The organism is Bacillus sp. 1A (assembly GCF_052682215.1).
Genome location: NZ_JBQYLZ010000001.1, coordinates 913,528 through 971,198, shown reverse-complemented (window position 1 = coordinate 971,198; position 57,671 = coordinate 913,528). Strand labels below are relative to the sequence as shown.

Below are 57,671 nucleotides of genomic sequence, written 5' to 3'. Positions count from 1 at the left end.
TTAATATAAATATTATCACTTTGTCAAGAATTTTTGGAGCTGTATTAGCTGGCCTTTTATTAACAGTCGCTCCTTTATACACATTATTTATCATTGCTCTCATCGCTTATGTAATTTTATACTTTATTAATTTTTTATTAGTTATTCCAAACGATATACAATTGAATCCTAAAAAACTCAAGACTAATTTTAAGGATATTTTCCCCATCATTATAAATAATCATCCTATAAAAGTAGTTCTTACGTTATCCATTATCCCTCTAATCTTTATTTCTGGCTTTAATTTATTTGTTATTGAAATTGGAAAGGGACAACCCGGTTCAATCATGGGGATACTCTATTTTATGGAAGGGACAAGTATATTAATTGCAGGATTACTCATTAAAAGAGTAATAAAACGATATCAAAAACAGGTGCGTATCCTTTTATTTGCTTGCTGTTTGATGGGGATAGCTCAAATTTTATTATCATTCACAAACCTTTATCTAACTATTTTCTCTTTTAGTGTATTTGGTTTGGCATACGGCATGTTTAATCCCCTTTTATATACATATGCTCAACAAAAAGTCCCTTCAAGTATTCATGGAAGATTTTTTTCATTTAAAACAATGTTAGATCGAACAATTATGCAACTATGTTTAGTGTTAATTGGATTTTTGCTAGATCAAATAGGGTATAGAAGTTTAATGGTTTTGTTAGGTATATGTACCCTTACTCTAGTTTCCTCTATTATCATTGACTTTAAGGTAAACTCTAAAAGCTATACAACCGAAAATAAAAATAATTATTCTGATGTTTAAATAATTACATTTTTATGGGGAAACTATGAAATTACAATATTCTCGTTGTATAGAGAAATAACAAATTCGCTTAATTTTGATGTAGAAAAATAAATCCTTGCTGCATATGAAGTGTAGCAAGGATTTTAAAGTTGCTTAATGAGGTTAAAAGTTATTAAATTTTCGATGTAAAATATTTCCCCAAACTTAAAAATATAATAATAAAATCATTTAATTCTATGAGTTATTCCATAATGTCCTCCGTCAGTACAAAAAGGACACTCACCTTAAATCTCCTTATTCATAACAATTCGATTCTCAATAAAACCAAATTCCTCATAAATTTGAATAGCTTTATTCCCTTTATATACAACAAGACGAACATTTTTTAGACCTTGTGTTTTTAGGTCAGTAATACATTTTTCAAGTAATCTTTTAGCGAATCCCTTTTTCCTATAATTCTTCAAAATATAAATCTCATAAATAAATCCAATTTCTTCATCAGTGATACTATCTTTTTGAGAGCCAAATAGCACCCATCCCGCCAGTTGTTCAGACTCTTTTACCACTAAGAGCTTACCGTTATTTGCTAATACTTTTTCCATCAGGCTAGTTGCTTTTGCATTATCGACAGTATAACTGTTTACAGACCCTTCATTTAAAGCTTGACCGGTAAGTTGCGATACTTCTTCTAAATCTGATTTAGATGCATTTAATATTTCCATACTTCCCCCTTATTAGTTAATAAGCGTATATATCTCCGAACATATTGTCACATTTATTGTACCACTTCTTCTTAAAAATATGCCTTTTAGTGGAACTATATAATGTTTATTTTCGAATAATTTTAATTCGTTAAAAAATATGACAGTGAAACACCTAATTACGATCTTCTAGCAGCAGCTGAGCAATCATATCCCAAAGCAATGTCAGATATGATAGAACTATCTTTACTACCACTGTACCCTACAAAACAACACTCACGTGATAAATAGATTTTTTTCATTTCCTCTTTATTTTGTGTATAAATGTTCGTCCTTATATTATTAGCTCCATAGCAAAGTATTATTTTGCTATGGGGCATTTCTCCACTTTTTGAGATAGAAAAAGAGAGTTCCTCTCTATAGGAACTCTCTCTTATGTATACCCTCTATTTTTAATTAATTAAGATTTCATGTGAGTTAAGTAACTAGCAGAATCTAAATCAGATTTTGCAATAAATAGCCAATCTTTTAGAAACTCAGTATTTCTTATATAGCACCTTCCCCTCCAGTGTAATTTTATGATTCATGGTTACAATGCGGTTAGCACGTTCTTGAAACTCTTCAGGTCCATACATTAAAATATCAACTGGTGTTTCCATTACGTCGTAAATACCCCAATTGATACGATTAATGACCTCCCTTTTTCTTGCTCCTACACCTTCCACAACAATACAAAAATCAAGATCACTGTCTTCATTTGGTGTGCCATAAGCATGAGAACCAAAAAGGATGATTTTTTGGACAGAAGACACGGTTTCACGAATTTTTTGTACTAATAGGTTCAGTTCACTTTGTACTTCTTCGTTAATCCGAATCACCCCTCGGATAATAGGATTATATAGAGATTTGATTATATTATACATGCGTTTCTCTTCTCCTTGTTTTATATTTTTCTCTTGTTTTCCAACGTGCTGCAACGCTTGATAGAGCATTCGGAAACCTACTAGAAATCTTGTAAGAATCCATCATCAAAGATACCCTGAAATCCTTTGAAGTTATTTCTACACCAATATAAGAGGCTAGATTCATCCTTAGCTAAAAAAGAATCTGGATTGAAACGAATCACAGCCTCTGCTAAACAAGCCAGAAGAAATGGTATCATTTCGAATCATGCTTTCATAAAGCTCCTTCATCTCAAAAATGAAAAAATATCATATCCGGTTCTGTCTTTTTTTCTATAGTTTATTAAAAAAAGACATTGAACCAATTAGTTCAATGTCTTCTCGCCTCTTACATATTTGTATATTCAAAGTACAATTTTTCCGGTTTTCCATACATGTTAATTTCATCTTGATATACAACAGCCAATTGTTGAGACATCTCAATGTTTTCCATATATGATAATGAATCAGCTGCTTCTATTTTTTCTTTAATTTCATTAGGAATAACTGTGTAAGATAAACTCCTTATCTTACTTCCTAGCTTTTTATCTGAAGCAGCTTCATAATAAATTTCGGTAATTAAGACCTCATTATCATCTGGATCATACATATATCCTCGGTTAACTGTAATCATATTATAGTGCTCCTCTCACATTTCGTTTTCTAATTCCGTGTGCTTTTAGCATTGCAACGAGTACCTTATTTCTATATAAATCCCCTAGTTCATAATTTGTATATTCCATTCTTTATCTACTCTACCATAAATTGGCTTTTAAAATCTTTTTTTCGTTTTGAATTCAAAAAGTCTTAACAATACTAAAAAGTTAGGATATGAATTCATTCTTTATTGTACTATTCCTACAAGAGTATAAGGACTGCCAGTAATTTTTATCTCATTACAGGTATCCTGTAGTAATCTTAATGTTTCATATCCATTATGAATGAATTTAGTTTGTTCGGTTGAACTTAATTTTTGATAGTTTAGCTATTCCACACAATCGCAATCATGTACGTTTCCTTTAAATAAAACTTACTGCTTCATAAGAAATATGAGCACATATTACTCTCACATTCTTTTTCTTATGCCGTAATTTGTAAAGTTCCATATGATGATTCCTCCTCTAATTAAAACAAAAAAGCACAATATATGTGCTTTTTTCACTTAGCATATTATTAGCCCAAAAGGTCTATTTACAAGTGATTCCTAACTTAAAGACAACATAAAAAGGGCTTCTTTAAGTCGATTGAAAATGTGCATAGCAAAATAAGCTAGATACATTAATCGGCTCAAAGAAGCCCTTTCACAATTGAAACAAGAATACAACTTGCTTCTACAACTCAACCACAACTTATAAGGCGTGGGAATAAACGGAATCAATTAAACAATAAACATACGTTTATATTAAACTATTTTAATATCGTATTCAATTGTTTTAATTGATCGAATATAAGAAGAGGTTTTATATGCAGTTGTTATATGTATTAAATAATAATGTCCCTGTTTCCCCTGCTACAAATCCCCTCTTATTTTCGGTTCTTGGTGTTACTTTATGTACTGCATTTCAAAATAAAGTTTTTCTGGTTTTTGATTTTGGTCTAAATAAAAAAGTATTTCTCTAATAGTTTCTTTTTCAACTTCAATATTTTCCATATAGGACTTACTTTCATTTTCTTGAACCTTCCGAAAAATAGCAGTAGGTAGTTTTACTGCACAAAATACCCCCATCTTACTTCCTAGCTTTTTATCTGAAGCAGCATCGTAAAAAATTTCATTTACAATTACTTCATTATCATCTGGATCGTACATGTACCCTCTTTGTATGCGTAGCAATGTATTACTCCTTTCTTGTATATTTTATTTTAATAATAACAACATCTGTATATATCATTGTTGTTAAAGCAAGCATCAAATAGTATTATTTCGTAAAATCCATACTTGAACTGGACCCAAAAAGTTGGACACATATTTTAAGCAACTAATAAGGATTGAACTCTGTATTTTACAGGGGGCAATCCTTTTAATTTTATTTTAATTCTTTTATGGTTATAGTAATGAATATAATTCTCTAATTCTATTTTAAAGTGTTCCATACTTTCAAAGTCTTTAAGGTAAAGTAATTCAGATTTTAATAAGCCAAAGAAATTTTCAATGACTGCATTATCTAGACAATTTCCCTTGCGGGACATACTTTGCGTTATATTATGTGCTTTTAAAGTATTTTGATATTTATCCATTTGATAGTGCCAACCTTGATCTGAATGAAGAATAGGAGTATCATCCTTATCCAAACGTTGTAAAGCTCGATCTAACATTTTTTCAACTAAGAGAAATGTTGGACGTTTTTCAATATTATAAGAAATAATTTCACCATTAAACAAGTCCAGAATAGGTGATAAATAGAGCTTTTCACCAAACAAATGAACTTCAGTTACGTCTGTAACCCACTTCTCATTAGGCCTAGAGGCGTTAAAATCACGTTTCAAGATGTTTGGAGCGACTTTTCCAACTCTCCCACGATATGAGCGGTACTTGGCGATGCGCACTAATGATTTTAGTCCTAATTGGTTCATTAAACGAAGAACCGTTTTATGGTTAACGATATAGCCTTGATTACGTAATTCGAGTGTGATTCGTCTATAGCCATATCGCCCCTGATGTTCATGAAAAATCTGTTTAATACTTTCTTTAAGATCTTTATACTTATCTTCACGATTCATTTGTTTTATCCAGTAATAGTACGTACTACGAGCAATTCTAGATACTTTAATTAAGTCTATAATTTTATATTCGTGCCTTAACTCAAATATTATGTACGCTTTCTCTTTGTCTGTGACTTTTCTTTCTCTTGAATTAAGGCATGTAACTTTTTTAAATAAGCATTTTCCATGCGTAAATATTCAACCTCTGATTGTAAATCATTTTGAGAGTCGTTATTTCTTTTTTTCTTAGGTGTAATAGCTTTCTTTTTCTTCACAGTGGAACTCTCCTTACTTGTCTTACGAAGAGCATCTATCCCCTGTTTTTCTATGATTGATTTCCAATTTCTAATGATACGAGCTGATGGGATATTGAACATAGCGGCCGCTTGTAGGGGCGAAGCTCCTGTATTATTCATAAAATTCAATACCTCCATTTTAAAACGAACATCGTATCTTGTACATTTAGAATTTAAAGACTCTATTCCTTGTTCTCTAGTACGTGCTACCCACTCTTTTAATAAAGAATAATTCACGTTATATTTTCTTGCCGTCACTTTAAAGGAATCATTTGTATTTAAATAATGTTCAACAGCATTTCGTTTTATTTCAAAAGTATATTTTGCCATAATAAAAACCGCACCTCCAATTGTTAGTTATGTGTCTAACAAATTGGGTGCGGTTCATAGCTTGTAAGGGTGGCTTAGTTTATTGTGAATAGCTTTGTATTTAATTGCTTAATCTTTCCTTCTGCAAGAGGTTGATAAAAGGCATGTTGTAATCCTTCTACATGTAATGTTTCTCCTATACATAGTAATACTTTACCAGGAATTAAATCGAGTAGTAGTTCATTATTAATTTGCTTTGCTTGTTTTTCAGTAGAAACATAAATAACTAGGATTGTAGGGTTATTCCCTAAATCTTTCATGATAACATCCTTATCTGACTCTACGAAATCTCTCCATCTAGCGATAATTTGTCTTAGGCGATCCTTTTTATCTGTTAATAAGGTGGAGTATACAACAAAATTAAACTCTTGATTTATGCCGCCCTGCGCAGCAAAACTTAAAGGAGGGGTGAAAACCCCTTTACTAATAGATGGATGCATAATATGCCCTATAAAGGAAGGAGCATAACGCAGGTGGCAAAGTAGGTCTATATCATGCCAATAGCGTAGATGAACATATTTACCGTGATTATCAAGACGCTCTGGAGCAAAGAAGAACATATTGCCTTTCCAGTATTTTAAGAGCTTATAACCATTATCGGATAACGTATATGTTTCTTCAAAGATCTCCATACCAAAACTCTCAACTTGCCATTTTTCAATTAGACAATAGTAAAGTAATCCTTGAAGTGCATCATTTATTTTCTTACGTGAATATTTGTTCTTGAATAAATATAATAAATGATTGAATCGAACAGATGTATGAACACCAATGAAAGTGAGTATGGCATACTGTTCTTCTGTCAAACGCTGCTTAAACTTAACCAATTCCTCATAAGAATGGAATACATAGGATTTATCCAGTTCATGTATTCGATATATTTGAAGTCCCTGTACATCCTCATTTGATAAATGAGGAATAGATGGTACATAAGTAGACAATTTTAATGTTATGAATTGCCGTTTTAATAGTTTGCTTGTTTTTCATGAGCTCTATGATGCCATGAAAACAAGACTTTTCTTCTTTAGCCTTTTGATATATTAGGTCTAATTTATTTTTGAGCTGAGTTTCATTTTCTATCAAATGTCCTTTAATCCTCATTACATCTCCCCGTTGTTTAAGTGATTGTAACGATGTGCTGTTTAATTCCCACTCTTGAAAGAGGTTCATTTAGACATTTGAAATTACCATTGTATTGTTCTGAATCGACTGGTCGCTTTCGCTCCACGGGCATTACCCCGTTTCTTCACTACTACGCGACCGCTGCCACTTACATTGCTTCAAGCAGGATCACACTCCCTATAGCAATGCAAGCTTCCCAAGTTCCATAAGTTCTATCCCTTGTTTTACAGTCCCTTAGGTGCCCACTTTACGCCGACGGTACTCACCAGTCTTGATCAGCTCAAACATACTGGTTCAACTCAATTAGTAACTACGAGACTAACTGAGCGCAAGGATTGGAATTACAAGCCTATCCTCGTTCCCGTTATTCCTTCCGTTTTCTCACTTTAAGAAGGGATTCCCTAACGGCGCTTCTGACATGGATTTCTTTCGTCACCATAGGATTGTTTTTAAGGACCACCGCACCATATAGGCAGTAGTGAGATGTGCCATCAGGTTACGACCTTACCTAACTTCAGACCCTAACTTGTGTGGAAGTTAGCGCATGTAGGGGTATCATGGCTAGGATTACAGAGCTATTATCCTAGAATGGGGTTTACACCCATAAAATTCGAACAAATAGTTAGGCTTTATTAACTTTAGCCTCTCCATTTCACGCCACTGCGTTTATAGGAGAACTTGGCGTACCATAATCCGGAAACTCATCGACAATAATGTGATGGTAAGGTGAGATGTTTGGCTCTCTACGGAATACTGCATTCTGCATACTTAATAATATAAATTTTCCTAATACGTTTGAAAGGTCTGCTAACTCCCCTTTCGCTGTATTAACAAGTAAAATGCCCCCCTGCTCTAAGTAGGGTAAGTACCCAGCGCCTTATCATATTTCTATGATAGGTTTCCAAGTACTCCCCCCCGAACCGTACGTACTCGTCTCCAAGTATACGGCTCTCCATTTATCAATCCAACTTACCTGAGTGTAAATCTATGTGACATTGATGGCAGAGTGCCATGGTTTTTCTTTTTCTAGCGATCATCATTTTCTCCCACATTTTCTTACCTTTTAGGTCTTTTAACTTTCTTATGTGGTGTATTTCGATAGCTAGGTTCTTTTTGCCACACACTTCACATTCTTCGGCTAATAATCGTTCAATGAGACTTGTTCGTCCAGACATTTTTAAGGTGTTTGGGAGAATATCGACTTCTGTTTTGGTATCTATACTTATGTGTCTCCGAAATCCTTGGTCATAAAGATATCTTATCTTTTCACCGTTTTTAGTTTTGTATCGTATACCAAATTTCCCATTAGTTCTATATTTGTTGAGTATTTGTTTAACACTTTTTTTGTACTTGCTAGCGAACGTTTTATACATACTATATTCCATTATGTATTTGTATTTATTTATAACACTTACGTTGTTCGCCAACTTGTAGTATTCATATAGACCACGAATTTCTGCGTTGTAGATACTTAAAATCTCTACGTCGTCATTATCTTTTAGATAGGTTCTGTGTCTAGGTTTCCAAGTACCTGTATTTTTATCAATTGCTAGTGCGTCTTTTTGAAATAGGTTCTTTATCCATTTGTTTTTGGGTACGTATAGTTTAGGTGTGAAAGAGAATACCCTTTTTGTCCTTCTATGGGTTGTTTTTGCTATTGCTTCTTCTCTTGAGATTGTAATATCATAACCGAGAAATTGTACTAATTTTTCACTATGGGTTATGAGAGTCTTTTCCTGTGACAACTCGAGTTCAAGGGTTTCTTTAAGAAAAATCGTAAGATTTTCTTTGACTTGAATAGCGTCTTCTTTACTACCTATTATTCCTATGAGGAAATCATCTGCGTACCTGGTATATACAATTCTTTTGTAGTTTTCGTCCATAGGTTCTTTTGAATGTATAGAGAGCTGTTCTTTGTGTAGTTTGTTCCACTGTAGTTTAACTTCTCTTTTTTCGTCCTCTGACATTTGTCCCCATTGTTCCTCATGTTTTTTTCGTAGTCGGTATTTCTTATCTGAAAGGTACGCATAATCACGATTTGTCTTTCTTCTTGCTCCATTATCAAATTGTTGTTTATAGATCTTCATAAATTTGTCTAGTTCATTCAGATAAATATTTGATAGTATGGGACTGATTATGCCTCCTTGAGGGGTGCCAGAGAATGTGTTGTTATATGTCCATTCTTCAAGATAACCTGCTCTGAGAAACTTCCAAATTAACCTTATAAATTTTTCATCATCAATCCTTCTTTTAAGGATATTTATAAGTGAGTGGTGATTTATGTTATCGAAGAAACCTTTTATGTCCCCCTCAACAAACCATCGTACCCCTCTATATGTCTTTTGAATTTGAATTAACGCAGTATGACAGCTCTTTTTAGGTCTAAACCCATGTGAATCATCGGAGAACGTAGATTCATATATACTCTCAAGGATACTTCGTATTATTTCTTGTATGATTTTATCATCCATAGAAGGGATGCCAAGTGGTCTTTTACCACCATTAGCTTTCTTCCTATAAATCCGTCTAGCTGGATAAGGTTTGTAAGTCTCGTGTTTAATTTTGTCTATAAGAGTGTTAATTCTTTCAATACTCATTCCATCGATATTCTTTCCATCCGTACCTTTGGTCATGTTGCCTTCTTTGGCGTATATCTTAGAATATGCCATATAATAAAATTCTGGATTATACAGGTTTCTGTATAGTCTCTTGAACTTGTAATCTGTATTACTAGCCATGGTACGTAGGCTGTTTAATACCTCATTTGGATTTCTCATAGAGCCTCACGCTCCTTCCTAATTTGTATTAAACTGATAAACTGTTTCCCTTCGCCCTGTAATAGGCTTTCCCTATCTCTGACTACTACGGAAACTCCGTTACCTTATTGGATATTCATAAGCCACATACCTTGTTTTACACTTGGTATCATCCTTAATAGCCAGTTTGTATTGGCGTTCCAACTTAGGTAATCCCCATTTAGTACATTTAGAGATGAGCTTGCTATAGTGTCGGATGCGACTTTCGTCCTTTTCCACCTACAGTGGATAGTTAGTAATGGATCTCTGGGACTTGAGGATGATGACCTCGTCCTTCTATACCATTTAGCGTACACCTGGTAAAATGGTCATTACTACATAACGTTACTAGTTACCTTTCGTCATGGGGTTCGATATCCCCCTTTGGACTATCGTTTAAGCAGTTTAGCTTTCATCCTTGTCTATACGTTTCATCTGGCCATTCAGTCGTAATTTGGTAACTAATTAACTTATGGCTTTACCAACATGCTACACTCCCCGTTCAGTTTCCTTCACGGATAAGTTGGTTGATGATAGGCTTTTGTGAGACCTGAGCCTACAACTTTGCTAGAGTTGAATCTCTAAATGCCCGTATGGGCGCACATGAACATCGAAATCAAAATCAGATGTTCCAAATAAAACGCGTCGTATTAAAACGTTTGAAGCCAAATCTTTTAAGATATTACGTAAACCTTTAACATATTCTTCTTCTCTGTCATAATGCATTGGTTGTCCGCGATGTTTCCCTGATTTATAAACTGCTGGTTCTCCTTGGAAGCCTGTTTTTTCACGAATGGTATTATCAAACCATTCATCAATACCTTTTATAATTTTATATTCATTTTTTTGGTCACGTGAAGCAGCCCCGTTTTGAACAAAATCATATAACTTCTCTACTTGGACCTTTAAAAGCTTATGCATACGATGGACACGTTCTACATCATCATACATCTCAATTAAGTCGTCGAAGGTAACATCTTTTTGTGGGTTGTGTAGTTTTAGTAAATAGATATGTTGTTTAAGGTGGTTACGCTGGGCCTGTTCAAAGAACGCATTGTTAGATTCAGACAAACCTTGAATAACCATTGCGAAAACCTCTGCTACTTTATCAACTGGTCCTCGCAGAATGTTTATATTTTTGGTATCAGGATTAGTTGGATCGATATAGTAAACAGAACTTGCAGGGATCTTATGTACTTGTACCAACTTAAATACTTTTTGACATAAATCATTACTAGGTTCAATAACAGTCACACCATTTAAAAATGTTCCTTTTACTTCTTCTGTATCATAATCATTCTTTTTATACGCTGTTTCAAACTTATTTATGAAACGTACCATCCAGTGTAAATCTTGATTTATCATAGGAATAATTAAACTTGATGTTTTACCAGAACCAATCGGACCAATAATAATTCCATTTAGCGTTCTATCTTTCCCCTTAATACGAACCATCTCTTTATGCTCAATATGAGGCCCAATTTCTACATCAGGATATATTTGTTCTTCTTGGCTATCAAACCATTTTTGTAACTTGTGATTTTTATATTCGTATTTTTGTGCCCACTTTAATATCTCCCCTCGGTAACGAACAATATGGCCACTATACCAAAGTGTAAACAAAATCATAAATACTGTAGGTAAAAATACAAAAATCAAAGTGAGTGTGTGAAAATTTCCTGTTAAGACCTGGCCTATTGCCTCATATTCCCCAAAATTAATATGTTTTGATTTATCCGTGAGATAAGGAATAACCTTTGCATGGATCGGAGCAGTTGCAAACCATAAAAATTGGATATCAACTGCAATGTGAGAGGTAATTAAAATTAACAAATTTCCATTTTTGACATGTAAAGCAGGAATGCGGCTGTAAAACCTAAAGCTAAATTCTCCTAATAGTAAAGAGAAGAACATTAAAATAAGCGGTATATATGTAATTTCTATAGGATAAGACGGTGGTTCAAATGCATAGTAAAGTAACTTTATGTAGTTTACTAGACCGAATCCAAATGAAAAAATAAATCCACTAATTAAGGTGAGTGTAGTAAATAACGGTAACCGTTGTTTAAGTGTCCCCATAGAAAATCACCTACATCTTACAGGTATATTTTAATTTTATGATGGAATGTGAAGCGATTATTGAATTCAGGTTTAAATTGCTCTTTTGATTTTTCTAAAAAGAATTTCGCCGCATCTTCGGTTTGTTTTAAATATAAATCAATACTATTTCTTTCACATAGTTGGTCATATTCTTCTTGAGAAAGTACTGCAATATTCACCTCTATTTTTTTATTTGTTGCCGTTTCAATTATGACATCGTACCAAAAGTAATTTGGCTTTCCTGGAACTTGGATATCTTGTAGAGAAACATAAAACGTTGCACCCTCTTCTGTAATATGTTTAAGTACAAGTTCTGGGTTCTTAAATGCTTCTCTTGCAGAGAGCACTCCCCCATTCGTTGTTGTTGCAAATTGTAAATTCATTATCATTTTCCATCTTTCTCCATATAAAAAAAGACAAGCGACACCCACTGTAAAAACAGCGTGTGTCGCTTGCCTTAATTTCATATGTTCTGATTTGATTGTAGTTTTCATTATATGTTCAAACGTTATTCTAACACTTTAAATAATAAAAAATCAATAAAATTATATAGATTTATATAGAAAATAATAGATTAATATAATTCTACAAGTTTACGTCTTTTCGGATGAATGTTATTTGCAGTACGTACCAGGATCTGTTCATCCGCTTCTATAGTGACACTTTCATTTTGTAAGGATAGCAGTAGAACGTTGTGATAAGCGTTCATTAAAAGAATATCTCTAGGTTTTTCACGTTTCGGATAAATAACAACAAGTGGAACGCCTTCGTCTCCTTCTTTTCTTGAAAATATGACATCGTCTAGTCTAGCAATCATCCGGTAATCATTTTCATTTCCGAAAATAAAGAAGAAATCTTGGATCACATCTTTATCTCTCCTATACGTTCGTCGAAGTCCTCCGTCTATTGGTTCTTTGAAAGTTTGAACCTTTTCAACAAATGCGTAACGCCAATCGGCATCTCCTACTGTACGTTGAGATAAAGATAAAAGAATATCTTGTTCGAAGTTTTGATTATCATCTTTTCCAAGGATGATATCTGAAATTACATCTCCAGCATTTTTAAGTGAGCAGACGTGTACATGTAGATTGGTTTGATTCATTAAAATTTTATGATATTTCCGCATAGAAAATAATAGATTTTTCATCCGCACGTATGGTGGTTCAGCATCTTCTGCAAGAAACATAGATTTGTCGTACATAACAAAAACAACGGTTATATTCTCATTCGTTTTTTGTGCGAATTCTATGTACTTACCTACTTTTTCAACTAAGGTAGTATTTGTTTCTTTACACATATCCATCTCGATATAGATATTTTTACCTTGATATGAAATATGTTCATCAGGAATCAAAGGCAACTGGTCATCCTCAATTTTCATATTTTGTTTCTGGTAAAAAGAACGAATATCCATTTTATATAATAATTCATTGGTTTGAGTTTTCTTTGCAGTCGCTAGAAGAGTACGCATAATGACTTCGCGTGAACATACTGTGTGAAAAGAAGTTGCTCGTGAGTACCTTCTTTTGGAACTTTTTTTGGGAATTCTCCCTATCCCCATTAAAAATTCAATTGTTTTTTCTTTTAAGGAAAATAAGGCGCGTTTCGTAATGCTGTCATCCCTTTTATCTATTTTTTTAGTTAGCATAGCTCCGTATTGTGAGTATCGATCAAGCTTTGTAAATATGCTAGCTTCAGAACATTCTCTTCCCTCAAATGCACTATATAACATTGTGATTTGTCGTGTTGTAAGAGCTCTTTTGTAATATAAAACTGTTAACATAAAAACGTCTGCTTCTTTTAAGTGAAAATGTTTTTTGGTACCTGGACGTTTATATTTATACACTTCTCCGGACAAAGTATACACCTCTTATATTGAATTAGACTTAAATTAAATACTTATCATTTTTAATATAATATTACATTGATGTAGTGGTTGTAAAATAAGAAAATATGAATAAGAGGTTTTGCTTTTCAGAGATACCCTATTTTGTACACCAGAGTTGGGATGGTAACTACTATTATAAATCTATTAAAAATTATGGGTTTATATGAATCTACTAAATCTTTCATGTTGTTAGGCCGATATACTACTAGACATCTAACAAAAGTTATAATGAAATTTTGTTATAAAAATAATGTTATGACGTCCTAACATTTATTAGATAGGAATAATAACATTTTGATTGATTACAATTATTCAAGAATTATAAAGAGGCTTTTGATAACAAAGAGGAGTTTTCTCTATATTTTTTTAGAAAGTAAATTCTTTGTTGAAGTGCCCTCTCCTACTTTTGTTACTGATTCATTGCAAAAATTCAGCTTACTCTTTTAGGTGTTTTATCTTATTATAATTATTAATTCATTTAGACAAAAAATTAATGAGTGTTTCTACTAAATCGTTAGTACGTAAAAAATGTGTCTACATGTGCTTAACATGAAGGTTCCATTCACATGAAATTAATTAGTTGTTAATTTTATATGAAGTTCTAATTGCTATCATCATTCCTACTAAATTAATAAGACTTTTAGTGTAATGTAAGTATCACTTTGATGTTAATAAGAACTTACTGTTAATAATTCCATTTACATAAATGTTATTTTTTCATAGCAGTGATGCAATTTTTTAACATAATACTATTAGAATATCTTAGTTTAAAAGATTATTTACAGGGACCTTCAGAACTATTGCATCAATCAGCTTAACCTTGGACTTTTTTTTAACATGTTAATTATAATTTGAGATGATTTTTGTTGTTCATATGAAATTAACAGCCTCTCCTAATGGCTTTCTAAGAATGACTGAAATTGACAAGGAATTGTATTCAAATGAGGCATGGAGCATATTTTTTTGTTAACATATACATTCATGTGAACTAACAAGTACTAGGTAAAGAACAGCGCATTAACATAACATTAACAATTATCGTCCTTATAAGAGATAGATTCCTTCAAAACAACTAAGTAATAAAAAAACTTAGTGTGAATTGTTATAAGATCTTCATGAAATCTCCTTAGTAACATATATACACGCATATGATAGTAGGTGTTTGAATATTTTAGATGTGATTTATATAAGCCGTATAAGTAAGAATTATATATAAAACTTATTTATACAGCTTATAAAAAATAATATCATATAATTTTTGTGAATAAAATTTAATTTATTGTTGTTATAACAGCGTTTATGTATACGACTTATATATAAATCTTATATATAAGTCGTATACATATTTTTTGAGAGTTTCATGTTAATGAAAAGAAGTGATTTTTCATGTATTTTCATCAGTTTTTTCTATAGTGTTTTATTAACCTTAATTAAAATGTAAATCACATGAAATTTAAGATTGATATAACATATATACGCGTTATATGTACGCTGTATATACAAACCCTTATAAAACATAGATTCTTTATGATTTAATTAATATAGGGCTTATATATAAGTCCTATATATAAGTTTTATTTATAATGACTTGATATACAACGTGTAATGATGTACTATGTTTCTAGGAATAATTAACCAATGCTTTAAGGGGGGGACAACTTGAACGAGGTTTTAAGTGAAAAATATCAAACAATCAAGTTTGCAGATGAAGTAGTAAACATGTTTGCTGATATACTTGAACAAGATGAGATACTCTACAGTGTATTTCTATACATAGGAAACGTAGTAAATAAACAATTTCAAGAGACAAAGTACATGAGAGGCATATCGATTAATGAAATAGTGGAAAATGTAGTTATTGATAGGAGAGTAAAGAAGAAAAAAGGTAAATCCTATTCATTAGAAGTTGAACGTACGAATATATCTAGACGTTCAGCAGAAATAAGTGTGAGTACGCTATCATCAATGTCTTTAATCTATGAAAAGACTATGCATCCATATAAATTTTTAATCTCAACTTATAGAGGGCAACAAGTACTTATTGAGTTAGGGAAAAGAAAAAAGGTAAATAAGGAGAGATAAAATAATGGCAAAAAACTTCTTGAAAAATGAAGTAGCAGTTAAAATGACAATGGTTGGATTTGGTCAAGCTGGTACTAGAATGGTAGATAAATTTGCGGAATATACACATACAGATGGCACAGCAGTATATAATTGCTTAGCACTAAATAGTAATGATGGAGATCTAGCTGAATTAAAAAATGTACCAAAAAGTAATCAAGTTTCACTTAAATTAGGTGGTTTAGGTAAGAACCCTGAGCGTGCGTTAAAAGTTCTTGATTCAAATGAGGAAGCAAAAGATAAATTAAAAGAATTTATTACTGAACGTGTAAGACCTTCTGATGAACTTGTTTTATTCTTTGCAGGTTTAGGTGGAGGAACAGGAACTTCTACAATCATTAAAGCTATTGAAGAATTTTCGGCTTTTCATAATAAACCAGTAATCAGACAAGAATTACAAAAAGTTGCTCAGCAATATCCAATGTCTGAAATCAAAGCAAATCAAGCAAAGTTTGCGAGAATTGCCTTTGAAAATGCTATTGAGCGCAAAGATTTTATTAAAATGGGGATTGTTGTAACACTTCCTGTCCGAGCAGATGGGCCGGATGTATTACGACAAGTAAATAAATTTTCACAGGAGATTTGGAAATTAGCAAATGATAAATCCAAAGGTGTAGCCTTTGTAGTATTTGCTGATAACCAGCACTTCTACGATGAATTTAAGGAATTAAATGAAAATGAGAAAAAAGGTATCGCCAATTCACGAGATTATGCAAATCAACGCATTAGTGAAATCATTCATGAGTTAAATACCGCTGCCAATGGATCTGGTACATCTGTAATACTTGATTCTCAAGACTTTAAGCGTATTTTACTTGAGAAAACGGGCTGTTTAGTAATTAATAAGGTTTCACGTAATATGAACCAGATAGAAAATAGCCATGCAATTATCGAGATGTTCCAAGAATCATTAAGAGGTAGCTCTTTCCATCCCCCAATTGATTTGATGAAGAAGAATAACGACGGTTCTGTAGAAGCGTCAAAAGTACATCATTTTGGTATGCTTGCTATCTTAGATGAGCAAAAAAACATTAATGATTCCTTTATGGATGATGCTAAGGTAGAAGTTTCAAATAATCTACCTATAAATGGTACAGTTTTTAATGGATATTTGGTAAGTAAAAATGATTTCTTAGGAAGTGTATATACGTTCTATAAAACTGATGCATTACCATCGAGATTATCTAAAGGATTAGTTGAAGAATTTAATGAGTTTAAAGAAAGACAAAGCCAAATTCAGTTTACAAAGTCTCAAATTAGTACTATCGAGAGTATTGATGAGGATGAGGATTTAGGTTTTGCATTTGGAGATTTTATCGATATGGGTAGTGACGAAGTAAATAATAATGCTGGAGCAAATGAAGATGAAGATTTAGCAGATTTTCTAGATCCAGATAAGATGTTTGGTACTACAAAATAATAAAAAAGTCTGGACTAAGTTCCAGACTTTTTTATTATTCCACAGAATTCATAAGAGATTTTATATAATCAATTATATTATCCTGTATATACTGTTCAATGAAGAGTTGTTTTTTACCCAAATCTTCCTCTTTTTTAAACCATCCTACCTTTCTAGTACGTTCCTCTGCAGCTTTACTATTCCACAGGCCTTCTGCCTGCTTTCTTAACTCCTGACGTGCCCTATGCTCAATAATGAAATTATCAAGTCTATCTTGGCGTTGTCGTAATTTTATGGTTTCTGCATCTTCGGGTTGTGGTAACTGTTTAAGTATACTGTCTACCCTCTCTTCGTAACGAGACTCAATATGTTTTATTTTTGCTTCTAACTGTTTAGCTACCATTTTTTCAATGATTTCTGCAGTGGCCTGAAGGTTTAATTCAGTAGACACTTCATTTGATTGATTTTCTAGTGATACAGGTCTTAAATCGAATTGGTGTGGTAATAGGTCAATAATTGCATCTAAAGACCATTTCTCATCCCTTTTCTGCTTAATAAATAGAGCAATTTCAAGATCTAATGTATTATAGAGTTTTTCATTTGTATTTTGGGTTCTTAACGTTTCGTGGAGCCCTTTTTCCTCTAAAATATTGAACCAATTATAAACGGTATTGTGATGACGTCCAACTAGTTTAGAGAATTCAGTTATTCGCCATGCCTTTTCAAAAATATTATCATCTAATATGTCATCATCGTTAATTTGATGGTCTTGTGATTCGTTTTTTTGTTCAATCATAGTAACAACCTCCTTAAAAATCAACTCATGAACATTCAATTTGAAATTAACATGTGAACTGAGATTAACATGTTAGGTATTATTTCGCTAATATGTATGAAAATCCCTATGTATTCAGTAACTCACATGAAATATAAAACTAACATGTAATTGAATGTTTGTTAACAGAACATTGATTATTGATATAGAATACGCTTGATTTGTTGATGCTATTGTTACCTCAAAGTATATAAATGGCAATGTTCTATCAATGGATACCGTTATCTTTTATGTTAGCAAGATTACTGATAGTTGCCATGAGATTAACAAAACACGTTACTTAATACTAATGATAAGGAAATATAGGTATTTTGTAAACAAGTTATGAGGAGATAATCAATGATAGTGCGGAAAAATAAGCCGACGTAAGCTAGGGAATTTAAATTGTAATGTATAATAGCTAGAAAAAAAGGTAATAATATTACCAAATTAGTAGTTTTTATAAGAGCAAATATAGCTAGGGATATAGGATTAGAATTGATGTGAATCGACTTTGAGGTTCAATGTTCACTCTATGTCACGATCAATATGATATTTACGAGTATTTTAATAGTGTATGGAATATTTGAGATAGATTTATGTCGCTGTGTTAACATTTGTGATTTTCAAATAATTCCAAGATGTCATTTGTTTAATTTTCAACAGGATAGCTATTGTTAAAGGTGGAAATAATCCAATTTGGACGGAGTTCTAACCCCTACTGACATTAACATGAGATATGAGATTAACATAGAAAAAGTTTTTGGTAGATAAATATCAATGTCTTGTTAACCGAACTATCATTAGTTATCGCTGTATTGGTGGTGTTCGTATTAAAGCACCCTAATTATAAGGGGGGCAAATATATGAAAAGCTCATTCAAATTAACGGAATAAGTCTTTTAACACTCTGTAATATTGCTTAATTTAGTGAAGGAACTAACATACGATTAATTATAAATTGATTCCATTACCAATATCTACCTTCCTATTATTAACATAAGATTGATATTTAAACGCATTACTATAATTTATTGTCAATTTCATGTTAACCAAAAGGATAAAATGTTAATACGGTAGTTTTATATATATTATTGATAAATTGAACTTTGTACATGATTAGAAGTTTTATATCTTGTTAGTAATTAATTTATTTATTATAAATTCATGCCACAGAATTAATAGCTATTAACAATATCCCTATTGTAAACTGTTTTTTATAGGATTATTAATGAGTATTTACACTTAATGTATTAAAGATGTTGATATGAAATTAACATTTATTCTAGGTTTTATGATTACATGTCAATGTCTGTTGATGTGTAAATGTGAGTACGCTTTGCAAAGAGGTTGTTTTTTGTTCATATGACATCAATAACAAAGATAATGTAGTTTTGAGAGTTCAATTGTATATAAAGATTATAGTTTTGTGTACAAAAGCTCCAGGTCTTTTGAAGTGATCATTTAAATATAGTAGTACGCAAAAGGATTGATTGACATGTAAAAGTTAGTTTAAATGAAAGCGGCGAGGATCTGAATGTATAATCCCTTAAATCTACACTGCTATCGTTAACATGAGATTGATATTTAAACACCTCACTATATTCTATTGTCAATTTCATGTTAACTAAAAGAATGAAATGTAAATACAATAGAATATAGATTATTGATAGATTGAACTTTGTACATGATTAGAAGTTTTATATCTTGTGGTAATTAATTAATTTATTATAAGTTCAAGTTACAGAATTAATAGCTATTAACAATGTTTCTATTTAAAAAGCGTTTCCCTATAGAGTTGTTAATGAGTATTTATACTTTTTGCATCAAATTCGTTGATATGAAATCAACATTTACTGCAGGGTTTGTGATTACATGTCAATGTCGGTTGACATGTAAATGTGAGTGCGTATTTCGAAGGGGGTTTTTCTTGTTCATATGACATCAATAACAGGGATAATGTAGTTTTGAAAGTTCAATTGCATATAAAGATTATAGTTTTGTGTACAAAAGATCCAGGTCTCTTGAAGTGATCATTTAAATATAGTAGTACGCTAAATGATTTGAATGACATGTAAAAGTTAGTTTAAATGAAAGTGACAAGAATCTGAATGTATAATTGTTTAATTTAGTGTGTATAATTAACATATAAATAATTATTGGTTGAATCTGTTGCAAATATCCGTACCACTATCATTAACATAAGATTGAATTTAAGTATTGTACTATATTCTGTTGTCAATTTCATGTCAACTAAAAGAATAAAATGTTAATGTGATAGTTTATTAATAGATTGAAATTTGTATTTGATTAGAAGTTTTATATTTTGTTAATAAGTAATTAATTTATTTATTTATTAAATGTTTATATTACAGAATCAATAGCTATTAATAATATTACTGTCAAAACGTTTTTTAGATTGTTGATGAGTATTTGTATTTATTGCATAAAAAACTGTTGATATAAAATTAACATTTCTCTTTGGTTTTTTATTAACATATCAATGTCAGTTGATATGTTAATGTGAGTTTTTGATAAAAAGTGGTTTTTTCTTGTTCATATGACATCAATAACAGAGATAATGGAGTTTGGAAAGTTCAATTGTATATAAAGATTATAGTTATTTGTATGAAAGCTCCAGATCTATTGGAGTAATTTCTTAAATATAGTAGTGTGCTAAAAGAATTTATTGAAATGTAATAGTTTTTCTAAATGAAAGTGATAAAAATCTAAATGTATATTGTTATTAACAGATGGTTATTTATAATTTTTTCTATTAAGAAGTGTATCTTATAAGATGTTAATGATATCTAATATACATACTTATTCTATTAAAATGTTGATATGAAATTAACAATTACCCTTGGATTTTTCTTTACATATTAATGTCGGCTTATATATGAATGTGAGTGTACTTAATAAAATGGGCTTTTATTGTTTACATAATATTAATATGGGGGCGATTGTATGTTAAGTAGTTTTAAAAATTTAATCGTAAATAATATTACGAGATTTTTTTATAATAATTGCAGATTTTAAGTAAATAATCTTCTGTATATTGTATTATTCTAAAAATTGTTTGATTAATATAGAAGTTTGTGTAATTAACTGTATTTTTGAGTTTAGATACATGGAAGTATAGAGAAAGAGAAATAGATATATGTGCACAAGGATGCAATAAAGCTATTGACTTTTAAAAATTATAGCTTTATTCTTATGTGTGAATGACAATTATTCAAGATTAATATACAAATTAATGGATTTAATTTCTAGCTAAACGGACACACCGAAGGCACATAACCTGCCATTGGTGTGTCTTTTTTTGTATATATAACATTTGAGAGGGAGAATCCAGAGCTATGAATGAAATTGTAACCTTGAGTAAAAAGAGATTTACAAAGTATTGTGAGGATAATACAACATTTGAGAAAAGTATTAATCGTATGATAAATCATTATTTTTTGCAGTTAGGTAATAGAACGAATATTCTACAAGAAAGAGAATTTAATAACGAAGTTGAAGAACAAAAATTTAAAAACAATGTAAAACGTTTCGAAACTTTATTCCCAGCAGCAGCTAAGAATGCGTTTTTAAAAGGGTATCAACTTTGCCTAGAGTTTATACATCATCCTGAAACACAAATTTCAGATAATTTATATACTGATCCGAACTTTATGAAAGATCTTCCTTTTACCTTAGCGAATGCATCTGAATTTGAATTATACGAAATTATTCGAACAGATGAAACACAGGAGTTTTGTGTCTTTGCCATACGAACATATGAGGGGATTCGTCCATTACTAGAACAAGTATTTTGTGAAATTGCATTCGCTGGTGCTGAATGTGCTTTTGAACATGAGCGATTGGAAAAAGGTTTTGAATTAGAGAAAGGTGATGTTACCTCGTTAACCCAAGTTCCTGTAGATCGTCTTTTTGCTATTACGCCTTCAATAAATGGAGTTGTTGTGCATGCAGAACAACATTGCGAGATTTGGAATCTAAATTGGAATAGCAAAGTAACGATAGATGATCCTTTTATTGAGGTTGCTGAGGTTACATTTATTCATCAAACAAAGGATATGATTCAAAAAATATTGAAGATGGTGTTTTATACTACAGCATTCTATATCTTGATACACCTTTACATGAGATACAAGACCGATTAGAAATACGAGTAAAACTAAGTTCTGATTTTGGGGCTCCACGTCCAATGGAACAAGTTGAAATGGAGTATATTCTGAATGAGATTATTGGGAAGGTTCATCTTCAGGCACAAATTCCAATTGAAAACATGATTTTAATCCAACGTTAGAGTTTGTAGGAGGTTAACTATGGGGAAAAAATCGTTTTAGCTATTAGTGATACTGTATATACGGCATATTTACGTGAGGATTTTATTGGTACGGGACATGAAGAGAAACGTGAATTGATTATCTTACAGAAACTAAGAGATATTCGCTTTAATCGGGATATTCGTATAGTGGTATTTACAGAGCGTGAAAATGATGATGAGTTTTTGGCGAAACTGATTTATCTAGGTATCTATGACATTTTTAACTCTCGTAAAATTGATATTGATAATAAAGTCATCCCGCAGTTGCTGCAGAAATCAGATATTAAAAATGTAGCGGAGATTGTAGGAGCAAGTCAGGCGCCGCAACAAACGAAATTGCCCGACGTTCCAGTTGGTGAGGAAGAAGAGGGAGTATCAAGTGAATTAGAGGGAGGTAGCAACAATGAATCTGCCTCTAAATCCAAACTATTTAAAAACAAACAAAAGCGTAAGTCTATTCAGGAGGAAACGCCAAAAGCAACAATTATTAAAAAACAGTATAAATTGGCTTTTGAGCCGGTATATGAGAAGCAAATTGGTATTGCTATTCCTAGAAGAACAATTGTTGTGGCCAGTATGAGTAGAAGAAGTGGAGCTACCTTCGTTTCGCATCTTTTAGCTGCTTATTTAAATGAACTACGGATTGATGTGAACTATATAGAGAATCTATATGATGATGGCTATACGTATCCGTTACTAAAGGGATATACAGAAGCACCAGAAAATTATCGTAGTGAATTTATGCTACAGCGGTATAAGGAGATGCTACAGAAGGAATCTGATATATTATCAATTCCAAAATGGAAGCAAGGAAGAATAAATTATATCGTAAAGAATCCTATAGTGGATCAAGAGCTGAAAAACGAAACAGAGCAGGACTTTGACCATTTTATTAAGGTTTTATTGGCCAACCAAGAAGTGAAGTGACCCCTGTCAAGTAGACAGTATTCAAAAAACACAACTAAGCAACCTGAGTTCTATATTTATAGGGACTCAGGTTATTTAGTTTCTTTTGGAACCTTTGGTGATTATAAAAGTGTATATATTTGCGCACAGCAAACTTAACCTCATCAGCTGTGCGAAAAGAGTATAAGTGAAAACACTCTGACTTAAAGTGACTGAAGAAGCTTTCTATACAAGCATTGTCCCAACAGTTTCCCTTTCTGGACATACTAGCCTTCATCTGATATTTTTTGAGTAGTTGATGATATTGACGAGATGTGTACTGGAACCCCTGATCACTATGCAGGAGAATCCCTTTCACGTTTCGTTTTTTTCTTGCCTTTTTAAGTGTGTCTAGTACTAGTTTCAGGTCATTTCTACGGCTAATTTCATAGGCAACAATTTCATTGTTGTATAGGTCTTTAATAGCGGATAAGTACAATCTCTGTCCATTGAAAATCAAATAGGTAATATCTGTTACCCATTTTTCGTTTGGTTTGGAAGTTTGAAAATCCCTGTTCAGATGGTTATCTGAAATCACGTAAGCCTCTTTCTTCCCGTAATAAGGTCGTTTTCTCCTAATAATGGCTTTGATACCTAGTTCACCCATCAACCTTTGTATACGTTTGTGATTAAAATGAAGGTTATAAGTGGCTTTCAGCCAAACTTGTACTCTCCTGTATCCATAAATCTCTTTAAGTTTTTTATGACACTCCAATATCTTCTTTTTTATTTCGGTATCTTCCAATTGTTTTTCAGAAGGCGTCAACTGTCGCTTAATCCATTTGTAGTACCCACCTCTAGTTACTCCAGCGATATCACATAGAATGGTAACTGCATAACCTTTTTCTGATAGCCCTTTGATAGCTTCAAACTTCCTCGTTTTTGGTACAGATTCCACTCCTCCTTTTACATCCCTAAGAGCTTTTTTAACATTGCATTCTCCGCTTCTAATCGTTTCATTTTAGCTTCTGGATCTTCTGGATTGTTTTTTGGTCTACCTATACCTGGACCTTTCGTTTTACCACGTTTTTCTTCTAGTCCTTTGATACCTTCAGCTTCAAAGTGTTTCACCCAACGTCTTACTACCGAGTGATCAATTCCTAATTCTTTAGCAACCGTTTTGTATCCCATTCCTTCTTTCAAGTATAAATCTACTGCTTTTTTCTTAAATTCTATATCATAAGTTACTCTAATTTTGCCCATAGAAAAATCCCCTCCATAGTAAACAGATTAATGTGCTTTCTTTTTACTGTCTACTATAAGGGGATCATATCAATTCGAGTGTCTTTTCCAATAGTTTTTTAGCAGAAGCAACTGCAGCCAATAATAATCAACAAAATAAACAATACAACTAATAAAGCAAATCCTCCAGCAAAACCGCAGCCTTCGCCGCAACTACCACCATATCCCATAACAATAGTTCCTCCTTTAGATAAGGGGGGAAAACTCGGATTCATTGCATGGATTTTAACGGGTTCATTTTACCTTATGTTTTGAAGAAAGAAATGAGCAGGTCCTTTTGAAAATAAAGAAAAGACGCCATTAGGCGCCTTTTCCATAGGTAGATAAGACTTTAGTTTTCCAATCTAAAGAAATTTTGTATCAGCTCTTTGTGAGTATATCATAATATCCGACCAATATATTATGCATTATTACATATTGTTCTAAAACCCTCCCTTTTACAGTTGATAAAATTAAATCCCAAAATTACTAAAATTCAAACAAATATTTCTGCATATGCAAAATATTTACAAAAATTACAAAGGTGATACATTTAAAGTGCAAGTTATAAAAATATTTGAGGAGGAATTATTATGTTTAAGAAATTAGTATTAGGGGCTTTAGCAACTGGGCTTATGCTGTCTGGTGCTACAGGAGCATCCGCAGCTGTAGATACTGATAATAATTTGAATAATAGTAAGAAGTCAATTGCTGCATCATGTGATTATAAGGCTTTTCCTTATGCTAAAAAAGAAGATATGCCTATGGTAGTGATAAAAGATGGAATAAAACATTATTTAAAAGGAACTGTTACAAAGGGTGGACAGTTATACGGGTTATATGAACCTGAATATTGTTAAAAAAGAAAGGACACTCAATGAGTGTCCTTTCTCCGACTTGAACCATCTTAATTTTAATAATATGTATTGGATTCCCATCCAACTATTATTTTACCACGTTAAGTAATATTGGTGTAACTTTTAGATGAATTCATGACGTTTATAAAGACGTTGTACTGTTTTCAGTCCTTTTTATTATCATGTCTATGTGATATATTTATAACATAAAGAGAGAAATATATCACATAGGGGGTTTGTATGAAAAATAAATTAGCATATTTAGGGCTTCTTGGTTTTTTAGGTCCGTTTACATTTTTAGGTAATATTTCATGGGCATATTATTTTTTCGGTTTCTTCTTCTTCTTCTTCGCATATGCAAAAGTAGTACCAGATGAGCTTTTTATGCTGCATGTTCGGATCGCCGCTACAAGAGCTTTTTTCGTAGCACTAGTACTAGGCAGTATACTACTCTTAAGTGTTTTTATATTAGAAAGTTTACATATAATTCGGTTATTCGTTATAATTTCAGTTTTCATACCTTTAGGCACATTTATAATTAATTTAGAGATATTTGAGCGTAGAGAAAAGAAAGGAATGCAAGATGCTACTTAAGACTAGAATAAAAGAATATAGAGTTAGGTTAAATATGTCTCAAGAAGATTTAGCCAAAGAGGTGGGTGTTAGAAGGGAAACAATTGGCAATCTTGAAAATGGAAAATATAATCCTTCATTCAAACTTACTTATGATATAGCAAAGGTTTTAAAAGTGCCTATTGAAGTTCTGTTTTGGTTTGAAGAATATGTTGTGTATAAAAATTAAATTCAGATTTCTAACAAGAGACTCTATTTTATTTAATATTCTTTTAAAATGGAGTCTTTGTAATTACCATTTGGGGTACCCTCGATACTTTTTTATAAAAATGCATATAAGTTATAAGTAATATGAGCAATTATACAAGGAAAAAGTGAATTAGTTTTTTATAAAGAAAAGACACCCTAAGGTGCCTTCCTCCGACTTGAACCACATTCATTTAGTATAAACTTATCCGTATTATCCCTTTGTTATACCTGTAAACACATCCTATAAAACAGAATCGTCTATATACACCAGATTGTTAGTTTACAAAATACAAGAGATTTGAGATCAGTATTAGAGTGACGCCACACTTTCTATAATAATTGATATGTTACGCCTTTCAAAAGAATCTGTTTTATAGAATGTATCCACATTTTTATTTTACTATATGTAATATTTATTTATTGTAATTTTTATGGATATGTATAATTGCATAAAGTTTATAAAAAAATGAGAGTATAATTTGGTATTGTGTAATAAAGATAAGGCCCACCTACGGAAATAGGTGGGTCTTTTGTTGGGTATTACTATCTCATTGCACAAAAGGGAATTTGCATTTAAATAATAGTATATTTTTAAAGTTCTTGTATTGAGAAATAAAGAAAAGACAATCATTGAGTGTCCTTTCTCCGACTTGAACCATCTTAATTTTAATAATATGTATTGGCCCCCATCTAATACAATTGTATCAAGCTGATGCACAGTGACAATTGTGAAATACGATTAACAAGAGAATGATAGTAGTGAAGACACACCTAAAAATAAGGAAGTAGATTCTTACAGGTTGACTACGAATTCATCGACTCATGGTAACCAAAGTAGCTGTAAACAATATCATTAATAGTATTACAATGATATACAATTCGGATTGAGATATCATAATACCAATCATTATGCCATTAATCCTCCCATTGCTCCTGCTACAATCTCATATAATATGGGGATCATATTTTAAAATAGAAATATAATAATACCACTAACAAAAATAACGATCAGGAGTCCTAAAACAGAGGCTGTACTTAAATGGTTTTTACATTATTTGCAAGATATATTTTTTGTTCATTTAAAAATCCAAACAAGCTTATTAATGCATTACGGAGGTTAGCAGGTAAAAACATAAATCATACAGATTTCTGGACTTAAAAAGGGCTACTAAACTATGTAGTCCTTTTTAACAATTTAGTTTCCAAAAATCTATATATTTTGTAATTCGGTTGCAAACTACAAAATTTCTTTTAAAAAGAAATGTACGTACATACACATTATATTTTATTTCATATCGCTCTATCTTTTTTCACAATAGTTTAATATCGTGAAAAATAAAATATTAGGTACGACATCACTTTGTTTTTTATATAGATTTTTAATTAAACTATATATTGAAATTAGTAATAATAAAATGTATTATTGAAAAGCACAATTTATAATTCAAGTAATCAAGACTATGCACCTATAATAATTTGAACATTCAGAAATTATAATATTGTCTAAAAATGAGGTGAGATTCATAGAAACAGTACATATTAAATGGTATGGATTGTATAGTATAAATGATTTTTATAATAGAGAAGAAGCTTCTAAGAAGGGGATATTTACAATCTCTAGAGTAGATGCTAAGAATATAACATTGCTATATATAGGAAAAACCAAAAGAAGCTTTATACAAAAGATAAGGGAACTTAATAAGGAGTGGCCTTTTGATGAGAGCGAATTAAAGATTACATTAGGAATAATAGAATTTCCTAGTGGTGAAATTTACTCTGAAAAGAAGGTAAAAGAGATAAAATCCCTTTTGATTTTACGACATACCCCATTAGAAAACGAAACATCTTTATTATACTATAGAGGGAAATTTAATTTAAAAATTATAAATAAGGGAAGAAGAGGTTTAATTGTTAAAAAGCTTTCTACAGGAGATCTAATGTGGACGTAATTGGAATCACCTTTGAATAAAATTGAAGGTTTCTTAAGTGCCGAAGCTTATCAATTTTTAATGTATTAAACTATTTTGAATAACATATGTCAGATGCTTGAAAAAACAAATTTTATTATGATATGAAATCCTGTATGGAAAGTGTAGTTCATTTCTATTATTTAATAAAAATATTAAGAATTATAGGGATAATGCATAAAGAGTAGAGGAGAAAATAAACACGGAGGTTTAAAGAATGGGACAAGTAAGCAGGTTTCAAGAAAAACAACAGAATCGTCGTCAAAAGGCGATTTTTAATATTGCATTTACTTTGATATTAGTGACAGTTGGTATAGTGACATACCAGTTGTTTACCCCTTCTGATGCATCAAAGAAAGCAATTGCTCAAGAAAAGAAAGCAACAAAGATAGAAGAGAAGAAAAGTGAAGATAAAGAAACATCAAAGATAGAAGAGAAGAAAAATGAAGATAAAGAAACATCAAAGATAGAAGAGGAGAAGAATGAAGATAAAGAAGCAACAAAGATGGAAGAGAAGAAAAGTGAAGATAAAGAAGCAGCACAGTTAGAAGGGAAACTAAAAGCAGAAAAATCGGTAAAAACGAATGAAAACGAAAATGAAAATAAAGAGGGAGAAAAAACGGTATCTCAAGAAAAGGGTTCTCAAACTAATTCTTCTTGGAAGCCAATTGGTACAGAGCAAGGAGCAAAACCTGAAATGAAATTTAAAGAAGGAACAGTAGATTGGAGTGAGATGAAAAAAGCAATTTCTTATGCTGTTGATGTTCCAGAGAGCCAATTGATTTTCGATTTTATTGGGAATAATGGTAATAATAAAGCCTACGGTAATGTACGAGATAAGCAAAGTAATAAAAAATATAAGGTTGATATTGATTGGGTAGAGAATCAGGGATGGAAACCAGTATCTGTTCAGGTGTTAAAATAATAGAAATGTAATTATGTGTTTAAAAGTTTACTTTTGTAAAAGCTCAACAAAGAGTCCGTATCAATCAGGACTCTTTTTGTTATGTTGACAACATTAATTACTTGGACTCATTTGTTAGATCCTGATGCGGACAAACTTGGAAGTCTATTAAAAAAATAATCTATGCGCCTACTTTATGTAGGTAAATAGATTATTTTTTGTTATATATTTATAAAATTTCTGTTATTTTTTTCGCCGAGATACGTGTGAAAATAGGTTATATCAATACATTTTTTACTAAACTTTGTTTTTCTTTAATATTTGTAACATAAACGTCCGTTTTTGTGATATTTTATATTTGAAAATATGAAATATCCTAACGGTTTAACTAGCCGTAACAAAATACTGTCTCAAAAATAATTTGTAACATTATTAGAAAACGACGGTAAACATACGTTAAGACAAATATATGAAGTGACAATAAATTATACATGCGGAAAAAGAGATGCTTTGGATTGAATTTTTGTTATCAGTTCATAATAATCACCTCTCATACAAATAGTTTAATTATATTATACATTTATTAATTTGAATGTTCAGAAAAAACAATAAAAATTAAGGTAAATTTAAACAAATTAGTTATAAAAAAAGACCTCTTACGGAAAGATAAGAGGCCATCAAAAAATGTTGTATTTGAAACACGTGATGTTTCATAAATTATTATAACATAATCGTTATATTACGTATAATAAATATTTTATTTGTGAAAAGAATAAAGGTGTATAAAGTCGTTATTTTAATACATGGTATATAAACAAAGAAGAGCCTGATATGGCCCTCAGGCTCTTCCCTCAATAGCAAAGAGTAAGTCTTTTAATTACTCTTTAATCATATAATAAAAGATTGTTAACAAAAATCCAAGGCTCTTTATATTGAGAAATAAAGAAAAATTATTATATAGAATCTTATTTTTTTTCGTAAATAAAAGAGCGGCTAGCAAAAGCTAACTGCTCGTTCTATAGATGATAATCTAGATGCAAGTATAGTGTTCACAGAATATTGATTTTTATTCAGGCGTAGAAGCTCCTCTTTAACAGAAAAGGCTAGAATTTCTCCTAACACTCAAGAGACAAATCGGTATAAAGAAGGGCTAACTTTAATAAAAAAGCAGTTAGCTTGTGCTAGGATGCTTTGATATTTAATGGAGTTCTAGTTATGCAATTTAGATAAAGATACTACCTACTAGGAATAAAGCTCCTAGCAAAATTAGAGAATCAACTAAAATCAAGAACTGGTTTTTCTGTGTTTTTTTAATTCTTTTATTAAGCTAAAAACTGCACTCAATCCGAAACAAATATATACCAAAATCAGTATTGTTTTTGGTATAATTAACAATCCTTATATATTGATAAATTAATTATATAATGAAAAACATTTGTATGTAAGTTTTTAACCAAATCCTTATTTAAATGAAGAAGCTTTAGGATTAGGAGTCTAGGGCTTCAAGTCATGGTATATTTCACACGACATTATAAGAAAAGAACGTAATGAAGATAACACATGATGGTTCATAAATGTAGTGAACTACCCGCCACTTAACGTCCTAATGGACTGTTTGAAGTGGGGGCTTCTCGGTTAGTCGTTACTTTTGATAGCTAACGAATTCGTCCTAAGACAACCGAGCTAACTCCCTCGTTCCAAGGGTTATTTTATTGCTATCTATGCTAACGCTAATAGGCGTATTGCTTCATTTTTGATATTGATAGCTGCGTTATAATCTCTATCGAGATTTACACCACATATACAAGAATATACTCGCTCAGACAATGACATATTTTTCATATTTCCACAACTGCTACATGTTTTTGTGGAAGGAAACCATTTGTCTATTTTCACAAGTTGTTTGCCTTGTTCGTGTAGTTTATAAGCTAAAAAAGAAGTGAACATACCCCAACCATTGTCAGCGACACTTTTTCCAAAATGAAGTGCTTGCGACATTCCTTTCATATTTAGATCTTCAATAGCTACAACATCAAAATGCGTAGCTAACTCTTTAGACATATGATGAAGGAAGTTCTTACGTTGGTTCGCTACTTTTTCATGTAACTTAGCTACACGGATACGTTGTTTATTCCAACGAATAGAACCTTTTGTTCTTCTTGATAATACTCGTTGTGCCTTTGCTAATCGGTCTAACATTTCACGATAGAACTTAGGATAATTGGCTCTCTCATCCTCAGAACTGACGTATAATCGATCCATCGCAAAGTCTAATCCAACAACTGTTTCTACTTCTTTTTGTACAATCTCTTTTTCGTATTCAGTCAAGATAGACACATAGTATTTACCAGTAGGTGTCATAGAAATCGTACATGACTTGATTACATGGTCTTGTGGTATTTCTCTATGCTGTTTGATACGTACCATTTTCAGTTTTGGCAATTTGATATGACCGTTAAGCAACATAATATTTCCGTTCACTACATTCGTTGTATAAGACTTTCTGTCTTTTTTGCTTTTGAATGTTGGGAAGTCATTTTGACCACTAAAGAAATTCTTATAGGCAGTTTGCAAGTTTAGTTGAGCATTTGCCAATGCTAATGAATCAACTTCTTTTAACCACTCAAATTCTGCTTTGTATTTCGCAGGAGTGGGAAGCTTTTGTTTCTTTAGTTGTTCCTTATCATCTTTGTGTTTTTCATACGCTTCTTTCCGTTCGGCTAACATTCTGTTATACACGAAACGTACACAACCGAAGGTTTTAAGCATAAGATGTGCTTGATCTTCTTTTGGATACAAACGGAATTTATATGCTTTATTATGCTTTGTCATATCATTTCACCTCACTTTTCACCTTGATTTTCAATATATTTTTTTACTACGTCTATTGATGAACCACCAGTAGTTAGTAAGCAAAAACTTCTTGACCAAAACATCTCTTTCCATAGTTTTTTTCTCACTTGTGGAAAGTCTCTCTTGATTAGTCGAGAGCTTGCACTTTTATAAGCATTGATGAATTTTGTCATTTCTGTATTAGGGTGTGCCTTGAACAAAATATGAACATGATCTATATCATGATTCCATTCAACTAATGTGATGTTATAGCTTTCAGATAGTCGAACAAACATATCTTTTGCATAGTCTGACATATCATCATCAAATACATTTCTTCTGTATTTCACGACCAATACAAGGTGATAATACAACGAGAATACTGAATGGTTATTACTATCTAATTTCATTGATATACCAACCTTTATAATTTATAAGACTGATTATATCAGAGGCAATATAAAATGCAAAACCTTTTGGCTACGCCAAACCGAAATTCATCTCCCACCTACCGTTGGTCTACGCCCTTCACACGCTTGAGGAAGGAGAATTCTTTCGGGGAATTCGTTAAAAAAGTATTTTTGTACATCAAGGTAGTCAGCACAATTAACTAACGGCTTGTTGAAAAAAAATAAGCCTCGCAGAAAATGTTACATAGCTTCATAAGATTGAGCCACGTCGTACTCACAAGAGATTTTAACATGGATTTAGTGATGAATAAATGGTGAATTTGTTCAATTGATTAGGGCTATTATCTTAAATAAAAAGGCTATTTTCATAAAAAATTTCATTTTTTTTAGTTTAATACCAAAAAAGAGCACTTAATAAAGTGCTCTTGTGACGAGATCCATTTTGTAACCACTATTTTATAAAGAAAGGAACGCAAAATATTATATGCGCTTCTTGTCAATTGAGTGTATTTTTACAAACAAAGAGCAGTCAGCAAAAGCTAACTACTCGGTTCTCGAAGGGGGAACAAGGAGAAAATCTAATGTCATATACAATATTGACGAAATATTGAGTTTTATTCACAGGAGATTATATTTTACAAATTAGATTATGATAGTCGTTATTCTCCATATTGACCAGAAAAGAACTAAAAATTCTAGTATTATTCCAAGGGTTCTTTTCTTAGTTTTTTGAAATTCTTTTATCAAATAGCCAACAGCACTAATTGCTAAAAGAATAAGAAGAATAAGTTCGAGTGTAACTGGCATTTTATCTGCTCCTAAAAAATATATTTTAAATATAACAATTATAAGATATTTATTGATTTTTAGTAGGGAAAATTTTTAAAAAAATAATCCTTTTGTCATAAACAAAAAGGTGGTTGTTTCTGGAACCACCTTTCAGTAAAATAAAGTACTTTTTCAGAAATAAAATATGTATGATTCCTGAAAAGGCTATAGGTTTTAATCCCATTTTTATAATTCAAGTGACGAGCTTAATTTATAAAAATGGAATGAATATATTGTATGAAAGCTTGTCAATAATGGCACGAATAAAAGAGAAACTAGCAAAAGCTAACTTCACAATACAAGGTTATAAAAAGAAAACTATTTCAAAAGAGTTGTGGCATACAGCCTACATACAGTATTGACGGGGGATTTATTTTAAATTCAAGTTACTTAAAGTAAAAATCCCTACAGATACAATGGCTGTACCTCATGCAGAACCTAGAAAATCTCTCCAGTGCAATGTATTTAAAGGGGTATCTGTTAAATCCATAATTATGAAAATAGCGATAAGTTCTATGTACATGCCCTTTGACAACCGCATATCTAATATGAGCTGAAAAATTACATGATGCGGTGGCTTGGAGAAGGTTGTAAGTGATTTTGACCTTTGAAGAGGAACTTCTTCCGGTTTTTATTTTTCGCGCTCTATTAGATAGGTTAACTATGAGCAAGTTGATAAAACATATTTTTTGAATTATTTAATACAAATATATATAATTATATTGATGTTAATATATTAACTAGTTAAAAATGGGGAAAGAAAAATGAAAATAAAATTTGATGTGGTTAAAGATGAAAATTTTGATTTTACTTTATTAGAAGCAAAATTAATGAAAACTTTTAAAGAAGTGGATAATGTAGCAATAGTTGAAAAGGTCGAAGATAAAATTTTTGAAAAAGACGATGTGAAAACCCATTTAGAGGAGATTACTCTTAATGTTACAGGAAAGAATATCGGATATAGATCAGTTTCAGCTAGTATATTTATTGTTCTAGAAAGTCTATCAATGAAGTTATTTAATATTAATATTAGTATCCATTAAGTATCCAATACGGATGCTTTTTTCTTTGTTATGTAGAAATCACACATTAAACATATATTTATACGCTTTGTTCCTACACGTTAAGGAATAGTAATAAAAAGATGATACCGTATAAAAACAAAAAGAACCCTAAAATGGGGAGATTTTAATATATCTTGGTTTATTTAGAAGGAAAAACATAAATTGGTATATGTTAAACGATAATATGAACAAAATGGATACTCGGATTAAAGGATATCTATATAAATAGGTAGAATCTAGTTATTTGGTTCACATTTTAATCCAAGGGGTACAAATTCGATGCGACGTGAAAAGGATTTGTTGAAACAATGGAAAGCGGATTTGCAAGCTATTCAAGAAGAGAAAAGGCTGAAGAAGAAAGCTAAGAAAAAGAATAAAAAATATAGCATTCCTGGTAATACAGCTGACTTCATGGATAGCAAGAATACTTATCGTAAAGAGAATGGGGTATGGAAGCAAAGAAATAAATAGTGTGAAGATAAATAAGTTTGATTAAGTTTATAGCAATTATTGTAGGCGTTGCCATGATTTGGGCAGCGTCTTGTTTATTGTTAAGAAAAGATAAGGAGAAAATAAAAAAAGAGAGCTAATGCCCTCTTTTTTAGCGGTACGTTAATTAATCGCAGATTGGTATTCCGAGCACTCTTAAAGCTAATGCTACTTGGAGAGAAATCTCTAATCTAGCAATTTCGATACCCGCGACTGAAAGAACTAAAAAAGGTTGTCCATTTACAAACACAACGCAACTATCCATGGTTACGCCTCCTTTCTAGCAATCTAATATAGTATATGAATGAAACAATACTATGTAATAGTTGAATTAATGAATTTAATAGAATTAATAGATTAGCCCATTTAAACAAATGAACACAACGAAAGAGAAGGGTTCTTTTTGTCTTTCTAAAAGTTAATTCTTTTAGAAGATGCGGGGAAGTGATGTGAAAAATCATTAAAATCATACCTTGAATCCATCTAAAAGTTAGTCTGAAATAGCATATATAAAACAATAATAACTTTTAGATAGTATCAGGGGGGCGATTAATGGGATTGGTGGGATATGCATGAGCTATTATAAGAGAGCAAGATTTAGGGTTGCAATTTGAAATGGTAGAAACATATGGTTGTACAAAAATATTCACTGAAAGATAGACTGGAGCGGATTAAGGAAATATAAAGTTGTTGAAATTTTTGTATGAATTTATTAATATGGAACTATATTTATTGTTTATTTGATTCCGTTTATTCCCACACCTTATGCGTTGTGGTTGAGTTGTAGAAGCAAGTTACGCCTTGCTTCAATTCTGAAAGGGCTTCTTTGAGCCGATTAGTGTATATAAAGCTTATTTAATTAGCTGTGCACATTTTTAATCGACTTGAAGAAGCCCTTTTTGTGTTGTTTTAAAGTCTGTTTGACTGGTAAAACCGATTATCACATTAGGCAAAAATTATTATTTAGGGAGATATATAATGATTGAAGTATCTATACTTTGATATGGCAATCAAGTTAGATAAAAAGAGAATCAAAAAATATTGGTCTACAAATCACGAGATGTTTGCTAGAGCATTTGAAGCATATGTAGAATCAGCTTTGCTAGATCAAGAACATAGAAACGATTATTTAGTTTGTGATACATATTCTTTTGTATATCCATTAGGAGAACAAAGATAATATCTGAATAGAAGTATAAAGAGTTTAATGGAAGTATCTGTTCCATATATAATAAACAGTATACAAGGAGTGGGGAATAGTGAATTATAACATTCAAAAAGGTCAATTTCGTTTAACGAGTGCTTATCCAAGGGGTAGCTGGTGGGAATTTTACCGTGTTACATGTCCGATTTGTCATGATACAGGTAATTGCATGCTGCATGTTTCGCAAAAGAAAGTAGCGTGTACGCGTGTAGAAAGTAAATGGATCTATCGTAAGTTAATGGATTTCATACCATTGCAAGAGCATCATCATGCACATTTATTAAAAGTTCGAAAAATGAGCGAGGAACAAATACAAGTACGTCAATATCGCTCTTTCTTAAAGCAACAAATTGTGTTAGAAGAGGATAATACGTATACGACCGTTTGGGAGAAACTATTTGAACAGATTGGGAGAAAAAGTTGCTGGCAAGGCATTCCGGGATTTTATGAGATGAAGAAAGGTCTGCTTTCTCTTCGTTTGATGTCAGGCTTCCCTGGTATATTGATTCCTTTTCGAAACCAGTATAATCAAATTGTTGGATGGCAGGTTCGTGTGGATGAAGTGAAAAACTCAGTTCATGTGAAATCGGCACCTACTGGAGTTCAAGCGGAATTAATTGAACAACCTAATATTGTAAAGATAACTAAGAATGGTGATTGTATCTTTGAAGGCGAACTAGAAGTGAGCAAAAAGGTAGAAATTCCATCTCAAGAGGAAAGAATTGTTGTAAAGATTCATAAAGGGCAAAAATATTTATGGATCTCATCAGCAAACAAAAATCAAGGAACTGGTGCAGGAGGTAGTGAAAATCCACTTCCTGTACATGTAGCCGTACCGAGTTCTCATTTGAAACATTGGAATTCTGGTACACTTCATCAAACTAAATCAGTAATTATCACAGAAGGAACTATGAAAGCTGATTTGATTGCTGATTTGCTTCCAGAGAGATTTAATAAAGAGGAGATTTCTGAAATAGGAACAACGGTTCTTGCGATTCCTGGTGTAAATGCTTGGCGAATTGCTATGCCTGTATTAAAGGATATGGGTGTAGAAAATGTCTATTTAGCGTTTGATGCCGATTTAGTAGAGAATAAAAAAGTAAGAAAAGCTCTAATAGACTTTGCAACAGAGTTAAAGAAAGAGGGCTATAACGTAATCATAGCTGCATGGAACCCAGCACAAGGTAAGGGGCTGGATGATACAATGCAAGCGGGATTTAAACCTGTATTTAAGAGACTATAAGAGTCATAAATTAGGTTGATATTTTCATAAATAGGTAGATTGAAAGAGATAGAGTTTGCAATTCTATCTTTTTCTTATATCCAATTACTACAGAGGGTTTAAATTAACAAAAAGAAAGGTAGAGGAGAATATGAATACATCTATGAAAAAAAATCTAGTAAATTTACGGGTTGATTTTGCTTTCAAGCGCTTGTTTGGAGTAGAGGGAAACGAAGATATACTCATTGGTTTTCTTAATGCGGTATTACAATCCTCTTTAGATGAGGAAATCATTTCTTTGCATTTAGATGATCCACATCTTCCTAGGGAGCAAAAGGATGATAAATTGTCTATTTTAGATTTGCGTGCTACCTTAAACAATGGTATAAAATTAAATATAGAGATACAGGTTCGCGACAAAAAAGACATGATCGAGCGATCTTTGTTCTACTGGGCTGGCATGTATTATTCCCAAATGACTCAGGGGATGAAGTACACAGAATTAAGACCAACCATTTGTATTAATATAGTGGATTACATTCTGTTTCCAGAAGAAGAAGACTTTCATAATGTCGGTGTAGTCATGAACAAAAAATCAGAGCACGTAATTTCAGAGAATATGCAATTGCACTTTCTTGAGATTCCAAAAGTAATTCGAGAATGGCAAGGAGATCGAATGGATCCATGGAATGATATATTAGCACGTTGGCTATTATTATTTCCTGCATATGAAGATGAGAAATTAACAACAATCCTGGAGGGAATCGCGATGGAAAAAGATCCAGTTTTGAAAAAGGCAATAGAGGATTGGGAGCGTTTAAGTAGTGATAAGGACTTTTTACGCTTATATGAGGCGAGAGAGAAGGCAATCAAAGATAGAATATCAGAAATAGAGACGGCAGAAGAAAAAGCCGCGGAAAAAGCTGCAAAAGAAGCTAGAACAGCCACTAAGATAGAGATGATTCACAATTTAATTAAAGTTGGTGTACCTATAGAGAAGATATCAGAAGCCACTGAATTAAGTGTGGAAGAGGTTAATGAAATTTTAAAACATAAAGAGTAAATATAAACGATTTAAAACAGGTAATTGTGATTACAAACAATTACCTGTTTTTTTTATTCTTTTTGATTGTTGTCCATTTGTGACTATAATTCTATCTTTTCTTGTTTTAGAATTCCTTTCTAACCTATAACGGAATTTATATATTTGGAAATAATGATGGGAATTAAGGTGGATTTAAACAAAATCCTTATTTAAATGAAGAAGCCCTAGGATTAGGGGTCTAGGGCTTCAAGTTATGGTATATCTCACACCACATTATAAAAAGAAAAGAACGTACCGAAGATAACACATGAATGTTTCATAAATGTATCAAAAAAGTGATTTTATAGATCAAGGTACTCAACATACTTAACTAACGGTTTGTTGAAAAAAAGAAGCCCCGTAGAAAATGTTACAGGGCTTCATAAGACTGAGTTATGTCGTACTCACAGGTGATTTTAACATGGATTTAGCGGTAAATAAATTGGTAAATGTGTCCAAGTAGTCTGGAACTATTATTTAAAACAAAAACGCTATTTGGTAAGTATATGTAAAAAAGAGCACTAAATAAAGTGCTCTCGTGACGAGATTCCTTTTGTAACGACTATTTTACATAGAAAGGAACGTAGAATATTATATGGGTGCCTAGTTAAATAAGTGCCTTTTACAAATAAAAGAGCAGTTAGCAAAAGCTAAATGCTCCAATCATGGAATATGGTTAAGAAATGGGTTGTCTACAGTATTGACGGAATATTGAGTTTTATTTGGAAGAACTTATACTCTACAAATTAGATTATGATATTTGCAATTACCCATATCGCCCAGAAAAGAACTAAAAATTCTATTGAAATCCAAAGTGCTTTTTTCTCAGGTTTTTTAAACTCTTTTATTAAAGAGAAAACAGCACTAATTGCTATAAAGATGAAAAGAGCAAGTCTTATTGTATCAGGCATTTTAACCACTCCTAATTTAAATTAAATTCATTATATAACGATTTTAAAATTTTTAGATAATTATTGGTGAAAATTAAGCAAAATTTAAACAAAATAAACCTTTGGGGAGAAAGTGAGGAATAACAATGGGACTAGGAAACCGTGGAAATGAAGTAGAGCAACAGCAAGGTGGGACTAATCTGTTTTCTGAGATAAGGAATACAGGACATGTTAGTCATATCAGAGTCAAACAGATTGATAAGGCCTTACAATACGTTTTAGATTATGACGAGGCAGAGGTTAATGAGATTTTATCAAATAAATATTAGAGAATAGTCTTAAATACATGTAATTGCCTGTTTTTTAATTTTCTCCCATTGTAATAAATATTTCGAAAAAGATATTAGTGTATATACCTTATTTAGAATTTATTGTGCTTCAAAACTTCTAAATAAGATAAAAGGAATATATTGCACGTTTTAATTTGTATAATTAAAATATAAAGATATGGTTGTATGAAGGATTACTTTAAGAAGTCTAACACGTTAGTTTAGATGAAGGATTTAAGTGTACTCAAGTATTATATTGAGGGTAAAAAATTATATAAACTTAATTTGAATGAAGGAGATAATTTATGAAACTTAAACAGAAGGTATTAGCAGGCGGTATTATATTGGCAACAGCATTAACACCAATGATAGATGCGTAGGCAGAAGGTAAAAGGTTTAATGATGTTCCACAAGGACATTGGTCTTTTAATACTATTACAGATTTAGCAAATAAAAATATTATTGCAGGTTATGGAAATGGTATTTTTGGTTTTGGTGATAATATAACTCGTGGTCAAGTAGCTAGAATGATTTATGCTTACTTGAAACCTGCAGATGGCCCTAATATTAAAAATCCGTTTACTGATGTCAAAGGGCATATGTTTGAAAAAGAAATCTTATATCTTACTAAAGTTGGTATTATGAGTAGCTATGGTGATGGGAAATTTGGACCTGACAATATCTTAACACGTGAGCAGTTAGCTGCTGTGTTAACAAAATCCTTTAATTTAAAAGCAACAGCAACTACTACATTTGAAGATGTGGAAAAAAACTATTGGGCTACGAATGCTATCAGTGCATTACAGGAAAATAAAATTGCAAGTGGTACAGGAAACAATATGTTTGAGCCAAAGAAGGTTGTAACACGTGAGCAATATGCGCAATTTTTATACAATGCAATTAATGTGAAAGAGAAAACAGAAGAAAATAATGGTGGAACAACAACAAATCCCCCAGATCTATTGCCTCCTAATCTAAAGAAAGTAGAAGTAGAAAAACAGACATATAAAGCAGGAGATATAGTAAGGGTAAGTGTAGAAGCGGAGGATGATGTGTCAGGTGTTACGGGAGGATATGTAATAGTAAGAGGAGCCACTGGTGAAGAGAGTACAGCTAGGATTAGTTATGATAAAGAAAGTAATAAATGGATTGCAGACATTCAATTAAATTTGTATGCGAATCCAGGAGAATATAAGATAGAAACGATTTCCTTGTACGACAATGCTGATCACTATAAAATTTACTGGGGTGGACAAGATTTTAATGTTTTCTTTAATGTCACAAAAGTTAATATAGAAATTATATAATTAAGAAGAAATTTTAATATTTACTATACTATTTTTGAGTGGAATTTGGAAATGATAGTTATTTTATGCCCGGACAATTTTATAGTATGTCATAAAGTTCTCTCTTTCTTAAATATAAGATAAGTAACCTATTAGGCTGAAGGATATTCATTATTTAATGTATTAGCTTCAACTTAATAGGTTACTTTTTTTCTATTTCTGGAAAAATTGAGATAAGTGAATCTAGTAAGTAAATAAAAAGTGGTGAATTTATCTCAGTGGAATCTATACATTAAAGAATGTAAAGAGCAGGAGATGTATAAGGATAATAAAATTCTTTAATTTTATCTTTAGAAAGGCAATAACCTCCCATCAAACAGTATGATAGGAGGTTATTAAAGTCATTTAAAATTTGTTTTTTGTTTTAATGTTTTGGATTTTAGCAAATAATATTGTTTAATTTGAGAAGCAAATTTTAAAAACAAACTTCTTTATTTCAAGATCATAATTTTTTCTTTTACAAATACTGCAAACCTCTCCAGGTCACCTTCCTCAATTAAATTCATCATTTCACGTTCGCCATCATGAAAAAAATGATTTTCTTTCCTGTTAATAATCCTTTTTCTACATCTATTGAATCAATTTTGGCATAATTAAATACTTTAAACGTTTCACTCCCTAAATATTTTGTATAAAAACACATACGTTCATTTGTAGCGACCAATATCCCTTTTCTTTGACCACCCATACCAAATACTTGATATTGAAACATTCCATATAGGCTATTTTCAATAATCTCATTTTCATTAAGATGTGATTGTACCAATGTCATAGCCGTTTTTAAGTTTTTCATGAAAATTCCTCCTATATTCTCCTTTTATTAACTATAAGAATATTAGGATATCCATACTTTAATCATACAGGATAAAGAGTTTTAATTCCAATTAATACCACTTTTTTGAACGTCTATTTTATTTTGAAATGACTTTTTTATTTTTTAACAACTATATTAATTGTGAACAGGAGAAGTTTGATTAATCAATGTTAATTCCTCCATAATATAATAAATAAATTTGTAATTTTTATATAGATTTATGATTTGTTATACTGCAGTAAAATGGAGGCTATTTTCAAAAAGAAAAAAGAAGCATATTATGTACATGTGTATATACTTAGAGACAAAAGTACAAAGTCGATAAAAATAGAACCATGGCTCTCATTGAAAGAAGAAATGAATCTTTATCAAGACCTAAATTCAAAGAAAGCTAAAATATTAGAGTCCTAACATATTATATATGACTAATATGTTAGGCTTTTTTATTTTTGGTAATGAGTTTTGGACCTGGGTTTGCGCAATATTTTTCTTTATTTGGATAGAAGTAAATAAAGAACCATAAACGGTCGTTAATGCACTTGGTTGGTTACACTAATTCACTAAATATCATCTTTTATTTATTATATATAGTTTGAAAAAGTTACCATTTACACGCAATCAGTATTAGTGTATTATTTGTCTAGTACACTAATACTGAGGAGGGGAAAAATGGAAAATGAGTTTTCTCCTAATATCCCGATTTACATTCAGGTAATGGAATACATAAAAAAGGAAATTGTAACAGGTCGTTTAGCACCGGGTGATAAAATCCCAGCTGTACGTGAACTAGCCAGTGAATTACAAGTGAATCCCAATACGATTCAACGCACATTTCAAGAGCTAGAACGAGAAGGTATTGCTGTGACACGAAGAGGAACAGGGAGATTTGTAACGAGTGAAGGAAAAAAGATTACTGAACTACGCAAAGAAATGGCAACAGAGTTGCTTGATAATTTTATAAATGGAATGGACAATTTAGGATTTACGAAAGAAGAAATTCTTACAATCCTCCATTCTTCATTAGAAAAGAAAAGGAAGGAAAACGAATGACAGAGTTATTAAAAATTGAAAATCTGTGGAAAAGATATAACTTAAAAACAGTGCTTCAAGATTTAAGTGCAACAATTTCTGAAGGGAAAATTATTGGTCTTGTTGGTGATAATGGTAGCGGAAAAACGACATTCTTAAAAATGATTGCTGGTTTGCGTTATCCTTCTAAAGGAACTATCACAATTGAAGGTCAGAAGGTAGGAATAGAAACAAAGAATATTGTTTCATTTATGCCTGATAGTCCTGTTTTTGACGAGTGGATGACGATAAAAGATGCTGTAGTTTTCTATCGAGATTTTTATAGTGATTTTGATTTACATCAAGCAATGAACTTAATAGCTGAGTTTAAAATGCCCTTAGAAGAGCATATAGTTGCTTTATCAAAAGGTGGAGTGGAAAAATTACAACTTATCTTAACTTTCTCCAGGAAAGCAAAGTTATATATATTAGATGAGCCATTGGGTGGAATTGATCTTGTTTCTAGAAAACATGTACTAGATTTAATTCTTAAATTTTACCGAGAAGATTGTACCATTCTCATTTCAACCCATTTAATAGAAGAAATCGAAAATATATTTGATGAAGTAATCTTTTTAAAAGACGGAACTATTATATTACATGAAAACGTAGAGGAAATTCGTTTTCATCACGGGAAAGCAGTACATGAGTTGTTTAGGGAGGTGTTTGAGCAATGAACCCACTTTTTCTCTATTTATATAAGTGCAATAGAAAAAAAATAGCAGTCTTTTATTCTGGTTTTATTATTATTTCTTTACTTCTTTTAATTAGTACGATAGGACTCTCAAGGGTACTACCTCCGTTTATAAAGGATGTAGTATTACTCATATACCTAATAATAATTGGTATAGCTGCATTTTTACTTCTTCTAATAGCGCTGCCTTCTTTCAATAAAATATTAAAAAATTCTATGATTCGTTATACAGCCATCCCAACCCGAAAATATATATATACGAATTTATTGTTTTTTACATTAATGTTTATTATTTTATTAGGTATAGGCTTAATTTTTTCATATTATTTTTCACAAAGTCTTTATGATGGAAAAGTAATTGGTTATAATCCGAGTCTTTATGGTGGGGAAGTAACCGGAGAATTTCGACAAGAATATCACAAGTTGTATAGTTACGGAATCTTCCAACACATACTTGCTTTTCTTTTATGGGGAATCGATTTCATGAGTATCCTTATTTCTTGTTATTTTATCATAGCCATTATAAGGCTGTTTCCAGTGAAGTCATGGATGAGTAAAATAATTTTATTCATCATTTTCGTTGCTATCTTTTCAACAATACAAACAATAGTAATGAATGTGTTAAGTAAATTAGAGAAATATGCAGTTACTATTAAAAGTTCTGGATTCATGGATAAGAATGATTTTTTTGATACATCATTTTACCCTATTGAAGATTTCACTATTTTAGGTCTATGTTTTACTTGCTTGTTAATAATTGTACTCGTAGCGATTACAGGTCGCATTATCAATAAGAAATTAGAGATATAAAAAATCACTTTATAAGTAAAAGATATTTTGGGAGGAAAGCATGAGAACATCTAATCCAATGTTAAAAAAAGACAAATTCCATGAAGAGAAGACAAGCGCTTCTACGATGACAATAGGTGGAACGATAGGAAAAACATTCATTTTGCTTATCTTACTTCTTGCAGCGTCTGTCTATTCCTACGTACAGATGACACAAGGGACAATGAAAATACCCGTTTTAATTGGAATTATAATAGTTACTCTAATTGTCGCTTTTGTGGTTATATTCATTCCGCGCATATCCCCAATTTGCGCACCAATTTACGCAATATTACAAGGGGGTTTATTAGGAAGTATTTCAGCATATTATACAATGCGCTTTGGTGATTCTATCGCTTTAACTGCCGTATTACTAACAATTTCGATTTTATTTTCCATGTTAGTGTTATACGCAACTCGAATAGTAAAAGTAACTAAAAAGTTTCGTGCGGTTGTAACGGTTGCAACACTTGGAATTCTTATTATGTATTTTATTGTTTTCTTACTGGGTATCTTAGAGGTGAATGTTCCATATATTCACCAAGGTGGAACAATTAGTATCATCATAAGTACAATTGTAATTATTGTTGCTGCATTAGATTTATTACTCGATTTTGATTCCATAGAAAATGGTACTCAGAGTGGAGCACCTAAGTATATGGAGTGGTACAGCGCAGTAGGACTTATGATGACATTAGTATGGTTATACTTAGAGATCCTTCGTTTGGTTTCTTACATTATGAAAAACAAAGACTAGAAAACATCCTGCATGATCCAAACATGCAGGATGTTTTTTGTATCTCGTATTTTCAATTAAATTAATATAGGTAGTAACAAATGTAGGATGTTACTGTACAAAAAGTCCCCCATGCCCATCAAGCTAAGATTTTGAGACATCCCCATTACGAGAAATTTACCTTTTTGCAGTTATTTATGAGAATTCGACTCATTTTTTTCGTTTTGGGGGACAATCAATTTCTTAAGTTGATGGCGATGTGGCGATACCCCTTTTATATCTATTTAAAATATTATTTGTTTTTCTTCTGTTCTTTGCTTATACGTGAAAAACCCCAGAACCCTAAAATTAAAATTAAAATTAAAATAAGGCCAATAACATCAATCAGGGCATTGACTTTCTCGTCATCAACAATAAAGTTTGCGATAAATGTAATGATAGAGATTAGTATAATTACAGGTAAAATGTATTTATTCATGTAAAAAACCTCCTTAATAAATTTAAATTAGGTATGGACTATATTTATATATATGTTACCATATTATTGAAGTATGCGCATTCATTTCAATAAATGTAAAAATAAGGGAGAGATTTTTATGTCAAAAGGGTTTTTAAGGTTAGGTATTCTTTTTTGTTCGTTTTTAATGTTTTCTACAATTTTTAGTTTCCCGGTAGCAAATGCAGAAGTTAAAACAACGAAGAATGAAACTAAACAAATAGAATCAGAAATTGAAGACTATGAAGCTTTATCTCCACTTTTAGAATTAGTAGAAAAAATGCCAGATGCTGTAGCAAATTCAGGAATTGATTCTGGGGTTGAATGGTTAAACGAAAATAAAGGATCTGAGTTTGCTGGATATACTTTTATAGCAGATGGTGATAATTTAACAGCTGTAGCGGATAATCCTAATGGATCACTTCGTGGTGTTAGTTGGGATTGTATTTCTAGTGCCGGAAAAGCGATTGCTATAAATGCTCTTCCATGGGCTAAAATTTTAAAGGTTAAACAAGCGGCTAAGCTAATGGGTGGTATTAATTCAATGACTAAGACTATTGTAACAGCATATAAGCATCAACGTAACCTTGGTTATGGTAGAGGTAATGCTATTAAGAGAGCTGTAAGTGTATCTACTAGAGCTTTACCGGGTGAAACACAAAAAGCTGTTTTGGAGTTATTTGAATTAGGTGATGTGGTGAAAAACTGTTTTTAGAGTTGAAAATTTAATAGATTAGTTTATTTAACATAGAAAATTCTTAGGTGCTTTAATAACCTAAGGATTTTCTATGTTTTAATTCTTTTTACTTATTGGGGGACCGCCACATCGCTATCAAGCTAAGAAAAGTAAATACCCCCAGAACGAAATTTTGTGCTAACTTGTAGCAAAAAAGCTCATTTTTTTGTTTTGGGGTAATTCGGAATTCTTAAGTTGATGGGCATGGGGGGAGACCCTTTTTCTTAACTTGATGGAAATGCGGTGCTACTCCATGCCTATCAAATTAAGGAATTAATTGTTTTTCATCACAAAAGTGTTCTAAATGCTCATGAATAATGGTTGTAGTGATATGAAATTTTTGTTTTAGAGTTACCTGAAATATTTTTGAGAATTATAGCATCTATGCAATTAAATGGTTTACAAATTTAAATTAAATATTGACAACAGAATTTATGAAGTACTTACTCAATGTCGCATGTAAAAAACATTGAGTAATTTTTTATGGGGGATTTTGTTAGATTACTACGTCTACTGACTACTAATACGCGGTGTTATTTTAATTAACACCACGTATTGTTTTATAACATGAAGTTAGTAATGAAATAGCCAAATTCATAACCTGCTCTTATTATTCCAGCTCCTAATATTATATATAGAGAATACTTAATAAAAAGATTCTCGTTTAAGTAGTTTTTTAGATTATTCATGTTGAATCCTCCATCTAAATTTTATTTGCTTGACTGTGATATGTCGATCCTTCAAATAAGCTTAAATTTATCATTGTATATACTTAGTCTTTAATTTGTTTCATTAATGCTTTAGCTGCTACAAATAACATGAAACTGTTGAGGGTTAAACCTGCTAAATTTACGTAAAAGAAATTTGATTTTGTAAAATTGTATATACCCGTTAATACAAAAATGAAAAAGATAAATGAAGCTATTATAAGGGATACTATTTTTTGCTTATTTGTGTATGAATTCATTATTATCACCCTTTAAATTAAATATATGGATATAATTATATCATGAATTGATGTATGTAATTAACTATAAGATAGATATCTATGGGGATTTAAATTTTTTCTTTTACAGGATAATAAGGCAGCAGATTAACACGTACAATGTGTTATACTTGTTAATACTAAATTCTATAAAGAAAGACACCCTAAGGTGTCTTCCTTCGTCTTGAACCATCTTAATTTTAATAATATGTATTGGACTCCCATCCGAATATTATTTTATCATGTTAAGTAATTTTGTATATTGATAAATATGATACACTTCTTTATTTGAGGGTAAAAAGTCCTAGGAGGACTAGGACTTTTTGACAGAATGAATATGATTCAAAAAAAGGACTTATACAACATAACATTTAAATGTTTCATAAATGTATCGTAAAAGTGAACAAATTCTATATTTTAAAAAGTCATCTAGGTATAAAGATAATCGATAATCATACAATGATATGGAAGGATCTTTTCTAACGTGTTAGTTACCTCAATGTATATGTATCTTTTGGCGCCTGGGCGAGGGTGCTTTTTTTATTGCACATTATGATAAGGACAAGCATATTATGTAATGGGACGAGCTCTTCGTGTCCTATTCAATGCTCAGGATAAAGCTCGATTCACATTGAGAGTGTGCTCCCTTTATTGAAGGAGGTATATAATGTTATTTATATATTTGTATTTCAATCTGAAGGGGATAGAAATTTAATGTGACGTAAAAAGGGTTTGTTGAGACAATGGAAAGTGGATTTGTAAGTTGTTCAAGAAGAGAAGAGGATGAAGAAGAAGGCAAAAAATAAGAAACATAGCATTCTTGGTAATACAGGGGAATTTATCATTCTAGCCAAGAAGACTCCTTCCTTAAGGAGCGCCTGTGTATAATATAGGTGATACTTGTGGTCTTTGTGGAGAAGCAAAATGTGTTTATAATAAAACTGATGAATCGGATAATAAATAGTATATAAAAAAGACACCACAAGGTGCCTTCCTCTGACTTGAACCACTGTAATTTTAATAACATGATCTCAAAACCACAAATATATCTTTAATCTTTCATATAATATTTTATCATATTTTTCAGTTAATAGCATGTAACTGGTGAAAAATAGGCTATTTCTTGTAAATTCCTTTTCTCCATGCCCACTCAATAGGACCATAGCGGAAATATTTACTCCAAATTTTGCTGAATATAATTTGTACAAAGATAATGAAAAGCCCGAAGATACATAGTTGCCAGTAATATATGTGTGAGACATCTTTAAAGTAAAGCGAAAGAATGACAAGAGTTAGTATACTTTGGCTAATGTAATTCGTTAAAGCATATTTGCCTACGTTCATAAAGGGGTGCAGACATTTTATATATTTTTTATTCTCACAAACTCTAAGTAGAGTACAAATATAGAATATAGCTAGCGCTTTCCCTCCAAATAGAATCCATAGTTGTACATCCTTAGAGTAATAGACATCCTTTTTTATAAAGTAGTAGATAATAGGGCAAGAGAGAAGACATGAAATGCATAACGAACTCCACTGTAAAAATCTAATATTCTTTATTAATTCCGGTACCCTTTTAAAAGTATTTTTTTACCAGCCCATAAACCGATTAAAAATAAGCCTATATATTCCGGAATCCCAATTAGTAGTTGTTGGGGTTCCTCTATCATCAGAAAAAACAAACGTGCTTTTACTTGATATAAATAATGTGTAAATAGATTTACCGTGTGGTTGGTAGTGTTGCCAGTAAACATATATTGATAGTAAGTTGGTACTTCAGGAATAGAAGAACTTGCTTGTAAAAATATAATAATATGTAATACATAACTAACCGTTAGGAAACTACAACCAGCTATAAAAATAAGCTTAGTAGATCCCTTATAAAAGAACAATAGAATAAATCCAGCTATAGCATACGCATGTAGAATATCTCCATACCATAGAAAGGTGAAGTGGAGTAAACCGAAGACTAGTAAGATACACAGTCTCCGTATAAATAGTCTATACATGGGATATTCTTTTGCTTCTGTATTTTTCATAAAGATGTAAAATCCTACCCCAAATAAGAATGCGAAAATAGTATAGAACTTTGATTGAATAAATAAATCTACTAAAAAGCGAATTACTTTATCTATACCAATATAGCCCGCTTGATTAAAGGGATCTAGTCCTGTCATAGTGGGTAGATTCGCAAATAGGATACATAGTATGGCCATACCTCTTATTATGTCTAAAGAATAAATACGGGCGTTTTGTTGCATGTAAATTCTCCTTTCTTAAACAGAAAAAACGAGCACTATACTAGCTAGCGCTCGAATTACGTCTTGCAAAGAATCCATCATATGTAGCAGCTGACACTGCTCCTTCTAGGCGTTCAACTTCTTCACCTCTGTTATAAGCTACAACAACTGGAGTACCTGGAATGTCGAACTCTTGAAAGGCACTTTGATTTTCTGGTGTAGAGATATCAATACGATAGATGGTTCTATCATGCTTTTTTGACATACTATTAATATCTGGTGCAGCTTTTTTACAAAAATGACAGGTAGGTTGGTAGTAATACGCAATGAACTCTTCATGAGATTTTATTTTTTGATTTAATTCTTCTTTTGAAATATCTTTTATATTTTCAGGTGCTTCTTTTACATGTGCGACAGATACAATTGTTTTTTCTGGTGTTACTATTTCTGTTTTGACTGATTCATTTTTAGTTAAAGTAAAGATCGTGATACCAATAACACATAAAGTTGTTATAACTGCTCCGATTTTGTAGATTTTTTTCATAGTAAATTCCTCCTTTAAATAAAAAAAAGGACAAACCTCGCCCGAGTTAACAGGGCGTAAGGTTTGTCCTTCACGCTACGTACAATAGAGTATAAACAATGGAAACAAATTTTCTATCTATATAATAACATAAAATTCATATAGGATGCTATATGAATTTTAAAAGGGAAGAAAAGGGTTAATTCAGTATATATAATTTCACGTACCAAATTGAATTTAAAAAATTTATATCCATCACAATAAGGGGATATAGAACAACAATTATGCAAGAAATTAAAATTAGACCTGTTAAAAAATAAATTGGTAGAAGGGCATGTGAAAGTTACAGAAAATGAACTCAAAGCACTATATGATACAAAAAAACCGAAATTGCATATAAGTCATATTCTATTAACAGATGAGACACAAGCTAAAGCAATAAAAGCGAAACTAGATGCCGGGGAAGATTTTAATAAGTTAGCCATGGAATATTCTCAAGATAGTGCAACTAAAAATGTGGGTGGAGACATGGGTATACTTCAATTTGGCAGTATGATACCCGCATTTGAAGACAAAGCTTATGAGTTACAGGTTGGACAAATAAGCGAACCAATACAAACCAATTACGGTTTTCATATTATAAAAATACTAGATAAACAAAAACTTCCGTCATTTAAAGAAATGAAACCTCAACTTACTGCCGAATTAATTGAACAAAATATGGATCAACAAAAACTGCAGAACCAAATTGAAAAGTTAGTTGATAAATCTGATTTAAAAATTAATGAGGAAACACTAAAAGACATGTACCAAAAGAAAGAAGTAATTGAAAAAAGTTCACCAAAATAGGAATTTATTAAGCAGTATCAATTATTATTTCATAATAAAAAATACCAAATAAGATGATATTGTTTTCCAATGAGATAAAATGTATAATGAGAGTGTAGAGATAAACCTTTTATTAAAGGTTTTAACTCACTAACTATGTGCATAATAATAAAAGACGAGATGCTGGTAACATCCCGTCTAATTTGTAACTGCTGCCGTTAGGTGGTAGATTGCAAAGTTTAATTATTTTTTCTTTGAACCACCTTTCTTACGTTTGGCAGACGTTGAACTGGACCCGAAAAGTTAGACACATATTTAAGCAGCTAATAAGGATTGAATTCTGTATTTTACAGGGGGCAATCCTTTTAATTTTGCCTTAATCCTTTTATGATTGTAATAATAAATATAATTCTCTAGTTCTTCCCTAAAGTGTTCCATACTTTCAAAATCTTTAAGATAAAGTAATTCAGATTTTAATAAGCCAAAGAAATTTTCAATGACTGCATTATCTAAGCAATTTCCCTTACGGGACATACTTTGAGTTATATTATTTTCTCTTAAAATATATTGGTATCTATCCATTTGATAGTGCCAACCTTGATCTGAATGAAGGATAGGAGTATCTTCTTTATTCAAGCATTTTAAAGCCTTATCTAACATCCTTTCAACTAAAAGGAATGTAGGACGTTTCTCAATATTATAAGAAATAATCTCACCATTAAACAAGTCTAGAATAGGAGATAGGTAGAGTTTTTCACCAAACAAATGAACTTCAGTAACATCTGTAACCCACTTTTCATTAGGCTTAGAGGCCTTGAAATCACGCTTCAAGACATTTGGTGCTACCTTCCCAACCTTCCCACGATAAGAGCGGTATTTAGTGATTCTTACCAACGATTTTAGCCCTAATTGATTCATTAAACGAAGGACGGTTTTGTGGTTAATGGTATAACCCTGGTTACGTAATTCAAGTGTAATACGCCTATAGCCATATCGCCCTTGGTGATTCTGAAAAATCTGTTTAATGCTTTCTTTAACCCCTTTATATTTATCTTCACGACTCATTTGTTTCACCCAGTAATAATACGTACTACGAGCCATTTCAGCCGCTTTAATCAAGTCGATAATTTTATATTCATGCCTTAACTCATATATTATGTGTGCTTTGTCTTTTTCAGAGATTGTTGTTTTTGTTGAATTAAGGCGTGTAACTTTTTTAAATAAGCATTTTCCATGCGTAAGTATTCATTTTCTTTCTGTAAGTCATTATCAGTATTACTATTTTGTTTTTTCTTAGGTGCAATGGCTTTTTTTATTTTCACAGTGGAGTACCCCTTACATGTTTTACGAAGAGCATCTATCCCCTGTGTTTCTAGTATTGATCGCCACTTTCTAATAGTACGAGGTGAGGGAATATTGAATGTGGCGGCTGCTTGTAAAGACGAGGCTCCTGTATTGTTCATAAAATTCAATACTTCCATTTTAAACTGAATGTCATACCTTGTACATTTAGAGTTTAGAGACTCTACTCCTTGTTCTCTAGTACGTGCCACCCACTCTTTTAATAAAGATATACTCACTTGATACTTTTTCGCCGTTATTTTAAAAGAGTCGTTTGTATTTAAATAATGTTCAACAGCATTTTGTTTCATTTCAAATGTATACTTTCTAGACATAATAAAAACCGCACCTCCAATTGTTAGTTATACGTCTAACAAATTGGGTGCGGTTCACGTCTGGGTGGTTCTTTTACTTTTATTATTACGTTTTGCCACTAGCTTGTTAGCATAAGCAGTAGCAAAAGTTGTTATGAACACTGTTACGAATAGTTTCGTAGCGTCCTGTAATAATTGTTGTAAAAATTCCATATCGATTACACCTCCTTTCCCTCTAAATTAAGAGAAAGAAAGGCTGCAACCTCCCACCACACGCCTTCAGTTACTAGCTATATTATACCATAATTAGAAAACGTTATAGTTTATATTTTATTTTAAAACTTATTATTGTAGAAAGTATTGAAGATAAATATCTTTAACGCTTTTTTATGAAATTTAACCTTTCTATTACCCAACTCCTATAAATGCCCGCGAAAAATTTATAAATTTACTAAAAACTCATAATAAACATATATTAACTCCGCTCAAAATACACATTAAAACTATATAATAAATCCAAGACATGTAAAACAAATTTATCACTATATAAGTATATTACAAATAAGAAATAATATTGGGAAGTGAGGCTAATCATGAACAGAATTCTTGATACTAATATTGATACCCAAATTCCCGAAGATGATATCGAACTATTAAAGGCAATGGCACACCCATTACGCCTACAGATCATTAGTGAATTAACTAATAAGAAAACGTTAAATGTAACTCAACTAACAGAGATTTTGAATATACCCCAATCTACAACATCTCAACATCTATCTAAACTAAAAAGGAACGTTCTACGTGCTAAAAGAAAAGGGCTAGAGGTATACTATTCTATAAACAATTCAAAAGCAGATAAGATTGTAGAAATACTCAATGTTTCGAATATGAATTAAAACATAAATATAACCAAATAAGAAGCCGTTATAAAAATATCGTGGATGTAATTTTTATAACGGCTTCTTATTCAATTATTATTCTTGTTGTAATTGCTGAATACGTTTTTCTCCCCAGTCATACATCATATTTAGAATAGGTTGTAAGCTAACGCCAAGCTCTGTTAAAGAATATTCTACTTTTGGTGGGATTTCGGGATAGATTTTTCTACTGATGACACCATCTTCTTCTAATTCACGTAGTTGTTTTGTTAATACTTTATGAGTAATTTTTGGGAATAAGTGTTGAACCTCGCTAAAACGCATTGGACCATTTATACCAAGACGGTATAAAATGAAAATTTTCCATTTTCCACTAATGATAGATAAAGTTAATTCTTTTGCACAATTGAATTCTTTATTTTGTATTTTATGTAATACTTCATGACGTAAATCTTGTTCCATATTTTTCACCTTTCATATGGTATCCTGGAGGATACTTTCTATCAAAAAAGTGCATTCTTCTCACATTGTTACGCTACCTTTATAATGAATGCTGTAAGGAAGAAGTAATCTTTTAGTTCTATATTAGCACAACTGAAATAAAAGATAGATTATATAGAGGAGGAATTATATATGCAAAAAATAGGGGGAATGACAAAAGGTTTTATTAGTACCTTTCTTACTGAGGAACCGATGATAATAAATAGTCGATATACATTTAGCTTACCACTGTATACAATAGGGATATTATTCATGGAATTGCTCGAAAAGGGGTATTTACAGTTAAATCAAAATGATGAAATAGAAATAAAGTCTAGTCAAGATACAAACCATGTTTACCTGAACCAACTTATATTATGTATACAAAATAGTAAAAAAAGAACTTGTAAAGGGTGGATGCATTATTTTGCAGAAAAAAACAAAGTAATGCGTAAAATATTTAAAGGGATAATAAAAGAAATGCAACAAGAAGGTATCGTCCAGTATCAATCTAAAAAACTATTCTCATTTATTTCTACACAAGAAAAAATCGAATATATAGAGGGTGCTAATACATTTGTAGGTTACATCAAAAAAGATCTATTACTGAGAAAGAACAATAAACTTGAGATAATTTTATTATTGTGGAAATACTACTATGGATCTTATATAAATGAACAAGAAGTATTATTTGTACAAAAGGAACAAAATATTCATCGATTTATACAACAGGTCCAAGAGGGGATTATTGAAGGCACACAAAGAAATGTATTGTTGGTATAAAATAAATCATATTTTGAGAACATCTACCAAGTTTTAATAGAAAAGAGAGGTGGGACAGTGGTAATAATAAAAATAATTTTTTAACAGTAACCGATACAAGGTGTTAAATTATTCTAATTTTCGGAATTATAAGTTGAATAAATTTAAATAAAATTACAAAAAACCACTTGTCATACACAAGTGGTTTTTCCAGCTTGTAGAGAAAGATAAACTTTTTTCTTCACAAGCTTTTTTATTTAGTCTTATTTTTTTTTTCACGATTAGAATTTCTTAATAAAAAATTGAATAAAACAGATTGCTTTCCCTTATCCTAGCCTCGCTAGGTGGATTGCGATCTATTTTATATTTTGACACGCTGCAGTGAGTAGCACTTACTCACTCGCATTGTATAATCCCCGTAACCTGCAATAACGTAGCCCATGCAGTTCTTTTGAATCTGCGAAGCTTCGCTCGAATTTTTTTTCTAAATTTATAGAACATTTTTTCCAGAAACGGATAGTCTGTTAATATGCACCTTAAGTATGCAAATACTCCTTCACTATCAAGCTAACAAGAACAAGTTATCCCAAAACAATAAATACTAGCAACCTGCACAAAATTTTCGTTCTGGGGTATTTACGTTTCTTAAACTAATGGACATGAAAGGACTAGTAAACCCTAAGTATACAATAGTTCATCCGGAATTTTAAAGAAAGGGAATACCAATGATAAATTACTTGTCCCTGGCAGAAACGATCTTACCTTATTATCGTAATCAATTATTGATGCTCCCATTACGATACCGTTTTTCTGATAAAACAAAAAACGGATACTCTCATCATAGGAGCGTCCGCTATAAATATACTTCTATATGGTTAGTATTTTTCTACCCTAAAAAATCCTAAAAAGAATCTACTATTAAATCCTCGATACCTCTTACCTTACTCTGAAACTCCTAAAAGGGAGTTTTATTATTGATATTATTTTAAATAAAATACGTCTGTGTTAAACGTTCCTAAATATACAGAACCTGAAGATGTTGTTTTGTACGTATCAACTTTCAAACGATATATGCCTTTTTCATAAATGCCTACGCCATCATAATTGATTCTACCAATATCAATGTTCATTCCTACATATTCTCCAGGTACAAACCAAGAAATTAAAGGTTTATTCACATTTTCCCACGTGCCATTTGTGCGCTGAATTTGTGGTTGTATACGAAGCTCAACCTCATAAGCTTTGTTGTCATTTTTAATTTTAATATTTATATATGGGTCTTTACCAACATAATGATTTGCTTTTGTTGTATTTACGCTAGCTCCGTAACCTGAAGCCGCAGCTGCTTTTGATACGGGGTTAACTAATTCTAGAGTATCTACACCTCCTAATGCGATTGCTGAAGCCAACATTGTCATACCCATTTTCTTTTTCCATGGTTTCATGTGAAATTCCTCCCAATTTTCAATTATTTTATCGTGTTAATTTTACTGACGCTGTGTACATTGTATCAATTGAACCAGCAGCATTTTTAACTTTCACACGGAAAGTACCTATTTCTGCGATTGATTCGCCATTGCCTGTTGAAACAATAATTTCTTCATTTGTACAAGCTGGGAACATAGCACCCCCTTCCAGGTTCATTCCATTACGTCGAAATTAAGGTATTATTTCTCTTAAAATGTTATAAATTTCATTATAAAATCCCATTATAATAATGTTAGTTCTCTCTCTTCTTTGCATATTTACAACATGGAGAATACAGAGACAACTCTTTCAAAACTTTATTAGGGGAAAGTTTAAAAAAATGTAATTATGATAATATTTACATAAATGTAATATGTAGTAAATTGATATAATTAATACTAATTATTCTTAATATTTAATAATCTTATTCTTTGCCCTGCAAAGAGCAACATTAACATTTCAAAAAAACAAGCAAAGTACGTTTAGACAAAAAACAGCTAGATTTTACCTTGTTTGGGTCCCACTACATCGCTATCAAGCTAAGCTCATACAACGTCAATTATAGTAGGGGGTGTTTCTTTTTTTCTAAAGGCTATGTGTAGGAAATTTAAAGATTTACACGCGAAATAAACCCTTAAGGGTTTCATTTTTTGTTTTGGGGTAATTCTGAATTCTTAAGTTGATGGGCATGGGATAGCACCACATGCCTATCAACCTAAGAAAATAAATCACCCCCATGTCCATCAAGCTAGTAAAAATAAATACCCCAAAAATAGTAAAATTGACATCATCAGAGTAAAAATGTAAAAAATTATTGTTTAGGGGGCAGCATAAAACCTTAGCTTGATAGCGATGTGGTGCTACCCCTATAAGAACAACTGACAATACAATTATGGATTTGTGTATCTCGGATTTTCCAGAAATCTTCGCTATTCATAAAGGATTTAGCGATAAGCAAATTAGAAAAATTTATAACTGGAACTTATAAGTCTATGTAAATAACAAATTTAATTAACGGAGGAATGAAGAATGAAGAATGAAGATTGCTGTATCAAAATGGAAAGCATTGAAAAAAGAAACAAAGTTAAAGTTATTACTTTATGCGATGCTGGAAAGCAAGTATAAGTATGCAAAATAAAAGCTCTTCATTTGCAAAAAGCAAACAAAGAGCAAAGTCATGAGTGACCGTCGAGGAAAGAAATTGGCACATTTCTTTCCCTCTTATTTTAACATATAAAAAGATGTAGAGAAAAGGGCATGTAGAATGGGAGAAGGACGTATTTCCTTTCAGCAAAGGGTTAAAGAAGTACTTGTTATGATCGTCAGTTTTTGGGTCATTATGTTTCTCATGTATGGCGAAATCCTGTTACAATAGTAAAGGATAACTTGGGTACAAATTGATAATGAAATGGGGAAATATGCTAGATGAAAGCAACCGGAGTAACTAGAAAAGTGGATGAATTAGGGCGTATAGTAATTCCAAAGGAACTTAGAAATACGCTTGGGATTAAAGAAAAATCACCATTAGAGATTTTTGTAGAAGGGGAAGACATTGTTTTACAGAAGTATAAGCCTGGTCGTGTTTGTGCATTAACAGGAGAAGTGTCAAATCGTAACATAGCATTAGCAAATGGTAAGATAACATTAAGTCCAGAAGGTGCAGAACTATTACTAAAAGAAGTAGAACAGTATCTTGTAAAATAA

48 protein-coding genes and 9 pseudogenes (1 of these 57 running past the window's edge) are annotated in these 57,671 nt (G+C 31.5%); 26 read left to right on the top strand and 31 right to left on the bottom strand.

The window, feature by feature from the left end; translation table 11 throughout:
- Positions 1–800, top strand: partial view of an MFS transporter gene (locus ACUN0F_RS04890; RefSeq protein WP_445539201.1) — the 3' portion only. Its footprint begins 424 nt before the window's first position; only the last 800 of its 1,224 coding nucleotides appear in the window; its start codon lies beyond the left edge, outside the window; its stop codon occupies positions 798–800.
- A 266-nt stretch (positions 801–1,066) separates the two neighbouring features.
- On the opposite strand, the gene ACUN0F_RS04885 is transcribed toward ACUN0F_RS04890, so the two are convergent.
- From ACUN0F_RS04885 to ACUN0F_RS04820, 14 genes and pseudogenes are all read right to left on the bottom strand, one after another.
- Positions 1,067–1,504 (bottom strand): GNAT family N-acetyltransferase, encoded by a 438-nt coding sequence (locus ACUN0F_RS04885; RefSeq protein WP_445539200.1) that lies wholly within the window; start codon positions 1,502–1,504, stop codon positions 1,067–1,069.
- Between the two features lie 160 nt (positions 1,505–1,664).
- Positions 1,665–1,863, bottom strand: a pseudogene (locus tag ACUN0F_RS04880) (phosphoadenosine phosphosulfate reductase); the annotation flags it as partial.
- Between the two features lie 86 nt (positions 1,864–1,949).
- Positions 1,950–2,033 (bottom strand): annotated as a pseudogene (locus ACUN0F_RS04875) (HEPN domain-containing protein); the annotation flags it as partial.
- The gene (locus ACUN0F_RS04870) at positions 2,020–2,406 is read right to left on the bottom strand and encodes a nucleotidyltransferase domain-containing protein (protein WP_445540804.1); all 387 of its coding nucleotides are present in this window, start codon (positions 2,404–2,406) and stop codon (positions 2,020–2,022) included. The pseudogene ACUN0F_RS04875 and the gene ACUN0F_RS04870, both read right to left, overlap by 14 nt.
- An 18-nt stretch (positions 2,407–2,424) precedes the next feature.
- A pseudogene (locus tag ACUN0F_RS04865) lies at positions 2,425–2,648 on the bottom strand (hypothetical protein); the annotation flags it as partial.
- Between the two features lie 125 nt (positions 2,649–2,773).
- Positions 2,774–3,058, bottom strand: a complete 285-nt coding sequence (locus ACUN0F_RS04860; protein ID WP_445539199.1) for a hypothetical protein — start codon at positions 3,056–3,058, stop codon at positions 2,774–2,776.
- A 909-nt stretch (positions 3,059–3,967) separates the two neighbouring features.
- A complete protein-coding gene (locus tag ACUN0F_RS04855) occupies positions 3,968–4,255 on the bottom strand; it encodes a hypothetical protein (protein ID WP_445539198.1) in 288 nt (95 codons plus the stop codon).
- A 137-nt stretch (positions 4,256–4,392) separates the two neighbouring features.
- A protein-coding gene (locus ACUN0F_RS04850; protein ID WP_445539197.1) for an IS3 family transposase occupies positions 4,393–5,750 on the bottom strand; the annotation gives its coding sequence in 2 pieces (ribosomal slippage) (positions 4,393–5,285 and positions 5,285–5,750; 1,359 coding nt in all).
- A gap of 74 nt (positions 5,751–5,824) precedes the next feature.
- Entirely contained in the window at positions 5,825–6,742 is a 918-nt protein-coding gene (locus ACUN0F_RS04845) for a hypothetical protein (protein WP_445540803.1), read from the bottom strand.
- Positions 6,743–7,563: 821 nt separating this feature from the next.
- A pseudogene (locus ACUN0F_RS04840) lies at positions 7,564–7,770 on the bottom strand (conjugal transfer protein TraG); the annotation flags it as partial.
- A gap of 100 nt (positions 7,771–7,870) precedes the next feature.
- On the bottom strand, positions 7,871–9,688 hold the full coding sequence (locus tag ACUN0F_RS04835; protein ID WP_445539196.1) for a reverse transcriptase domain-containing protein: 1,818 nt from the start codon (positions 9,686–9,688) through the stop codon (positions 7,871–7,873).
- Positions 9,689–10,273: 585 nt separating this feature from the next.
- On the bottom strand, positions 10,274–11,785 hold the full coding sequence (locus ACUN0F_RS04830; protein WP_445539195.1) for a conjugal transfer protein TraG: 1,512 nt from the start codon (positions 11,783–11,785) through the stop codon (positions 10,274–10,276).
- Positions 11,786–11,802: 17 nt separating this feature from the next.
- The gene (locus tag ACUN0F_RS04825; protein ID WP_445540802.1) at positions 11,803–12,189 is read right to left on the bottom strand and encodes a hypothetical protein; all 387 of its coding nucleotides are present in this window, start codon (positions 12,187–12,189) and stop codon (positions 11,803–11,805) included.
- A gap of 191 nt (positions 12,190–12,380) precedes the next feature.
- Positions 12,381–13,664 carry a replication-relaxation family protein gene (locus ACUN0F_RS04820; RefSeq protein WP_445539194.1) on the bottom strand — a complete coding sequence of 428 codons (1,284 nt, stop codon included), beginning with the start codon at positions 13,662–13,664 and terminating at the stop codon, positions 12,381–12,383.
- Positions 13,665–15,353: 1,689 nt separating this feature from the next.
- Here ACUN0F_RS04820 and ACUN0F_RS04815 point away from each other — a divergent pair.
- Positions 15,354–15,776 (top strand): hypothetical protein, encoded by a 423-nt coding sequence (locus tag ACUN0F_RS04815; RefSeq protein WP_016089810.1) that lies wholly within the window; start codon positions 15,354–15,356, stop codon positions 15,774–15,776.
- A gap of 4 nt (positions 15,777–15,780) precedes the next feature.
- Positions 15,781–17,235 carry a cell division protein FtsZ gene (locus ACUN0F_RS04810; protein ID WP_445539193.1) on the top strand — a complete coding sequence of 485 codons (1,455 nt, stop codon included), beginning with the start codon at positions 15,781–15,783 and terminating at the stop codon, positions 17,233–17,235.
- 34 nt (positions 17,236–17,269) lie between these two features.
- On the opposite strand, the gene ACUN0F_RS04805 is transcribed toward ACUN0F_RS04810, so the two are convergent.
- Complete coding sequence (locus tag ACUN0F_RS04805) at positions 17,270–18,010, bottom strand: MerR family transcriptional regulator (RefSeq protein WP_131934951.1); 741 nt, start codon at positions 18,008–18,010, stop codon at positions 17,270–17,272.
- Positions 18,011–21,386: 3,376 nt separating this feature from the next.
- Here ACUN0F_RS04805 and ACUN0F_RS04800 point away from each other — a divergent pair.
- Together ACUN0F_RS04800 and ACUN0F_RS04795 are read left to right on the top strand one after the other, a co-directional pair.
- A pseudogene (locus ACUN0F_RS04800) lies at positions 21,387–22,339 on the top strand (hypothetical protein).
- Positions 22,340–22,369: 30 nt separating this feature from the next.
- Positions 22,370–23,278, top strand: a pseudogene (locus ACUN0F_RS04795) (hypothetical protein); the annotation flags it as partial.
- A gap of 43 nt (positions 23,279–23,321) precedes the next feature.
- On the opposite strand, the gene ACUN0F_RS04790 reads toward ACUN0F_RS04795, so the two are convergent.
- The 3 genes from ACUN0F_RS04790 to ACUN0F_RS04780 form a co-directional block, all read right to left on the bottom strand.
- Positions 23,322–24,203 (bottom strand): IS3 family transposase, encoded by an 882-nt coding sequence (locus ACUN0F_RS04790; protein WP_445539192.1) that lies wholly within the window; start codon positions 24,201–24,203, stop codon positions 23,322–23,324.
- A gap of 8 nt (positions 24,204–24,211) precedes the next feature.
- Positions 24,212–24,508: a transposase gene (locus tag ACUN0F_RS04785; protein WP_048563396.1), complete on the bottom strand. Its 297-nt coding sequence runs from the start codon at positions 24,506–24,508 to the stop codon at positions 24,212–24,214.
- 98 nt (positions 24,509–24,606) lie between these two features.
- Positions 24,607–24,717, bottom strand: a complete 111-nt coding sequence (locus ACUN0F_RS04780) for a YjcZ family sporulation protein (RefSeq protein ID WP_000540371.1) — start codon at positions 24,715–24,717, stop codon at positions 24,607–24,609.
- Between the two features lie 402 nt (positions 24,718–25,119).
- Here ACUN0F_RS04780 and ACUN0F_RS04775 point away from each other — a divergent pair, with 402 nt between their 5' ends.
- The 5 genes from ACUN0F_RS04775 (at position 25,120) to ACUN0F_RS04755 (ending at position 29,097) form a co-directional block, all read left to right on the top strand.
- Positions 25,120–25,386: a hypothetical protein gene (locus ACUN0F_RS04775; protein WP_087983654.1), complete on the top strand. Its 267-nt coding sequence runs from the start codon at positions 25,120–25,122 to the stop codon at positions 25,384–25,386.
- A 237-nt stretch (positions 25,387–25,623) separates the two neighbouring features.
- Complete coding sequence (locus ACUN0F_RS04770; protein WP_445539191.1) at positions 25,624–25,977, top strand: DUF3796 domain-containing protein; 354 nt, start codon at positions 25,624–25,626, stop codon at positions 25,975–25,977.
- Entirely contained in the window at positions 25,967–26,185 is a 219-nt protein-coding gene (locus tag ACUN0F_RS04765; protein ID WP_131935142.1) for a helix-turn-helix transcriptional regulator, read from the top strand. Before ACUN0F_RS04770 ends, ACUN0F_RS04765 begins: the two co-directional genes overlap by 11 nt.
- A gap of 1,534 nt (positions 26,186–27,719) precedes the next feature.
- Positions 27,720–28,154: a sodium:proton symporter gene (locus ACUN0F_RS04760; RefSeq protein WP_131935144.1), complete on the top strand. Its 435-nt coding sequence runs from the start codon at positions 27,720–27,722 to the stop codon at positions 28,152–28,154.
- Positions 28,155–28,389: 235 nt separating this feature from the next.
- A complete protein-coding gene (locus ACUN0F_RS04755) occupies positions 28,390–29,097 on the top strand; it encodes a DUF1510 family protein (protein ID WP_445539190.1) in 708 nt (235 codons plus the stop codon).
- 1,698 nt (positions 29,098–30,795) lie between these two features.
- Here ACUN0F_RS04755 and ACUN0F_RS04750 read toward each other — a convergent pair.
- Both ACUN0F_RS04750 and tnpA read right to left on the bottom strand, forming a co-directional pair.
- Positions 30,796–31,908, bottom strand: coding sequence for an RNA-guided endonuclease TnpB family protein (locus ACUN0F_RS04750; protein WP_131935140.1), 1,113 nt, complete (start codon positions 31,906–31,908; stop codon positions 30,796–30,798).
- An 11-nt stretch (positions 31,909–31,919) separates the two neighbouring features.
- Positions 31,920–32,318, bottom strand: coding sequence for an IS200/IS605 family transposase (gene tnpA / locus ACUN0F_RS04745; RefSeq protein ID WP_046956862.1), 399 nt, complete (start codon positions 32,316–32,318; stop codon positions 31,920–31,922).
- A gap of 1,592 nt (positions 32,319–33,910) precedes the next feature.
- Here tnpA and ACUN0F_RS04740 point away from each other — a divergent pair.
- The gene (locus tag ACUN0F_RS04740; RefSeq protein WP_131935138.1) at positions 33,911–34,189 is read left to right on the top strand and encodes a hypothetical protein; all 279 of its coding nucleotides are present in this window, start codon (positions 33,911–33,913) and stop codon (positions 34,187–34,189) included.
- A gap of 300 nt (positions 34,190–34,489) precedes the next feature.
- Positions 34,490–34,681: a hypothetical protein gene (locus tag ACUN0F_RS04735; RefSeq protein ID WP_131935137.1), complete on the top strand. Its 192-nt coding sequence runs from the start codon at positions 34,490–34,492 to the stop codon at positions 34,679–34,681.
- A gap of 145 nt (positions 34,682–34,826) precedes the next feature.
- Here ACUN0F_RS04735 and ACUN0F_RS04730 read toward each other — a convergent pair whose 3' ends face one another.
- Complete coding sequence (locus tag ACUN0F_RS04730; protein ID WP_000376554.1) at positions 34,827–34,964, bottom strand: DUF3956 domain-containing protein; 138 nt, start codon at positions 34,962–34,964, stop codon at positions 34,827–34,829.
- Between the two features lie 726 nt (positions 34,965–35,690).
- Between ACUN0F_RS04730 and ACUN0F_RS04725 the strand changes: the two are divergent.
- The 3 genes and pseudogenes from ACUN0F_RS04725 to ACUN0F_RS04715 form a co-directional block, all read left to right on the top strand.
- Positions 35,691–35,969: pseudogene (locus tag ACUN0F_RS04725) on the top strand (LPD1 domain-containing protein); the annotation flags it as partial.
- Positions 35,959–37,146: a DUF3854 domain-containing protein gene (locus ACUN0F_RS04720; protein ID WP_445539189.1), complete on the top strand. Its 1,188-nt coding sequence runs from the start codon at positions 35,959–35,961 to the stop codon at positions 37,144–37,146. The pseudogene ACUN0F_RS04725 and the gene ACUN0F_RS04720, both read left to right, overlap by 11 nt.
- A gap of 130 nt (positions 37,147–37,276) precedes the next feature.
- Positions 37,277–38,188 carry an Rpn family recombination-promoting nuclease/putative transposase gene (locus tag ACUN0F_RS04715; protein WP_131935134.1) on the top strand — a complete coding sequence of 304 codons (912 nt, stop codon included), beginning with the start codon at positions 37,277–37,279 and terminating at the stop codon, positions 38,186–38,188.
- A gap of 767 nt (positions 38,189–38,955) precedes the next feature.
- On the opposite strand, the gene ACUN0F_RS04710 is transcribed toward ACUN0F_RS04715, so the two are convergent.
- Positions 38,956–39,120, bottom strand: a complete 165-nt coding sequence (locus ACUN0F_RS04710; protein WP_048530165.1) for a hypothetical protein — start codon at positions 39,118–39,120, stop codon at positions 38,956–38,958.
- Positions 39,121–39,245: 125 nt separating this feature from the next.
- Here ACUN0F_RS04710 and ACUN0F_RS04705 point away from each other — a divergent pair, with 125 nt between their 5' ends.
- Both ACUN0F_RS04705 and ACUN0F_RS04700 read left to right on the top strand, forming a co-directional pair.
- A complete protein-coding gene (locus ACUN0F_RS04705; RefSeq protein WP_243707103.1) occupies positions 39,246–39,428 on the top strand; it encodes a hypothetical protein in 183 nt (60 codons plus the stop codon).
- 305 nt (positions 39,429–39,733) lie between these two features.
- Positions 39,734–40,354 (top strand): annotated as a pseudogene (locus ACUN0F_RS04700) (S-layer homology domain-containing protein); the annotation flags it as partial.
- A 925-nt stretch (positions 40,355–41,279) separates the two neighbouring features.
- On the opposite strand, the gene ACUN0F_RS04695 reads toward ACUN0F_RS04700, so the two are convergent.
- Positions 41,280–41,567: a PH domain-containing protein gene (locus ACUN0F_RS04695; protein ID WP_327989282.1), complete on the bottom strand. Its 288-nt coding sequence runs from the start codon at positions 41,565–41,567 to the stop codon at positions 41,280–41,282.
- Between the two features lie 690 nt (positions 41,568–42,257).
- On the opposite strand from ACUN0F_RS04695, the gene ACUN0F_RS04690 reads away from it, so the two are divergent.
- Genes ACUN0F_RS04690 through ACUN0F_RS04675 form a run of 4 tightly spaced genes read left to right on the top strand, consistent with a single transcriptional unit; the run spans position 42,258 to position 44,935 of the window.
- Positions 42,258–42,638, top strand: coding sequence for a GntR family transcriptional regulator (locus ACUN0F_RS04690; protein WP_327961343.1), 381 nt, complete (start codon positions 42,258–42,260; stop codon positions 42,636–42,638).
- Positions 42,635–43,333 (top strand): ABC transporter ATP-binding protein, encoded by a 699-nt coding sequence (locus ACUN0F_RS04685; protein WP_131935132.1) that lies wholly within the window; start codon positions 42,635–42,637, stop codon positions 43,331–43,333. Before ACUN0F_RS04690 ends, ACUN0F_RS04685 begins: the two co-directional genes overlap by 4 nt.
- Positions 43,330–44,160, top strand: a complete 831-nt coding sequence (locus tag ACUN0F_RS04680) for an ABC transporter permease (protein WP_327989323.1) — start codon at positions 43,330–43,332, stop codon at positions 44,158–44,160. Before ACUN0F_RS04685 ends, ACUN0F_RS04680 begins: the two co-directional genes overlap by 4 nt.
- 40 nt (positions 44,161–44,200) lie before the next feature.
- The gene (locus tag ACUN0F_RS04675; RefSeq protein WP_445539188.1) at positions 44,201–44,935 is read left to right on the top strand and encodes a Bax inhibitor-1/YccA family protein; all 735 of its coding nucleotides are present in this window, start codon (positions 44,201–44,203) and stop codon (positions 44,933–44,935) included.
- Between the two features lie 271 nt (positions 44,936–45,206).
- Here ACUN0F_RS04675 and ACUN0F_RS04670 read toward each other — a convergent pair whose 3' ends face one another.
- Positions 45,207–45,392, bottom strand: a complete 186-nt coding sequence (locus tag ACUN0F_RS04670) for a hypothetical protein (RefSeq protein ID WP_445539187.1) — start codon at positions 45,390–45,392, stop codon at positions 45,207–45,209.
- A gap of 118 nt (positions 45,393–45,510) precedes the next feature.
- On the opposite strand from ACUN0F_RS04670, the gene ACUN0F_RS04665 reads away from it, so the two are divergent.
- A complete protein-coding gene (locus tag ACUN0F_RS04665; RefSeq protein ID WP_046955781.1) occupies positions 45,511–46,125 on the top strand; it encodes a hypothetical protein in 615 nt (204 codons plus the stop codon).
- Between the two features lie 793 nt (positions 46,126–46,918).
- Here the strand turns inward: ACUN0F_RS04665 and ACUN0F_RS04660 are convergent.
- The 3 genes and pseudogenes from ACUN0F_RS04660 to ACUN0F_RS04650 form a co-directional block, all read right to left on the bottom strand.
- Positions 46,919–47,113 carry a hypothetical protein gene (locus tag ACUN0F_RS04660; RefSeq protein ID WP_046955780.1) on the bottom strand — a complete coding sequence of 65 codons (195 nt, stop codon included), beginning with the start codon at positions 47,111–47,113 and terminating at the stop codon, positions 46,919–46,921.
- 1,134 nt (positions 47,114–48,247) lie between these two features.
- Positions 48,248–49,392, bottom strand: a pseudogene (locus ACUN0F_RS04655) (DUF418 domain-containing protein).
- Between the two features lie 40 nt (positions 49,393–49,432).
- Positions 49,433–49,915 carry a thioredoxin family protein gene (locus tag ACUN0F_RS04650; RefSeq protein WP_327989417.1) on the bottom strand — a complete coding sequence of 161 codons (483 nt, stop codon included), beginning with the start codon at positions 49,913–49,915 and terminating at the stop codon, positions 49,433–49,435.
- Between the two features lie 315 nt (positions 49,916–50,230).
- Between ACUN0F_RS04650 and ACUN0F_RS04645 the strand changes: the two genes are divergently transcribed.
- Entirely contained in the window at positions 50,231–50,743 is a 513-nt protein-coding gene (locus ACUN0F_RS04645; RefSeq protein ID WP_327989415.1) for a peptidylprolyl isomerase, read from the top strand.
- Positions 50,744–51,037: 294 nt separating this feature from the next.
- On the opposite strand, the gene ACUN0F_RS04640 is transcribed toward ACUN0F_RS04645, so the two are convergent.
- A protein-coding gene (locus tag ACUN0F_RS04640) for an IS3 family transposase (RefSeq protein ID WP_445539186.1) occupies positions 51,038–52,398 on the bottom strand; the annotation gives its coding sequence in 2 pieces (ribosomal slippage) (positions 51,038–51,942 and positions 51,942–52,398; 1,362 coding nt in all).
- 572 nt (positions 52,399–52,970) lie between these two features.
- On the opposite strand from ACUN0F_RS04640, the gene ACUN0F_RS04635 reads away from it, so the two are divergent.
- A complete protein-coding gene (locus ACUN0F_RS04635) occupies positions 52,971–53,276 on the top strand; it encodes an ArsR/SmtB family transcription factor (protein WP_131935126.1) in 306 nt (101 codons plus the stop codon).
- 78 nt (positions 53,277–53,354) lie between these two features.
- Here the strand turns inward: ACUN0F_RS04635 and ACUN0F_RS04630 are convergent, their stop codons facing one another.
- Positions 53,355–53,720 (bottom strand): winged helix-turn-helix transcriptional regulator, encoded by a 366-nt coding sequence (locus ACUN0F_RS04630; protein ID WP_327989286.1) that lies wholly within the window; start codon positions 53,718–53,720, stop codon positions 53,355–53,357.
- Positions 53,721–53,891: 171 nt separating this feature from the next.
- On the opposite strand from ACUN0F_RS04630, the gene ACUN0F_RS04625 reads away from it, so the two are divergent.
- Positions 53,892–54,521, top strand: coding sequence for a hypothetical protein (locus ACUN0F_RS04625; RefSeq protein WP_327989288.1), 630 nt, complete (start codon positions 53,892–53,894; stop codon positions 54,519–54,521).
- 959 nt (positions 54,522–55,480) lie between these two features.
- On the opposite strand, the gene ACUN0F_RS04620 is transcribed toward ACUN0F_RS04625, so the two are convergent.
- Positions 55,481–55,945 carry a DUF5065 domain-containing protein gene (locus ACUN0F_RS04620; protein WP_327989289.1) on the bottom strand — a complete coding sequence of 155 codons (465 nt, stop codon included), beginning with the start codon at positions 55,943–55,945 and terminating at the stop codon, positions 55,481–55,483.
- A gap of 28 nt (positions 55,946–55,973) precedes the next feature.
- Entirely contained in the window at positions 55,974–56,123 is a 150-nt protein-coding gene (locus ACUN0F_RS04615) for a hypothetical protein (protein ID WP_165915456.1), read from the bottom strand.
- 1,269 nt (positions 56,124–57,392) lie between these two features.
- Between ACUN0F_RS04615 and ACUN0F_RS04610 the strand changes: the two genes are divergently transcribed.
- Positions 57,393–57,671, top strand: coding sequence for an AbrB/MazE/SpoVT family DNA-binding domain-containing protein (locus ACUN0F_RS04610; RefSeq protein ID WP_002090007.1), 279 nt, complete (start codon positions 57,393–57,395; stop codon positions 57,669–57,671).

Coding starts and splice junctions, on each gene's coding strand:
- ACUN0F_RS04750 (WP_131935140.1), bottom strand. CDS start 31,908: ATGACAAAGCATAATAAAGCATATAAATTCCGTTTGTATCCAAAAGAA.
- ACUN0F_RS04805 (WP_131934951.1), bottom strand. CDS start 18,010: ATGATTGAACAAAAAAACGAATCACAAGACCATCAAATTAACGATGAT.
- ACUN0F_RS04705 (WP_243707103.1), top strand. CDS start 39,246: ATGGGACTAGGAAACCGTGGAAATGAAGTAGAGCAACAGCAAGGTGGG.
- ACUN0F_RS04860 (WP_445539199.1), bottom strand. CDS start 3,058: ATGATTACAGTTAACCGAGGATATATGTATGATCCAGATGATAATGAG.
- ACUN0F_RS04755 (WP_445539190.1), top strand. CDS start 28,390: ATGGGACAAGTAAGCAGGTTTCAAGAAAAACAACAGAATCGTCGTCAA.
- ACUN0F_RS04625 (WP_327989288.1), top strand. CDS start 53,892: ATGCAAAAAATAGGGGGAATGACAAAAGGTTTTATTAGTACCTTTCTT.
- ACUN0F_RS04730 (WP_000376554.1), bottom strand. CDS start 34,964: ATGGATAGTTGCGTTGTGTTTGTAAATGGACAACCTTTTTTAGTTCTT.
- ACUN0F_RS04620 (WP_327989289.1), bottom strand. CDS start 55,945: ATGAAACCATGGAAAAAGAAAATGGGTATGACAATGTTGGCTTCAGCA.
- ACUN0F_RS04610 (WP_002090007.1), top strand. CDS start 57,393: ATGAAAGCAACCGGAGTAACTAGAAAAGTGGATGAATTAGGGCGTATA.
- ACUN0F_RS04650 (WP_327989417.1), bottom strand. CDS start 49,915: ATGAAAAAAATCTACAAAATCGGAGCAGTTATAACAACTTTATGTGTT.
- ACUN0F_RS04690 (WP_327961343.1), top strand. CDS start 42,258: ATGGAAAATGAGTTTTCTCCTAATATCCCGATTTACATTCAGGTAATG.
- ACUN0F_RS04680 (WP_327989323.1), top strand. CDS start 43,330: ATGAACCCACTTTTTCTCTATTTATATAAGTGCAATAGAAAAAAAATA.
- ACUN0F_RS04870 (WP_445540804.1), bottom strand. CDS start 2,406: ATGTATAATATAATCAAATCTCTATATAATCCTATTATCCGAGGGGTG.
- ACUN0F_RS04695 (WP_327989282.1), bottom strand. CDS start 41,567: ATGAAAAACTTAAAAACGGCTATGACATTGGTACAATCACATCTTAAT.
- ACUN0F_RS04665 (WP_046955781.1), top strand. CDS start 45,511: ATGTCAAAAGGGTTTTTAAGGTTAGGTATTCTTTTTTGTTCGTTTTTA.
- ACUN0F_RS04685 (WP_131935132.1), top strand. CDS start 42,635: ATGACAGAGTTATTAAAAATTGAAAATCTGTGGAAAAGATATAACTTA.
- ACUN0F_RS04710 (WP_048530165.1), bottom strand. CDS start 39,120: ATGCCTGATACAATAAGACTTGCTCTTTTCATCTTTATAGCAATTAGT.
- ACUN0F_RS04780 (WP_000540371.1), bottom strand. CDS start 24,717: ATGGGATATGGTGGTAGTTGCGGCGAAGGCTGCGGTTTTGCTGGAGGA.
- ACUN0F_RS04670 (WP_445539187.1), bottom strand. CDS start 45,392: ATGAATAAATACATTTTACCTGTAATTATACTAATCTCTATCATTACA.
- ACUN0F_RS04825 (WP_445540802.1), bottom strand. CDS start 12,189: ATGAATTTACAATTTGCAACAACAACGAATGGGGGAGTGCTCTCTGCA.
- ACUN0F_RS04830 (WP_445539195.1), bottom strand. CDS start 11,785: ATGGGGACACTTAAACAACGGTTACCGTTATTTACTACACTCACCTTA.
- ACUN0F_RS04635 (WP_131935126.1), top strand. CDS start 52,971: ATGAACAGAATTCTTGATACTAATATTGATACCCAAATTCCCGAAGAT.
- ACUN0F_RS04735 (WP_131935137.1), top strand. CDS start 34,490: ATGCGACGTGAAAAGGATTTGTTGAAACAATGGAAAGCGGATTTGCAA.
- ACUN0F_RS04740 (WP_131935138.1), top strand. CDS start 33,911: ATGAAAATAAAATTTGATGTGGTTAAAGATGAAAATTTTGATTTTACT.
- ACUN0F_RS04810 (WP_445539193.1), top strand. CDS start 15,781: ATGGCAAAAAACTTCTTGAAAAATGAAGTAGCAGTTAAAATGACAATG.
- ACUN0F_RS04885 (WP_445539200.1), bottom strand. CDS start 1,504: ATGGAAATATTAAATGCATCTAAATCAGATTTAGAAGAAGTATCGCAA.
- ACUN0F_RS04660 (WP_046955780.1), bottom strand. CDS start 47,113: ATGAATTCATACACAAATAAGCAAAAAATAGTATCCCTTATAATAGCT.
- ACUN0F_RS04775 (WP_087983654.1), top strand. CDS start 25,120: ATGTTTAAGAAATTAGTATTAGGGGCTTTAGCAACTGGGCTTATGCTG.
- ACUN0F_RS04835 (WP_445539196.1), bottom strand. CDS start 9,688: ATGAGAAATCCAAATGAGGTATTAAACAGCCTACGTACCATGGCTAGT.
- ACUN0F_RS04770 (WP_445539191.1), top strand. CDS start 25,624: ATGAAAAATAAATTAGCATATTTAGGGCTTCTTGGTTTTTTAGGTCCG.
- ACUN0F_RS04630 (WP_327989286.1), bottom strand. CDS start 53,720: ATGGAACAAGATTTACGTCATGAAGTATTACATAAAATACAAAATAAA.
- ACUN0F_RS04715 (WP_131935134.1), top strand. CDS start 37,277: ATGAATACATCTATGAAAAAAAATCTAGTAAATTTACGGGTTGATTTT.
- ACUN0F_RS04765 (WP_131935142.1), top strand. CDS start 25,967: ATGCTACTTAAGACTAGAATAAAAGAATATAGAGTTAGGTTAAATATG.
- tnpA (WP_046956862.1), bottom strand. CDS start 32,318: ATGAAATTAGATAGTAATAACCATTCAGTATTCTCGTTGTATTATCAC.
- ACUN0F_RS04615 (WP_165915456.1), bottom strand. CDS start 56,123: ATGTTCCCAGCTTGTACAAATGAAGAAATTATTGTTTCAACAGGCAAT.
- ACUN0F_RS04785 (WP_048563396.1), bottom strand. CDS start 24,508: ATGGGCAAAATTAGAGTAACTTATGATATAGAATTTAAGAAAAAAGCA.
- ACUN0F_RS04675 (WP_445539188.1), top strand. CDS start 44,201: ATGAGAACATCTAATCCAATGTTAAAAAAAGACAAATTCCATGAAGAG.